Origin of the sequence: Daeguia caeni, from assembly GCF_042653845.1 — a bacterium.
GTDB lineage: Bacteria > Pseudomonadota > Alphaproteobacteria > Rhizobiales > Rhizobiaceae > Brucella > Brucella caeni.
The window spans coordinates 57672-114677 of the sequence record NZ_JBHSEL010000124.1; the positions used below are offsets into that span (position 1 = coordinate 57672).

The following is a 57006-nucleotide window of genomic DNA, read 5'->3' on the forward strand; positions in this document are numbered from 1 at the left end:
ATCCTGCATCCGGAATTATGGGCTGCGGCCCTGATGCGTCAGCGTGCGGAAACCATGGCCTGGACACCCGGTCTGGTGCTGGACTATGCGCGTGCCCTGTCTGCCATTGTCGACCCGCCAACCATGTTCTGGGATTTCAGACGGTTCCGGCTTTTCAAGAAATATGCCGGAGTATCCAACCAGAACCAGGCTTGAGCTATCCACGGCATCGGCCTCCGATGCCGCACGTCGTTCATGGGGTTGCCGGTGCGAGGTTTTTCTCGCGCGGCTGCGGATCAGGAACGATAAGGGCTGCCTTTCTGATTTCCTCAAACGGGCGATCAGAGCCGATGATCAGGCCGTGGTCATAAAGAAATTCAGGCAGGTAACCGGACAATACGATCCGGTAGTCGAAGGGAAAGTCTGGTACGAGTGTGCGCACCAGATTGAAGACGACCGTGGTGCAATTGGCTGTCATTGTATTGTAGAAGGCGGGCTTTCCTGCCAGTGCATTGGCCGCGTCGGCATAGCGCAGCAGCATCGCGCGCAACAATCTTGGACTCGCCTTGATCGGGTAACGATAAACCCGTTCATTGCGGATATTGGTGCGCACGAAGACGATATCGCGTTCTTCTGCTGCAATCAGTGCCAGCTCATAGCTTCTGAAAAAGCCACCAATGGGCGAATAGACCTGCCCCTTTTTCTTGCGGATTTCAGCGGAAAATACCAGCCGTCTTCCATCCTTGAAGCCAAAGGAAACCAGGGTGTGGGCAATTGCGGGATGCGTCCAGTAAGACATCAGCACATCAACCGAGCGAATGGAATCCAGCCGGTAGGTCTCGGATTTCCAATTGGCAATGACCTCGCTTTCTGATTTCCAGGTAAAATCGCGGATATTATGAAAGGTAATTTCCCGATGGTCATACTCGGCCGTCACAGTATGCTGGACATCCGCGGCCCAGTCGTGATCGAGCGACGGCTTCATGAAAAGCCACCATGCCATGATGAACGCAATCATGCCGATAAACACGACATGGGCAGGCCATAACGATGCTTCGGATGGCAGGTAAAATAAAAGGACACTAAAATAGGCAATGGTGACGGCTGCAATGATGGCAATCGTCAGATATTTTCCTGACCTGCGGACTGGCAGGCTGAACCAGACCGCCATTGCACACCACGACGCAAAGCCAAGGCAGGCAAGCATCCAGATAATCAAGAGGATTTCACGAAACATTTAATAATCCGGATGATGAACGGGCATTTGTTGACAATACAACTGCTGCAATAGCAGGAGTGAATATTAATGTATATTCTCTAAAATTGCGTATCCGCATGGAATTCTGTGGTATCGTTCCAATGGAACCTATGATAGATCTTGTCTGTCAATAATTTATGGCACGTCCTGCCAATCCTGTCGAAAATGCCAGCAGACATGACAAAAAATCGGCTTAAAACAAGGCCAGACACGTAGAATCTGCGTGTATTGTAATTTTTTGTGTGCTTTGCAATGCCATTGCTGGTCAATCATGGATGATAGACGCTAAAGACAGTCACCCACTTGCCTTGATTCAGATAAAAATTTGCTTGAAGCTAATATGAGCAGTCGCCAAACAGGCAGCATGGGTGGCTGTCACGCATGAGGCTATGCGGGAAGCGGAAGCGAAGGAAGGTTTGCTTTTGAATAATATGGAACGCGCGATCAGAAACGCTCTGGCCAAGGCGGATGCCTATAGTCCGGCTGCACGGCGCCGGGTCTACGAGGCCGCATGGGCCGCGCAGGAGCGTGCGCTGGAGGTGAGCACTGCGCTGACGGATGAGCAGAAAGAAAGCCGCCGTTCCAGGCTGAAAGCGGCCATTCGTGTGATCGAACAGGAATACACTGCACATTCGACAAGCAGGCCAGAGCCTGAACTGTCTACTCCGGTGGAACAGGATCCGGTTCCTGGCAATGCGCAGGATACAGCAATTCCATCGCTTGATGCGGCTGATATCAGAACCAATGCCAGGGCAAGTCGCCGCGCAAGGGCAAGGGATGACAGGCCGGAGAAAGCGACAGGCAAGCAGCGTCATTCAGCCTTCTTCAGGCTTGGCCTGTCGGTTCTGGTTCTCCTGATTGCCGGTCTGATTGGTTATTCGCTTTATAACAGCTTCAGCGATTTGAGCCGGCAACCGGCGCCTGGCCTTTTGACACAGGAAATGAGTCATGCGCCATTGAAGCAGGGCGAAGAGCCTGACGACATACAATGGGTGACGATCTTTACACCATCAAACGCCACGAAAATGTCGCTGAAGGGACGTGCGACCGCGGAGATAAAATCCGATGGCCTGCATTCTTATGTGCGCGTCCAGTCGCCCGGCAAAGCGGACAGTGTCTCATTTGCCATTGGCGAGGGCATTCTCGACCGGATCGCCGGCAAGAAGGCCACGTTTGATATTATCGCGCGCGCAGATGATGGCAGCGATACCCAAATGGCGGTCGAGTGTGATCTTGCTGGCCTCGGCGACTGCGGACGCAGGCGCTATGATGTTGGCAGCGCCGTCAGCGATTACCTGTTCGATCTGGACTTGCCACAGGGCAAACGCGCAGGAAGGGCCGGATCCATCACCATCAATTCGGATTTCAATGGCAGCGGCAAGCCGGTCAATATTCTTGGCATCCGGGTCTCGGTGAGCGAACAGTAAACTTGTCTTCATGCATTTTTCATCTTGCATGAGAACAAATGTGAACAAACACCTTGCGCGGCACCGGAACCGCGCTAAATTGAGGGCGTGACGCTCAATCTTTCCACCACCGCCAACACAGGCGCAGGCTTTTTCTTGCCAGACCGTTTTCTCAAATGGTTTACCGGAAAGGGCTGGACGCCGCGCGCGCATCAGCTGGAGCTTCTGGCCCGCTCGGAAGCCAGGGAATCGACCCTGCTCATTGCGCCCACGGGAGCGGGCAAGACTTTGGCTGGCTTTCTGCCTGCTCTGGTTGATCTTGAGCGGCGCGGCCGCAAGAAGGCAGGTGAAACACGGCGCGGCATTCATACGCTCTATATTTCACCGCTCAAGGCACTTGCCGTTGATATTCATCGCAATCTGTCTGTGCCGGTGACGGAGATGGGGCTTGATATTGTCATCGAAACCCGCACCGGCGACACGCCTGCACACAAACGCCAGCGGCAGAAACTGGCACCGCCTGACATATTGCTGACAACGCCGGAACAACTGGCACTTCTGATTGCTTCTAGGGGAGCGGCCACCTTTTTTCGCAACCTGCGTTATGTCGTGCTGGATGAGCTGCATTCGCTGGTGATTTCCAAGCGTGGCCATCTTCTGGCGCTGGGCCTGGCACGTCTGCGCCGTCTGCAGCCAAAGCTGCAAACAATTGGCCTTTCTGCCACGGTGGCGGAACCTGATGAATTGCGCCGCTGGCTGGTGGCACAGGATGGCACCGATGCAAAGGCCGGTCTGGTGACGGTTGAAGGCGGGGCAAAGCCGGAAATCACCATTCTTGAGACGGAACAACGGGTACCTTGGGCTGGGCATTCATCGCTCTATGCCATTCATGACATTTATGAAGCGATCAAAGCGCATCGCACCACACTTTTGTTCGTCAATACGCGCAACCAGGCTGAAATGCTGTTTCAGGAACTCTGGCGCATCAATGACGATACATTGCCGATTGCGCTGCATCATGGCTCGCTTGATGTCAGCCAGCGACGCAAGGTTGAACAGGCCATGGCGGTGAATGCCCTGCGTGCCATTGTTGCCACCTCCACGCTGGATCTTGGCATTGACTGGGGTGATGTCGATCTTGTCATTCATGTCGGCGCGCCAAAGGGCGCGAGCCGTCTGGCGCAGCGCATTGGCCGCGCCAATCACCGCATGGATGAGCCAAGCCGGGCCATTCTTGTTCCGGCCAATCGCTTTGAAGTCATGGAATGCCGCGCTGCGCTTGATGCCAATTATCTTGGCGCACAGGATACGCCGCCGCTGGTTGAAGGGGCGCTTGATGTGCTGGCGCAGCATGTTCTGGGCATGGCCTGTGCCGAGCCATTCAATGCCGATCAGCTTTTTGATGAGGTGCGCAGTGCCGCTCCTTATGCGCGTCTTTCACGCGAACGCTTTGACCGCATCATCGATTTTGTCGCAACCGGCGGATATGCGCTGAAAACCTATGAGCGTTTCGCCAAGATCCGCAAAACCGCCGATGGGACATGGCGGGTGTCCAATTCGCGCATTACCCAGCAATACAGGCTCAATATCGGCACCATTGTTGAAGCGCCGGAACTGAATGTCAGGCTCACGCGAGGCGGCAAAGGTGCCAATGCGCGTGGCGGGCGCATTCTTGGGCGCATTGAGGAATATTTCCTCGAAACCCTGTCCGCGGGCGACACATTCCTGTTTGCCGGCAAGGTGCTGCGTTTCGAGGGCATTCGCGAGAATGAATGCATTGCCTCCGATGCGGCCGGACAGGACGCCCGGATTCCGGTCTATGCCGGAGGTAAGTTTCCGCTTTCCACCTATCTTGCGGCGGAGGTGCGTGCCATGCTGGCAGATCGCTCCCGCTGGAAATTCCTGCCCGATCAGGTGCAGGAATGGCTTGAGTTGCAGGCGGTAAAATCTGTTCTGCCGCACATGGACGCATTACTGATCGAAACCTTCCCGCGTCACAGCCGCTATTATATGGTTGCCTATCCGTTTGAGGGTAGGCTTGCGCATCAGACGCTTGGCATGTTGCTGACGCGACGGCTGGAACGGGCGGGGGCTCATCCGCTTGGCTTTGTCGCGACGGATTACTCGCTGGGGATCTGGGGACTGAAGGATATGGGGCAGATGATCCGCTCCGGCGTACTCAGTATGACACGGCTGTTTGATGAGGATATGCTGGGCGATGATCTCGAAGCCTGGCTTGATGAGAGTTATCTGCTAAAGCGCACGTTTCGCAATTGCGCGGTGATTTCCGGTCTCATCGAGCGCCGCTATCCGGGACAGGAAAAGACCGGGCGTCAGGTGACGGTCTCAACCGACCTGATCTATGATGTGTTACGCAGCCATGAGCCAGATCATATCCTGTTGCAGGCAACCCGTGCCGATGCTGCAACCGGGCTGCTGGATATCAAGCGTCTGGGCGACATGCTGGCGCGGGTGAAGGGGCATATTGTGCATAAACCGCTCGACAGGATTTCGCCATTGGCCTTGCCGGTGATGCTGGAGATCGGGCGCGAACGGGTGGCAGGCGAGGGCGACGAAATGCTTCTGGCAGAAGCTGCAGATGATCTCATACGTGAGGCCATGCAATGAAAATGGCGGTCTGGAGCAAGGGCGAACCTTATGGTCCGGCGCAGGTGGAGCTGTGCGGCATTGCCTGTCTATGTGATCCTTCGGGTGCGCTTTATCTTGATGAATTTGGCGTTCTGGTCGTCTCTGATCTGCATCTGGAAAAAGGTTCTTCCTTTGCGCGGCGTGGCCAGCTCCTGCCGCCTTATGATACGGCGGCAACGCTTGATATTCTTGGGGCAGTCATTGCGCGCTATCAGCCGAAAAGCGTGATCAGTCTGGGCGACAGTTTTCATGATCGTGCGGCAAGTGCGCGCTTGCCTGCCTTTTATGCAACGCGTCTGAAGACCATGATGGAAGGGCGGGACTGGTGCTGGATCGCCGGCAACCATGATCCTGAGCGCCCTGCCGATCTGCCGGGAGATTGGGTAGAGGAACTGGTGGTCGGATCACTGGTTTTCCGTCATGAGCCTTCGCGCAAAATGGGACAGGGTGAGATTGCCGGTCATCTGCATCCGGCGGCGCGCATTGTGCGGCATGGCCGTTCGGTGCGCCGCCCCTGTTTTGCCAGTGATGGCGAGCGGTTGATAATGCCAGCCTTTGGAGCCTATACGGGTGCACTCAATGTGCTGGATCGCGCTTTTCATGGCCTGTTCAATGAAGAAAGGCTGCGTGTCTATATGTTGGGGCAGGGCAGGATCTATCCGATTGCGCGCACTGCGCTGTATGCCGGCTAATCCTTTTTGAACAGGATACGACCAAACCAGCCGGTAAAGACAGCGAGGAAAACGGCAAACAAGCCATAAAGCAGGCTGTGCTGATGCGCAGCATTATAGATGCTTTGTTCAAGGCCAGCCTTGACGATTTCAAGATGGGCATTGGCTTCACGCACAAACATGCCATTGCGGAAGAGAAGCGCACGCGCACGATGACGGCCAACCGGAACATTGGCGGGAAGCGTCAGGGTTGCGCGAAACAGCGTGCGCGAGACAAATTCCACGCCGCCGACATTCTGGGAATAAAGCCCCTGCGCGATTTTCAGACGGCGCAGTTCATTGCCGAATTTTGGTATGTTGCCGGACAGGCTCGCGGGATCAATCGGGTTCAGATAAAAGTTCTCAACCCCGACCGCCAATTGCCGGAAGGTCTTTTCATCGCCAATGTCGCGCAGATTGCGCGTGGAGGCGAGAAGATAGGACAATGGCACGCCGACAAAGGTTTCCGATGCAGCATTGACCCAGACACCAAGATAACGTTCCTTCTCGCGCACGACGAGATCACGCGCCGGGCCTTGCAGGATGACGACAATGTCATAGCGCCCCTGACGTTGTACAAGCGGGTCGGTATTGTCGAGTGCGCCAAAGATGGTGAGATCCGTGCCGCGGAAATTGGATGTGATTGCGATTGTTTCCGTCGAAAGGCCGATTTCAATTGTTTCTTCCGGCAAGGGGCCGGCCGGGCCTGTATCCTGCGCCTGGGCGGCAGCGCCAAGGAGGCTCATGAACAATACGGAAAGGAGCAACGCGCCGCGCATGGTCACATATCCACAACTGTGACAGAGAACAGGTTGTCCGGGCGCACGAAGAGGCCGAATGCAAGGCGTAACCCCACCGCAAGCACGAGCAGGGCCAGCAAAAGGCGCAATTGTTCGCCGCGCAGTTTCTGTCCGGCGCGCGCGCCATATTGCGCTCCGACCACGCCGCCTGCCATCAGCAGGAAGGCTAGCACAATGTCGATCGACTGGTTGGTGGTGGCCTGCAGAATCGTGGTGGCGGCGGTAACGAAGGTGATTTGAAACAGCGACGTGCCGACAACCACATTGGTTGGCACATGCAGCAGATAGATCAGCGCCGGCACCATGATGAAACCGCCGCCGACACCCATGATTGACGACAGCAGACCGATAAAGAAACCAATGCCCAGGACGGGAATGATGCTGACATAGATGGTGGAGGCGCGAAAGCGCATTTTCAGCGGCAGGCGATGGATCCAGGTATGCTGACCCGGACGGCGCAAGGCGGCCGTCTTGCCGGACTTTGCCTTGCGGATGGCGCGCATGCTTTCAACCAGCATCAGGCCGCCAACCGTGCCGAGGAAGAAAACATAAAGGATCGACACGATCAGGTCGAGTTGGCCAAGCTCGCGCAGCCACGAGAAGACAAAAATACCAATCACGGAGCCGAAAAGACCGCCGATCACCAGAAATGTGCCGAGCTTGATATCAAGCGTTCGCCGCTTGAAATGGGCAAGCGCGCCGGAAACTGACGAAGCAATGACCTGATTGGCCCCCGTGGCAACGGCAATGGCGGGGGGAATGTTGTAGAAGATCAAAAGTGGCGTGATGAGAAAACCGCCGCCGACGCCAAACAGGCCGGATAAAAAGCCCACGGCTGCCCCCATGCCGAACAGGACCAGCATGTTGACCGACATCTCTGCAATGGGAAGATAAATACCCAATTTCGAACCCGGCCTTGGCGCAATATAAACACATCTTGCAAGGCGGATGCCCCACCTTGCAAGCTCTCTATCCTATCGTCTTGCGTTCTATCAATGCGGAAGTCAAACGCCGAATGAGAGTCATGCAAGCCTATCGGTTTTGAATAAACAAAATTTGCAGCATGTTGTTACAAAACAACATTTTCGCCGTTAAATCTGCCCGAATTATGGTCATGCCCAGTATCTGGGCAAATTGATCATGATTTATTGTGGCTGGCGTCTGGTGTTGCGACAGATGGATGATCAGACCATGCGGCTGGAATTTCTGTCAGATTGGCGCTTTTGCTGCGCGGCGTGGGTGTCCAATTCTGGATGGATTGGTCGATGGCAGCCCGTTGTTCCGGGGACAGGGCTTGGGCGATCATGTCGCGTTTTTCGGCGGCCTCCTTGTCGCCAGATCTGGCGGCAAGCGCGAACCACTTATAGCTTTCCTGAAAGTCGGCAGGCATGCCAAGGCCGCGTGCGGCAAGCACGCCCAGATTGTACTGGCTGTCCTTGAGGCCATATTGTGCCGCTTCCCGGAACCAGCTGATCGCCTTGGCATTGTCGGCTTCACCATGGATACCGTTTGAATATAGGACGGCCAAGTGATGCATGGCATTCACATTGCCAGCCTTGGCGGCCAGCAAATACCAGTCCTCGGCCTTGCGCGCATCCTGCTTGCCGAGAAGACCCTTGTCGTAAAGCTTGCCAAGACGGAACTGGGCAGGAGCAAAACCGCGCAGGGCTGCGATGGTATACCACTGCGCGGCCGTTTCATAATCGACCTTGCCATTGCGGCCATCAAAATAGCGGTTGCCGATTTCAGACAGGGCGCGAACATCTCCTTTGGCTGCGGCACGGCGCAGCGGCAGCGGGCCAGCCTCATCCGGCAATTGCGGAATGGGTGCCAGAGCCTTTGGCATGACGGCTGGCTCATCCGGGATGCTGGCGGTGGTCTCGCCGTCGATTTCAGGCGCATTCCTGTTCGCCATGTCCTGTATGCCAAGCTGGATGGCAGACAGGGCGGCGGCAATCAGCGTCACGGTAAACAGCAACGGCCTGGAATTCCGGCTCACAATGTCACGGATGGATCGGTTTTTTTCGGTCGCATTTTCGGGGGCAGAGGTACTTTCAGTCGCAGGCGCTTTTGCCTTGCGCTGGGCTTCCATGCGGGCGACCTGAATGAGGTCAGGCTTGCGGATTGCGGTGCGAACCGGATGTGCGCGCTCACCGCGTAGCCGTTTCATGATGGCATTGAGATTGAGAATGCCATCTGGCCCGGCCTGTCCGTTATCGGATGATGATTGTGCAGGTTCAGTCTCGGCCTGCCCGCGTCTTGGCGGGAAAGGCGCAATATTGTCATAGTGGTTTTGTCCAGCCTGTGCGTCTTTTTCTGAAGCCTTGGTCTGTTCAGCGCGAAATTCGTGAAAGGCCTTGCTGGCCTTCAACAACGTTTCTGCCGTCTTGCCCGAGTGTCTTGCCGTGGCTGCTTTGGCATTGGGGACACGAAAATACGGGATGCCGGATAATGGCTCAGGCTTTGCGGCCTGTGGAATGACCGACGCTGCATCTTCCAGTTTGGCCAGCCGTTCGCTGATGGCAGTGAGATTGCTCTGGATGCTGGCGAAAGTCTGGGCATTCTTGTGGTCTGCCTGTTCGGCAAAATGCTTGACGGCCTGTTCAGCAGCCAGCCTTGCAGCTTCGATGACCACATCGCGATTGTCGGTGATCGTCTTCTCGATGGAGGCGATCTTGTGTTCCAGTGCGGCCGTTTCGGCGGATGGCTTTGCCAGCATGTCGCCAAGGGCTGCAATCTGCAGTTCCAGCTTGCGGATGGCAGGATTGTCGACCAGCCCGGTTTCGAGTTTTTCCACCTTTTCGCAGGCGCTTTGATGGGCGGCGTAATGGGCGTCAAGTCGCTCGGTCAGTGCATGGAAACGCTGTTCGATCGCATCCTGAAACATTGCCTGCCGATTGGCAGCGCGTTTTTCGATTGTCTCCAGCTTGTTGGCAAAAACGGCAAGACGCTGCTCGATTTTGTCGAGTTCGGTAGCATCAAGCTTTTCTGCAATGCGTCCGACATAACTGGCCAGTGTTTCCAACTGGTCGGTCAGCCGGTTGATCGTCTGCCCATGAATGGCGGCATTGGTGTGCAGCATGTCAATGCGGCGGGACAGCTCGCCCAGACGCTGGAACATCGCATCCGACGACGCATGGGCAGACGGGTCTTCTTGTCCGGGTGCCGCGGCCAGATGCGTATCAATCCGCTTCAATTGCATGTCGATCGTGTGCAGCTTGGTGGTGTCATTGCTGCCTGGATCCGGTTGGCGGGTGTTTGCACGCATCTGCGAAAGACGTGCGGAAACAGGGCCATCCGTGTCGGTTTGCGCTTTCGGGGCAGACACTAGCAATGGATCGCTCAGGCGGCGCAATTGTTCGGCAATGGCTTCCAGCCCGGCAATGGCCGATTCAGAATATTTGCGTTGTGTGGTTTCCTTGAGTGGCTGGCCTGTTTCGCCTTCAAGAATGGCAATCTGGCTTTCGAGCTCTGCCAGTGTGCGGTTGATATCCTCGACGGCAGACATGGACGAACGACGCTCGCGCGTTGCATTCAATGCCGCGGCGATCATTTTGGCGTCTGATGTCGAATGCGTATCAACCATGAGAATGAACGGGCCTGTTGGAATATGGCGGCAAGCGAAGCAGCATTTGCGCGCCGATGCTGGCGCAGTATTTCGCCAAACGTGGTAAATAACGGGTTAACTTCATGTGGCTGATCAGTGAGAAAGCCGATTTTGGAAACAATCTCCGGGCTTTCGTGCAACAGGATGGAATGCATGATGGGCGAGGCTTTTCTCCCGCGCATGCGTCTGCATGGGCAAGGCATGTGGCTGCGACGATCATCCGCAGGAAATTTGCGCGAAATCCGACAGAAAAATCCAATTTTGCGCCCGCCAAGGCCGATTCCATTCTGTTCATGGCGGCGCTGTGGTGTTAAAGCGATGCCGCATAAGGACTCGGCTGTGCCTGCAAGGTTGGCGGCAGTGTCCGGACACTCGAATTGACGACGGTATTGGGTTCAAATATGTCGTAAATCGAACATCGATAAATACGCTTTTCGGATGGCGAAGTCTGGGAAGGCGTAAGCAGCTATCAATCCCCTTAGACAGGCGTGTCGTAGAATGGCTCGATTTGCACCACGCCGTGAAGCCTGGAACTCCTCAAATGACGGAACGTCTTTCTCTCGCCCGTGATCGTATCAATGTTCTTCTGCTGGAAGGCATCAGCCAGACGGCAGTCGATTATTTCAAGGCCAGTGGATATACCAATGTGACTCATCTGCCCAAGGCGCTGGACAAGGCAGAACTGATCGAGGCCATTTCTTCCGCCCATATTATCGGCATTCGTTCACGTACGCAGCTGACCGAGGAAATTTTCGAGGCCGCGCATAAGCTGATCGCCGTGGGCTGTTTTTCGGTCGGTACCAATCAGGTCGACCTGAAAGCGGCGCGCAAGCGCGGTATTCCGGTCTTCAATGCACCCTTCTCCAATACGCGCTCGGTGGCTGAACTGGTGATTGGCGAGATCGTCATGCTGATGCGCCGCATTTTTCCGCGTTCGAACAAGGCGCATCAGGGCGGATGGGACAAGACGGCAACCGGCAGTCGTGAAGTGCGCGGCAAGACGCTCGGCATTGTCGGTTATGGCAATATAGGCTCGCAGGTTGGCAATCTGGCCGAAAGCCTCGGCATGACGGTTCGCTATTACGATACGTCGGACAAGCTGCAATATGGCAATGTCAAGCCGACTTCGAGTCTGGATGAGCTGTTGAAGATTTCGGACGTGGTGTCGCTGCATGTGCCGCAGGCAAAGTCCACCAACAAGATGATCACCGAAGCAAAGCTGCGCAAGATGAAGAAGGGCGCTTTCCTCATCAACAATGCGCGTGGCTCGGTTGTGGATCTGGAGGCACTTGCAAAGGTTCTCAAGGAAGGCCATCTGGCGGGTGCGGCCATCGATGTGTTCCCGTCGGAGCCTGCTTCCAACAAGGATCCATTCGTTTCGCCGTTGCAGGGGCTGGATAATGTGATCCTCACGCCGCATATCGGTGGATCGACCGAGGAAGCGCAGGAACGCATCGGTTTGGAAGTCTCGCGCAAGCTGGTTGAATATTCTGACGTTGGTTCGACGGTTGGTGCGGTCAACTTCCCGCAGGTTCAGCTGCCCTCGACGCCAAACGGCACCCGCTTCATCCATGTGCATGAAAACCGCCCGGGCATTCTCAATAGCCTGGTCAATGTGTTCTCGACGCATAATTACAACATCGCCAGTCAGTTTCTGCAGACGGATGGCGAGATCGGTTATGTGGTGATCGAGGCAGATGGCGTGGGCGATGCCGGCGAAACGATCCTGCAGACCCTTCGCGAAATTCCAGGCACAATCCGCGCCCGCCTGCTCTATTGATTGCTGGGGTTGAAGGAAATGATGCGGCCCGCGCGATGCGGGTCGCTTTTGTCAGCGCTGGCGCTGCAATTTCTCATAGCGCTTGATCAGTCGCTCGCGTCTTAGCCGCGACAGGCGCCTGATCCAGAAAATGCCATCGAGCTGATCAATCTCATGCTGGTGGCAGATGGCAAGCAGACCTTCTGCCTCTTCTGTCTGTTCATGACCATCGAGATCCTGATAGGCAATGGTCACCTTTGCCGATCGCTCGACTTCATCCACCACGCCGGGCATGGAAACGCTGCCTTCTTCATGGCGCATGGTTTCGTTCGAAGCCGATAAAATGCGTGGATTGACATAGACCCTGCTTGCCATGCCGGGCAGTTCCAGCACGACCACGCGCTGCAATATGCCGACATGCGGCGCGGTAATGCCAATGCCGGGGGCAGCGCGCATGGTTTCCAGCAGGTCATTGGTGAGCTTGCGCAAACCGGCATCAAAGACGGTGACGGTTTCGGCAATCTGGTTCAGTCGCGGATCGGGATATTTTACGATAGGCAAAATGGTCATTGTCTTCCTGTTGCTTGCGCCGTCCTTCAGCGCATTTTTTCACCGCATGTACGCCAGCAACAAGGACAAGGCCAGACAGAATGGCAAGCACAGCCTGCAGGAAGGATGTTGCAAGCCAGATAAAAGCGGTCGAAACAGTGTCCTTGCCATGAACCGGCAAAAGGCCGACAACATATTTGTACGCAACCGCCGTATCATCAATCACGATGCCTGCCACCTTGGCGCTGCCCTTGGCGGTCTGGGCTGCATATCATCAAGGAGGCTGCGGTCATCTTTGCAAGCGTCGCAATCTCGTCCAGGAGCGCGAAGAGACCTGAAGCCACGATGCCCTTTCTGGCAAATGGAAAGCTTAGGCTGTCTTGCTGGCACGATATCGCAGCTTTTGTCTGGCTGATAACCGGGCTTGGCTCTTTTATCATCTCCCATTTTTCATGATTGCAAAGTACAATCAACGCAACGGCAGGGAATCGGTGGGGCCTGTCACGCTTATTACGAAGGTGCCTATGACGATTCAGCGCACGAGCTTTTACATATTACTTGCACTGGTTACGGTGGCTTTTTTCTGGTTGCTGGTGCCTTATTACACGGCCATTCTCTGGGCTGTGATCCTGGCAATCCTGTTTTTTCCGATACAGCGTTGGTTTGTGAGACTGTTGCGCGGGCGCAGGAACATAGCCGCCTTTCTGACTGTGCTGGTGTGTATCTGTCTTGTGATCTTGCCGGTGGCCATCCTTTCCAGTTCTCTCGTGCAGGAAGGCAGTCAGCTCTATCAAAGGCTGGCGACGCGTGAATTTGACATCAACCGCTATGTGAGCCAGATCATTTCCGCCTTGCCGCCGACACTGGAAGAGTGGCTGAAGCATTTTGAGCTTGGCGATTTTTCGCAATGGCGAACGCGTATTTCCAATTCAATCCTGCAGGCCAGCCGGTTGCTGGCCGGTCAGTTGCTGAGCATCGGGCAGAATACGCTGCAATTTTTCATTGGCATCGGCATCATGCTTTATCTACTGTTCTTCCTGTTTCGTGACGGGGAAGACCTGGGCAACACAATCAGGCGGGCCGTGCCATTAAGCGATAACTATACCCGGCAGTTTCTGGAGAAATTCACTGCTGTCATTCGCGCAACCGTCAAGGGCAATATCATTATCGCCATAGTGCAGGGAGCGATTGGCGGGGTGACCTTCTGGTTGCTTGGTATTGAAGCCGCCCTGTTGTGGGGGGTGGTGATGGCGGTCGTTTCCATGTTGCCTGCGGTCGGGGCAGCCCTTGTCTGGGCGCCTGCCGCCGCCTGGTATTTTGCCATTGGCGCGTGGTGGAAGGCCAGCATTCTGGTCTTTGTCGGTGTGCTCGTTATCGGTCTGGTGGATAATCTCCTGCGCCCGCCGCTTGTCGGCAAAAGCACGCGCATGCCCGATTATGTCGTGCTGATTTCTACCATTGGCGGCATTTCGCTGGTCGGCATCAATGGCTTTGTCATTGGCCCATTGATTGCGGCCTTGTTTATCGCCGCCTGGTCGCTTTTGACGGAAGAGCAAAGAGGATGGGACAAGCCTGAGGCTTGAGCAGGGTAATTTTCAAATCGGCATTGTGCTGGCCTGTCAATGCCCTGCTCTCCATCGCTGCGCGAAATGGCTAAATTTGTTATCCGGCGCAAATCCGTTTCAATTTCGCAACAACCGATAACCTCATTGCGAAAAAATGCGCAAACGTGAAATTAAAACTTGCCTTTCCTGAAAACTTGTACAAAAAAGTCAACAATTAATTCAGCCAAAATCTGGTCATGATTCAGACTGCCCGACCAAAGCAGGAGAGGTCAATGCAATCCGAGAAGTCACTGAAAACGCGCCATTCTGTGGTATCCGGGGCTGCCACAGCCAGCCTGGCGCTCACTTTTTCCGCCATTCCGGCAGCAGTGAATGCAGAGCCGGCTAAAGCTGATGAGAAACAGCCGGCGCAAAGTGAAGGTGATAGTGTCGTTCTCGACCAGATCGTGATCGAAGGTGCCAATTCTACTGGGAATGTCAACAGCGCGCCGATCGGCATTGCACGTCTGCCTGGAACGGTCAAGGAAACGCCGAAGATCGTCAATGTTGTTCCGCATCAGCTGATTGAGCAGCAGCAGGCGACGACGCTTGAGCAGGTTCTGCGCAATGTTCCGGGTATTACGCTTTCGACGGGTGAAGGCAATGGTGGTCAGAATGGTGACCAGTTCCGCATTCGTGGTCTGACCTCGAAGGGTGATGTTTATCTCGACGGCCTGCGTGATTTTGGTGTCTATACGCGCGACAGCTTCAATACGGAATCTGTTGAAGTCATCAAGGGTCCGTCGGGTGAAGCTTTCGGCGTTGGTAATCTCGGTGGTGTTATCAATCAGACGACCAAGCGCGCACATCTTGAAACCAGGCACAGCATTGACCAGGGCTTTGGTACGGGGCCGGCTTATCGCACGCTGATCGACTCGAATTACAAGATCAATGACACGACGGCTGTTCGTGTGAACGGCATGTTCAACAGGCAGGACGTTGCCGATCGTGATCATGTGAAGGCTGACCGCTGGGGTGGCGCAATCGATTTTGCGACCGGCATCGGCACGGATCAGGAATGGCACCTGAACTATTTCTACCTGCATGGCGACAAGACGCCGGATTATGGTGTGCCGATGCTGCAGGGCAAGGATGGCATTCTGCGTCCTCTGACGGAGTATGATATTCCGGGCATTGGCCGTTCGCAGTCTTATGTGCGCAGCACCGACCGCGACATCACCAATACCCATGTCATCACGTCGCTTTATTCAAAAGAGCTCGAAAACGGTATCACTATCAACAACGATACCCGCTTGAGCATCTATGATCGCGACTTCTCTTCCACCAATCCGGCAGCCTGCATTGATGAATGTGCGACTGCGATCCTGGGTGGTCTGAACTACAATCTCAGCTATGGTGCTCAAGGTGGTATGACCTACAAGCAGGATGGCTGGGCAATCCAGAATGTTCTCAGTGCCAAGGGTGAGTTTACCACGGGTGCGCTGCGCCATCGTGCGATGGTTGGTCTTGATGTGAATTATCAGGATGACAAGCGTTCGCTGGGTTCATGGACGGGCCGTCCAAGCAATCAGATGATCATTGATCCGCAGTACGACTATCCGGGCGCTTCTGTGAAGTACGGCGCAACCAAGCGTTCGGCCAATGCGACGGATGTCGGCGTTTTCGTCAGCGATCGCGTCTGGATCACGGATGAATTCTCCCTGCAGGGCAATCTGCGTTGGGATTATTTCCGCAGCGAGTTTGATACGACTGCAACGTCGATCAATGGTGGTACTGCGACCTCGGAAAAGATCAGCCCTGCATTCAGTGCCATCTGGGAGCCGACGCAGGATTATACCTTCTACGCATCCTTTGCGCGCACCTATCGTCCGGTTGGTACGGATATCGCCGCCGCGGTTGGTGGCGTAGGCAGCGAAGTGCCGCAGGCTGACATGATCAATCAGCCGGAACGTGCGGATACCTATGAAATCGGTGCCAAGGCAGATTTCCTTGATGGCCGTCTTGGCGCATCGATTGCGCTTTTCCGCATCAACAAGAACAATTCCTACACGATTGATCCGGTCACGGGTGATATTGTCGATGGCTTCTCGGACAATGGCCAGGGCCGTCGTGTTTCGGGTGTGGAAGTTGGCCTGTCCGGAAAGATCACCGAGAACTGGACGACCTATCTCGCCTATGCCTATCTCGATGGCAAGGTCACCTATGCCAGTGACGCGTCGTTGATCGGCAATGATGCACCGGGTGTGCCAAACCACAATGTTTCGTTGTGGACGGCTTACGAATTCCCGGAGATTGCCAATCTGCCGGGCAATATCACTGTTGGCGGCGGTATCCAGTACGCTTCAAAATATTGGTCAGATTCTGCAAACACGGCCAGAATGCCGGAAAACTTCTCGCTTGATGCCATGGTGGCATACAAGAAGGACAATTTCCGCGTCTCGCTCAATGCCTACAATCTGACCGATCATCTGAATTACAGCTCGTCGTTCAACAACAGTCGTGCTGTTCCGATGTCGGGCCGTACCTTCATGCTCAATATCGGTACGACATTCTGATCTGGACACTGTCTGCCAGCGATAGCCGGCGGTCAATGCGAGACACGCGCCCTGGTGAACAGGCGCGTGGCTCTTCAGTTCCATAAAGGCAAGAACCATGCTGATCACTGTTCCCAATGTGCTCACACGCGAAGAAGTCCTCCATTGCCGCAAGGTTCTGGAAAATTCACCCTGGGTGGATGGGCGCGTAACGGCAGGCGATCAGGCGGCAAAGAGCAAGAACAACCTGCAGATTCCGGTTGACAGTGCGGAAGCGCGTGAGCTGGGCGAGTTCATTCTGAAGGCGCTGGGACGCAATCCGATCTATAATTCGGCCGTCTTGCCGCTGTACGTCTTGCCGCCGATGTTCAATCGCTACGATGTCGGCATGACTTTCGGCGCCCATGTGGACAATTCCATCCGCGTCGTGCCCGGAACCGCTGGCATGCGCATCCGCGCTGATGTTTCCACCACGATCTTCCTCACTGATCCGGATGACTATGACGGCGGCGAACTGGTAATTGAGGATACCTATGGCACACATTCGGTCAAACTTCCGGCAGGTGACATGGTGGTTTATCCGGCCTCAAGCCTGCACCGGGTCATGCCGGTCACGCGTGGCAGCCGCTGGGGTTCATTTTTCTGGGCGCAGTCGATGATTGCGGATGACTGGCTGCGCAGCATGCTTTACGAGCTTGATATGTCGATCATCGATATTCGCCAGAAACTTGGCGATGATGATCCGTCGGTGCTGGCGCTGGTCAATCATTACCATAATCTTCTGCGGCGGTTTGCTCAGTTATGATGACGAATGCTGGCAGCGATGAAACGATCAATATGGCATCCGCCCAAGGCGATGCCGTGATCGTTGATGCGCAGCTGGCTTTGGGACAAATGGCGCTTGACCGTGGCGACACGACTGCAGCGCTGGAGTGGTTCCGTGCGGCTGGCCGTAGTGGCGACAGGCGGGCATGGAACATGCTGGGACGCTGTGCAGAGCGCGGCTGGGGCATGGCACGTGATGCAAAAATGGCTGTGGCCTATTTCCGCCGCGCTGCCGATATGGGTGATGCCTGGGCCATGTTCAATCTGGCCGATCTTCTGGTGCGCGGTGATGGCGTCGAGCGCGATCCAGATGCGGCGCTGGCGCTTTATGTCGAGGCAGCACGTCTTGGCCATGTCAAGTCATTGAACATGATTGGCCTTCTTTATGAAGATGGTCATCTGGGGGCATCGGAGCGACATCAGGCGAGAAGCTTTTTCAAGGCCGGGGCAGAAGGCGGCGATTGCTGGGCGCAGTTCAACTATGCCCGCCATCTGATCGAAGATGGCGCCATTGCGGAGGCTCAGGTCTGGCTCGAAAAGACATTGGAGACGGGGTTTCCTGATTTCTGGCAACAGTGCGGGGCAATGCTGGCAGAGCATGCCGATCCGCGTCTGCGCGCCTATGCGGCGCGCGCACTGGCCTTGGCGCAAAGGGTATCGGCATGACAATTCCGGCTGATACTGTTTCGCTTTTTGATTATGAGCGCCGGTTTCATGAGCGAGTGGATCCGGCAATCCGCGCCTATATTGCGGGGGCCGCAGCCGATGGCATCACGCTGCGTGAAAACCGTGCTGCATTTGACCGGATCAGACTCATGCCGCGCGCGCTGGTCGATATGAGCGCAGCGTCGGCAGTAAGCACCCTGTTTGGCGAAAGGCTTGATTATCCGATCATTCTGGCGCCAACTGCCTATCACAAACTGGTACATCCGCAAGGCGAGCTCGAAACCGTGCGTGCAGCATCTCTCACCAATTGCTGGATGACGGTCAGCACGCAGGCAAGCGTTTCGCTTGAGGCGATCGCCGAGGCTTCCACGACCAAATTATGGTTCCAGCTTTACATGCAGTTGCATCGCAACGACACGTTGACGCTCATCCGCCGGGCAGAAGATGCTGGCTACAAGGCGATTGTCGTTACCATTGATGCACCTGTCAATGGCATTCGCAATGACGAACAGCGTGCAGGTTTCCGCCTGCCGGAGGGTGTTTCGGCGGTTAATCTTTCGGGCTTTGAACAGCGCAGCGCGGCGCCCGAAACGGTCGGCAGTCCGGTCTTCAAAGGCTTGCTGCAGGGCGCACCATGCTGGGATGATATTGCATGGTTGTGCGCCCAGACATCACTGCCGGTTTTGTTGAAAAGCATCGTCAACCCGGCCGATGTGGTACCTGCTCTCGGCGCGGGCGTCTCTGGTCTGATCGTTTCCAATCACGGCGGGCGTACGCTCGACACGCTGCCAGCAACAATCGATCTGTTGCCAGCCATTGTTGCGGAAGTGTCAGGCCGGGTTCCGGTTCTGGTCGACGGAGGCATCCGGCGCGGCACCGATATTGTCAAGGCGATTGCGCTGGGAGCAACGGCAGTGCTTGTCGGTCAGCCGGTTTTGCATGCGCTTGCCGTTGGTGGGCTTGCCGGGGTCGCCCATATGCTCACCATTCTTCAGACCGAGCTGGAGGCAGCCATGGCGCTTCTTGGTGCGCCGCGGCTTGCCGATCTGAAAGGCACTATCTTTGAGCGGGGAGCCATGGCTTCACGCATGCAGAATTAACAAGCTTTCTCCGTAAACGGGTTTTCCGGGGATATAAGATGAACAGGAAATGCAAGGAAGGAATGATAACCATGCTGAATATCGGCAAACACGTCGCCCGCCTGTGTGGCGCAGCCGTGATGGCGCTTTCGCTGGCAACGGTCGCATCTGCTGACGATATCACCATCAAGCACGCACAGGGCGAGACGGCAATTCCGGCGGCACCACAGAAGGTTATCGTTCTTGATCTGGCCACACTCGATAATCTTGACCGCTTCGGCGTCAAGGTCTCGGGCGTGCCAAAGCTTGCTGCATTTCCTGACTATCTGCAGAAATATCAGTCGGATGACTATGCCAAGGTCGGTACATTGTTTGAGCCGGATTATGAAGCCATCAATGCGGCTGAACCTGACCTGATCATTGTTGGCGGCCGTTCGGCAGCAAAATATCCGGAACTTGCCAAGATCGCGCCGACCATCGATCTGACGGTTCCCGCCAATGATCTTATTGGCGGGACTGTGGCCAATGTGGAAAAGATCGGCCAGATTTTTGGCAAGGAAACCGAAGCCAAGGCTGAAATTGAAAAGCTCATGGCTGATGTCGATGCACTGAAGGCAAAGACGGCCGACAAGGGCACTGGCCTTTTGATCCTCACCACCGGCGGCAAGATGAGCGCCTATGGTCCAGGCTCGCGCTTTGGTTCGCTGCATGATGCCTATGGCATGCAGCCTGCCGATCCCAATCTGAAAATCGGTCTGCATGGTCAGCCGATCAGCCCGGAATTCATCGCCAAGACCAATCCGGACTGGCTGTTCGTGATTGATCGCGACGCCGCCATTGGCCGTGATGGCAATTCGGCTAAGCAGCTTCTGGATAATGATCTTGTCAAGCAGACCAATGCTGCGAAAAACGATCAGATCGTTTACCTCAAGGCTCAGAACTGGTACCTCGTCGGCGGCGGTCTGACCGCTCTGCACGGCACGATTGATCAGCTTTCCGAGGCGTTTGACAAGGCCAGGTAAGAAGCGTTTCGACCCAGTCCTGATGGGCCATCTGCATGGCAGGTGGCTCATTGTTGTGACAAGGCAAAAGACAGGAAATGCGCGTGAAGGGACTTGCTTTAGCCACAGCCGTGGTCGCCATTCTGGCTGTCATCAGCCTGTTCATTGGCGTCAGCGATGTCTCCTTGCGCACGCTGTTCAGCGCGGACAGCGCGGAAAATGCCACACTTGTGCTGCTGGTAAGCCGCATTCCGCGCACTTTGGCCATCATTCTTGCCGGCATGTCGATGGCCGTTGCCGGCATGATCATGCAAATGCTGACGCGCAACCGTTTTGTCGAGCCTTCAACGGCAGGCACGGTTGAATCGGCAAGCCTCGGCATTCTGCTGGTCATTCTGTTTGCGCCAGAAACTCCCGTTTTCGGCAAGATGCTGGTGGCAACGGTCACGGCGCTAGCCGGTACAGTTTTGTTCCTGCGAATCCTGCGCAGCATTCCCCTGCGCTCGGTTCTGGTCGTGCCGCTGGTCGGCATCATGCTTGGCGGTGTGGTCAGCGCAATCACCACTTTCATCGCCTATCGCTATGATCTTCTGCAGTCGCTCAATTCATGGACGACGGGGGATTTTTCCGGTGTTCTGCGTGGGCGCTATGAGCTGCTGTGGATCGCTTTTGCTTTGACGGTCGTTGCCTATATCGCCGCTGACCGCTTTACGGTTGCTGGGCTTGGCGAGGATTTCACCACCAATCTTGGCCTCAATTATCGCCGCGTTGTCACGCTTGGTCTGGTCATTGTCTCGATGGTCAGTGCTTCCGTGGTGGTGACGGTCGGCATGATTCCCTTTCTGGGTCTGATCGTTCCCAATATTGTCAGCCTGTTTGTCGGCGATCACATGCGCCGCGCCGTGCCCTGGGTGGCTGTGCTAGGAGCAGGGCTGGTGCTTGCCTGCGACATTGCAGGTCGCCTGATCCGCTATCCTTATGAGATTCCGATTGGCACAATGATGGGCGTTGTGGGCAGTGCGCTGTTCCTCTACCTCCTGCTGCGGAAAGGTGCGCGCCTTGCCTAAGCGTTCTTTCGCCATCATCGCACTGCTTGCCCTCTTGACCCTTGTTGCCTGCGTCGCCTTCATGACGCTGGGTGCCAAGGGCAGCTGGGCTTTCATTTTGTCTTTCCGTGGCACGAAGCTGCTCGCGATGGTCTTGGTTGCCTATGCGATTGCGGTGTCGACGGTCCTGTTTCAGACCATTACCAATAACCGCATCCTCACGCCTTCAATCATGGGCTTTGATGCGCTCTATATTCTGATCCAGACGCTGGTGGTTTTCCTGTTCGGTGCAATCCAGATTGACTGGCTGGGACCGAATATACGCTTTATGGCTGAGACCGCGGTGATGGTCATCTTTTCCATCTCGCTTTATTACTGGCTTTTTTCAGGTGCTGTGCGCAGCCTGCACCTCGTCATGCTGGTCGGCATTATCTGTGGCGTCTTCTTCCGCAGCATTTCCAACCTGTTGCAGCGCATGCTCGACCCCAACCTGTTTGCGATCTTGCAGGATCGGTTTTTTGCCAGCTTCAACACGATCAATACCGACATACTCACCCTGTCGGTCATCATAATTGCTGTGGTTACGCTTTATGGCTGGCGCTATCTGCACGTATTCGATGTGCTGGCACTGGGGCGCGATCAGGCGATCAATCTCGGCGTTGATCATCGCCGCATGGTGCGCACGATCCTTTTGCTCGTCACCGTGCTGGTCTCGGTCTCGACCGCACTCGTCGGCCCCATTACCTTTTTCGGCCTTCTGGTCGCCAATCTCGCCTATATGGTTGCAGGCTCGTCAAAACACCGCATCGTTCTGCCGGTTGCCATTCTGCTTGCCATTCTCTGTGTTGTCGCTGGCCAGACCATTCTGGAGCGCGTCTTTGCGTTCAATACGGCGCTCAGCGTCGTCATCGAATTTCTGGGCGGCCTTGTCTTTATCATCCTTCTCGTCAGGGGGAATGCGCGTTGATCGAAATCAGCCAAGTCAGCAAATCCTATAACGGCACCCTTGTGGTGGATGACGTCACATTGACTTTGCCGACACGCGGCATAACCTCGATCATCGGTCCCAATGGCGCAGGCAAATCGACACTTCTGTCGATGATAAGCCGCCTGTTGCCGATGGATCGCGGCCGGGTGACCATTGGTGGGCTGGATGTCGCAACCACGCCGGGCGATGTGCTGGCAAAACGTCTGTCGATCCTGCGCCAGGAAAACAATATTGGCTCACGATTGACGGTGCGCGATCTCGTGACCTTTGGCCGTTATCCCTATTCCAAGGGGCGCCCCAACAGTGATGACCAAAGACATGTCGAACAGGCAATCGGCTATCTTGGGCTGGAAGTGCTGGGCAATCGCTTTCTCGATGAGTTATCTGGTGGTCAACGCCAGCGAGCCTTTGTGGCAATGGTGCTGTGTCAGGATACGGACTATGTGCTGCTGGATGAGCCGCTCAACAATCTCGACATGAAACATTCGGTATCCATGATGAGACTGTTGCGGCGTGCGGCAGACGAGTTGGGCAAGACAGTGGTGCTGGTGCTGCACGACATCAATTTCGCCTCCTGCTATTCGGATCATATCGTGGCGATGAAGAATGGCAAGGTTGCCTGCCAGGGCTCGCCGGATGAGCTGATCCATCCGGATATTCTCCGCTCGATCTACGATATGGAGATTGATGTCGAAATCATCGGCGGGCGGCGGATTGGCATTTATTACTGATGAGAAGATTGTCCGCTGCCTGTTGCGTTTGACGCAGCCTGTGCGCGCATTTGCGCATGGGATTGATTGAAACGGCGGATTGTTCCTTCATGATGCCTTCTTTATAGAGACAGGCATGCAACACTTTGAGCACCAGTCGGGATTTGGAATGCTACGCCGCCTTTATATCTGGACTTTTCAGCTTGCAGGACGCAAATCGGCGCAATGGTGGTTGGCTTTCATTGCATTTGTTGAAAGTTCTGTCTTCCTCATTCCTGCGGATGTGCTGTTCGTGCCGATGGCTCTGGCGCGACCTGACCGTGCCTGGCGCTATGCGCTGATTGCCACGGTAGCTTCGGTGCTGGGGGGTGTCGCTGGCTGGTATATCGGCTATCACGCCTATGAACAGCTCGCCAAACCGGTTCTCGAATTTTACGGCAAGCTCGACACATTCGATCGCCTGCGCGGCTCTGCCAGCGCTGATGCCATCCTGTTGATGCTGATCACGTCGGGTCTGGCACATTTGCCGCCGATCAAGGTTGTTACAATTCTTTCCGGTGCCGCTGGCATCAATATCTGGCTGTTTATTGTTTCAGCCGTTCTGGCGCGCGGAGCCCGTTTTTTCTTCCTCGCCTGGCTTTTGCAGCGTTATGGCGAACCAATTCGTCATTTTATAGAAAAACGTCTTGGTCTGATCGCGGGAACTGTCGCGGTCATATTGATTTTGCTGTTCTTTGCTGTGAAATATTTCCACAGCTAATCAGACTTAGGACTTGCGCCTTGGCATGGCCACATTGGCAATATTTCATGGCGAAATGATCAGGGTTCGGACAAATTGATGGTAGCACTCACAAAGTCGACTGGCAAAATTCAGACCTGGGTTGCAGGCATCATGACGCTTGGCCTTGCGGCGACCGTCGGCACCGCACTGGCCTTTGAATATGTTGGCGGTTTCATTCCCTGCAAATTATGTCTGGAACAGCGCACGCCTTACTATATTGCGATTCCGCTGCTTGCCATGGGCTGGGTTTCTTCCTGTCTGAACCTGTCATCAATGTTGACCCGCGTTCTGATTTTGCTCGGCGCGCTTTTGATGACTTATGGTCTGGTGCTTGCCGTCTTTCACACCGGCGTTGAACTGAAATATTGGCAGGGGCCGGCTGATTGCTCATCGGCCATGCGTATTACCCAGAATGCCGGCAATCTGCTGGATGAGCTGAATGCCGTGCGTCCGCCTTCATGCGATTCAGCGCCGGGCCATTTTCTCGGCTTGTCTTTTGCCGGCTGGAATATTGTTGCAAGCCTGCTTTTTGCCGCCATTGGCTATGTCGGTGCTTTTGCAAAGGGCGAAAGGGCCTGAAAAGACCGGGCATAATGTGAGGACGGCTGCAGTCCGTCTGCTTTAAATGTGATAATTCCACTCAGAATATTTCGGCTCTTTGCGTTGAATCAAGGAGCGACCGTCAATATCACGATACATCAGTTCTCGATGGAACCGACGGCGTTCTACTGACAGAGAGTTGAAAAATGGCAAAACTTGCTCCCCAATTTGCTATCGCTGGCGTTCTCGCCTTGCTGGCTTGCCCTGTCCGGGCTGAAAATATTGAAGTGCAGATGCTCAACAAAGGGGCTGAAGGTGCCATGGTTTTTGAGCCGGCCTTTATCAAGGCCAATCCAGGCGACACGATCACTTTCAAGCCGATTGACAAGGGACATAATATCGAGTCGATCAAGGGCATGATTCCCGAAGGTGTTGAGCCGTTCAAAAGCAAGGTGGATGAAACCTATGTGCTGACAGTTGAAAAACCAGGCGCCTATCTGGTCAAGTGCACACCGCATTATGCAATGGGCATGATTGCGCTGATTTCGGTGGGGGACAATCCTGCCAATCTTGATGCGATTGTCTCGGCAAAGAAGCCAAAGCTGGTACAGCAACGCCTTGAAAAGGCAATTGCTGCAGGCAAATAAGCCAATGACAGGGCATCCTGTGCCTATAATTGAAAGGCGCAGGATAACGCTCCGATTGGTATGGCAAAGGTTGCCGCGGACAATTCATGGCAGCCTTCGCCGATTGATCCTGCCCTGATCGTTCGGACAGGGAGATCGAAAGCGGTATGGTCTTCGGCCCACATTTGACAATCATCACCAGAACGTATTTGTCCTGTGGCGTTACTCATCAATCTGATGTCCTCAGGGGTAGGCTTGCCAAGGGGTAAAATGATCGGTGCAGTTTTCCCTGTTCCAGTTGCAAAGAGTTGCAACTGGGTGGGTAATGTTTCATAATCCTGTAATGGAAGATGCATCGACTAAACGCGATTATGAACAGGAATTGCGACGCGCTGGCGTGCGTATCACGCGACCGCGCCGTATCATTCTCAATATATTGAGCGAAACCGAGGATCATCCCGACGCACTGGAAATTTTCCGACGCGCGGTAGAGATTGACAGCAATATTTCCCTGTCAACAGTCTATCGCACCATGAAGCTGCTGGAAGAACAGGGCGCGATCCACCGCCATGCTTTTGCTGGTGGCCCTTCACGCTTTGAACAGGCAAGCGGCATTCATCACGACCATATTATTGATATGGATACCGGCGATGTTGTTGAATTCCGCTCCGACCGGATTGAAAAGCTGCAGGAAGAGATTGCCCGTTCGCTGGGTTTTGAGATCGTGCATCATCGGCTCGAACTATATTGCAAAAAAATCAAAAAATAGTGGAACCCTTTTGAAGGTCCCGCGTTATTGCGTGGAAAGGTTCAATTCTGCCCCCGCTTGTTGAACCTTTCACGTTCGCTCTACCCCGCAATAGGCGAACATTACGAACGCCGCTACAACTGACATATTAGTCCGGTTGTCAGCGGCGTTCTTCTTTTTCAGGATGAAAGCCGGGCATACCGCCTGCCCTTTGGAAACATGCACGGCCCTTTTGTACCAATGGCGTCTTGTACCGGTCAGTCTTTGCTGGCCGAGAATTCGGCAAAAAACAGGGCCTGACTGATCATGGCCTTGAGCAGATCTTTGTTGAATGGCTTGTTGACCAGGAAGGTTGGCTCAGGCCTTGTACCTGTCAGGAGTCGTTCCGGGAAGGCCGTGATGACGATTATCGGGATCTGTTCGCTGCGCAGGATGTCGCTTGCGACATCAATGCCGGAACTGCCGTCGGCAAGCTGGATATCCACCAGCAGCATGCCCGGATTTTCACGCTCATAAAGCGTGATTGCTTCGCTTTTGGTGCGGGCAATGCCTACAACTTCATGCCCCATGCTTTCGGCAATCTGTTCAATGTCCATGGCAATCAAAGGTTCATCCTCAACAATTAGGATGCGGGTGGCGTCCTGTCGGGATATTTCGGCAGATGCCGCACCTATGAGCTGAGACAGTTCGCGTTCGGAAATATCAAGAATTTCCATGACTTCTCTGGGTTGGAAACCTTCGCTGGCAATGAGCAGAAAGGCTTGTCGCGGCAGGATATTCATGCGTGAAAGGGTGGCTGTCTGCGCAGCTTCGTCATGGTCACGAGATGGAACAATTGTGTTTTTTTGTTGCGTGATGAAGAGCTTGTAGAGCGCGATACGGTCGGAGGATGCTGCCGGGAACAGGCCAGGATCTGTGATGAGCGTTTCCAGCATTGCAGCGACACAGTGGTCACCATTTTTTTGTGACCCTATCAATGTACGCGAAAACCGACGCAAAAAGGGTAGATGCGGCGCGATACGCGTCGATAATGGCATACTGCTTGCTCCTTTCCTGCCATGTAAGTCATTGAAATATCAAATGACATTCTGGCAATTTGATTTTAAAATATTCTTATTAAATCATCAAATCCTAGCTAACATATTCTTTGATCCCTGCGTGATTATAATCAAAAACAGTAACATTCAAAAATAATGCTGGATGTGTTGCATTTTGGCGGGAACTTTCTGTTTAAATATGCATTAATGCTTGCAGAAGAGCAGCGTGTAAGGGTGTTACGCAAGCGTCTATGAAGATCCTGTGATGAAAAAAATAAAACCATATCAAAAAGAGGACGAAGACGGTTCGGTTCGGCAGATTCAGGAGGACCTGCTGGAGGCGGACAGCGAAGTCAGCCGTAAACTGCGCATTTTTTTTGATTCCATACAGGAAGAGGCAATACCAGAACGTTTTTTAAGCTTGCTTGAGAAGCTGGACAGGGCAGAATTAACGCTGGCTGGTAAGGGGGGTGCTTATGGGCAGTCGCAACCTCCCGAAGACTAATCGGGAAACGCAGTTCAAACGCGATTTGCTGGCGTCGTTACCAAGCTTGCGCGCCTTTGCTGTTTCCCTGATCGGGCAGGCGGATCGTGCGGATGATCTGGTTCAGGATACGATCATGCGGGCCTGGGCAAAACAGGATAGTTTTGTTCCCGGCACCAATATCAAGGCTTGGCTTTTTACCATTTTGCGTAATGGATATTATACGCAAATGCGCAAGCATGATCGTGAGGTGCAGGATACCGATGGCCTGTTCAGTGAGCGCCTGGCCATCCATCCTTCGCAATATGGTGCGCTCGACATGCAGGATTTCCGCGTGGCGTTGGAACAATTGCCGGATGATCAGCGTGAGGCCATCATCTTGGTTGGCGCGTCCGGCTTTTCTTATGAAGAGGCTGCAGATATCTGTGGCTGTGCGGTTGGAACGGTCAAAAGCCGTGTCAGCCGCGCGCGTGCGCGTCTTCAGGAAATATTGCAGATCGAAAGCGAGGCAGATTACGGCCCCGATGCCGATTCATCGCAGTCCACCATGCGCAGTTTCTATTAGAGCAGTCGAGGAAAAGTGAAAACCGGGGTTCGGCGGGAAGGCGACAAGCATCCTGCCTGAGCAATGCGGCATTTCCGGCGGAATCTGAGTTCTCGAACGCAGATCTGTGGCCGGGCCAGGTTTGCAATATAGCCGGGCAATCTTCCCCTGAGAACAAACCGGCTGGCTGCTGCGGTGGCCAGTCAGTTGTTTTTGTCGGTTTTCTTGTTCTGCCCGGACAGAAACTCAGCCAGCGCAATTCCGGCCAATGGGACAAGTATGCCCAGCACGGGTCGTTTCAGAATGGCAGGAATTGCCGCCATGGCCGCGGTTGCCATGATATTGGCTTTCTCGGCTTCTATGCGTTGTTGGCGTTTTTTTTCTTCCGAGACCGCGATGGCCTTGATGATCGCCAGTGCAACCAGTGCCAGAATGAATGCAATGGCTGCCAGGATCAGCGCACTGATTGGTGCGCTGTAATGCTGAGCCAGGGCAAGATAGGCGGCAAAGCACAGGAACAGGAAGCCGGTGAGGCCAAAAAGGACCACGACACCAATGCTGATGGATATGCGCTTTGCGCGCCCTGTCAGAAGACGGGCTTCATCGGCCATGAGTTCAGCGATGAGCGGTGAGAGCAATTTCAGCATGATGATCTCAGCGGCGTGAGAGTTTCGCCAGAATATAACCGATGCCGAGGGCTGTCGCCAAAGCCGTCAAGGGCCGTTCGCGCACGGCCTCTGTCAATTGCGTTTCAAGGTCGAGCGCCTTGTTCTTCAACGCATCGGCGACATCTTCGCCCTGCGCATAAGCGCTTTCATAGCTCTTGCGTGCAGACTGGCTGGCGGTCTGGACGGTGGCGGAGCCGATATTGCCAAGCGTGGCAGCAATGGCGGCAATATCCTGTTTGAGCTGTTCGATCTGTTTCTGCAACGTCTCTGCGTCAGAATTTTTCAGGCCATCTTCAGCCGTATCGTTCAGTTCCTTGATCTTCGAAGCTGCACGCGCCATGGTGTTTGTCCTTTGCGAAGTTGCGCCCTGTTTGATCAGTATAGATGCATTTCACAAATGACATAGTTGCATATTGCCACGACATCAGACAACAGCAAGCATACGCCCGCGCGCACTTTGTGCGTGAAAAGGTAAATGGCACAGTTTTTGGCGACGGGTCTGCGTTGAATTATGCGAGAAGCATATAGGCCGCGCAGGCAAGCAACACGGCGGCCAGACCGATATAGGTTCGCCTGAGACCAGAGTGTCCTGCGGGCTGTGCATCTTCTTCTGCTGCCATGGCAATCCGCGCTGCATTTTCAATTGCGTGAATATCCTTCAGCAACATGTCTCGATTCTCCTCCCAAAGCCCATGTGCCACCCTGTGACCAGGATGACGTTCCAGGTCATGGATTTGAAGCATGGCCTGATTTGCATACTATCTGCAATATCCTATTGTGCAATTTTCCTGTCGAGTGTCACTATTCTGGGTGCGTTGGCGCATTTGATAAAAATATGACTTGAAGTATCATGTTTTTGGTGTTTTAGACAGGCACAGGCAAGGCGGGCAAAAATGAGCGTAAACTCATTTCCTGCATGGAATATCGAAGGCAAGTCAATGACCGGTATCTGGCGAAAGCATATTATTGCAGCGGTAATGAGCATGGGTATGTTGAGTGCAGCTTTTGCGTTCATCAATCCGGTTGCCGCTCAGGAAACGCCCGTGCAGGCAGAACCGCCAACCCTGATACGATCGCAGACTGCGCCAGTTACTCCAGCATCTGAACCGGTTGCTGCGCCTGCAGCCGACGCTGCACCGGCGCCAGCATCGGCTGAACCAGCACCTGCCGTGCCAGCCGTTCAGCCACCATTGCCCGTCGATAATCCGGTTTCTGTTCCGCAGGCATCTGTTGAGGCTGAACGCGATGCGCGTCTGCCGCATGATCTGTCGCCCTGGGGCATGTTCATGGCTGCGGATGTGGTCGTCAAGGCGGTCATGATAGGCCTGGCTTTTGCCTCTTTGTTGACCTGGACAATCTGGCTTGCCAAGACTCTGGAATTGACGGCGGTCACCCGCAGCGCAAAAAAGGCCCTGAAGATCATTGGGCATTCGGCAACACTCGGTGAAGCAGCCCAGGCCTTGGCCAATGTGAAAGGCACGGGCGCCATACTCGTTCGTTCGGCAGAAGATGAAGTCCGCCTGTCTTTGCCGGTTCTGGCAGAAGTTGGCGGCGAGGGGTTGAAAGAGCGGGTATCTTCACGCCTGTCGCGCATTGAAGCGCGTGCAAGCCGCCGTCTTTCCAAGGGAACTGGCGTTCTGGCGACCATTGGTTCAGTTGGTCCGTTCGTTGGCCTGTTTGGTACGGTTTGGGGTATCATGAACTCCTTCATCGGCATCAGTGAATCACAGACGACCAATCTGGCGATTGTGGCGCCTGGTATTGCCGAAGCGCTGCTTGCAACCGCGATTGGTCTGGTCGCCGCCATCCCGGCGGTGGTGATCTATAACGTGCTTGTCCGCGCCATCACTGGCTATAAGGCACTTCTGGCCGATGCTTCCGCCGGCGTTGAACGTCTTGTCAGCCGGGATCTGGATTTCCGGGCGGCAGGCATTCGCGAAAGCAAGCTTCACGCTGCGGAGTAAAATCATGGCAGGCAAGATACGTGAAGGCGGTGGCGACGATCTCGAACTGAATCATGAGATCAATGTCACACCATTCATCGACGTGATGCTGGTTCTGCTGATCATTTTCATGGTCGCAGCTCCGCTTGCAACGGTTGATGTCAAGGTTGATCTGCCTGCTTCCACGGCAGCGCCGCAGCCGCGCCCTGAAAAGCCGCTTTATGTCACGCTGAAGCAGGATCTCTCATTGAGTGTGGGCAATGACAGTGTTGCCCGCGAGCAGCTTGGTGCCATGCTCGACCGGGTCACGCAGAATAATAAGGAAACCCGCATTTTCCTGCGTGCTGACAAGACGGTTGATTATAGTGATCTGATGCAGTTGATGAATCTTCTGCGTGAGGCGGGCTATCTGAAAATTGCGTTGGTTGGTCTTGAAGCAGCCGGAGGCACGGAAACTTCTGCGGCGCAGCCAGCCACTCAGAGGGGCGCGCAATGACCTCCATCCTTCCACCGGATCATCCGCCGATCAAGGCAGCTTCAGAGGATGCCGACCGTCGCACCTTCTGGCATGATGCTGGCCGCTGGATTTGTGCCGGGGCGATTGTTCTTGCGGCGCATGCTGCCGGTGCTTATGTGGTGCAGGCCATGCGCCCGGCTGAAGAACCGCATGGGGCAGAAGTTGCCGCCATGGTGGTCGAGTTTGCGCCAGAGCCAATGGCACCGGTTGAAGAGCAGATTTCCGAGGTTGCACAGGCTGCCACGTCGCCTGAGGAAGCTGTTGAGCCGGAGCCTGTGAAAGAGCCAGAACCTGAGCCTGAACCGGTTCAGGAACAGCCGGTGGAGGAAACCGTGCCGGATGTGGTCGAAGCGCCCAAGCCGGAAGTTGTCCTGCCCAAGCAGGTGAAAAAGCCGGTTGAGAAACCGGTTGAAAAAACGGTCAAGAAGGTTGAAAAACCGAAGCCGGAGAAGCCAAAGCGCAAGGTTGAAAAACAGCCAAGCGAAAAGGCTGAAAAGGCGCGTGAGACGAAAGTCGCCAGTGCGCCATCGCTGGATGCCAATAGCGGTCCGCGTGTGGCTGCAAACAGGCAGGGCGCCAACAATTCCACGCCGGGCGTCAACACCAATCGCTGGAATGCCATTCTTCAGGCCCATATGGCGCGCAATGTGCGCTTCCTGCAGCGCAAGGCTGGTGGCAAGGCAAAAGGGCTGGTCCGCGTCCAGTTCGTGATCGATCCGACTGGCAATGTTCTGTCGGCCCGTCTTGCTGGCACGTCCGGTGATCCGACGGTGGACAAATTGGCAGTCGAAGCCGCGCATCGCGCTTCGCCGGTTCCTGCGCCGCCGCCTGCAATGGCGCGTGCAAGACTATCGATCGTCTTGCCACTGCGTTTTCAGTAAGACCGGCCTGCCAGATCCGTTTCCGGGAAAAGCAAGAACCGGTCTTCCGCCGGAAACTGTGTAACATGCCGAAGCATTTAAGGAAGTTTCCGTGCAAATCTGAACGTTCAAAGCCCCGCATCCTCTGATACGGGCTTTGTTGATGATGGCAGGCATTGGACGCCGCTTTCGCAAAGCGTTGGCTCAGCTTGCAGCAATGGCCTGCCGCATGGATAGGCCATTGCTGATTGCATTGCGCTCGTCCGCTTTTACGTGGAGGTGAGTGCTACTGCCGGCAGAAGGCGCGAGGCCTTGCGCGCTGGCAGGAAACCGAAGATCAGGCCGGTTGCAAAGGCACAGGCAAAGGCCAGGATGACCGGGCCGGGACTGTAGGCAACATTGACGCCCGCCAGCGAGGCAAGGCCTGCAAAGCCTAGGCCAAGGCCCACGCCAATGGCGCCGCCAATCGACGACACGGTGAGGGACTCAATGATGAATTGCAGCAGAATATCCCGCCGCCTTGCACCGGTTGCCATACGCACCCCGATTTCTCGTGTGCGTTCCGTCACGCTGACCAGCATGATGTTCATCACGCCGATACCGCCGACCAGCAGGGATATTGCTGCGACCGATCCCAAAAAGACTTTCAACGTGTTCGACATGGCCGCAGCATCCGCGCGGATGGACGACATATTGGTGATCATCGTGTCCTTGCGTTTGTGGCGTTCATCCAGCAATGCCTGAATCTGTTCCTGCGTTATGTCGATCAGATCGCCGTCCTTGACCTGCACGGTAATCGTGCGCACATATTTCTGGCCAAACAGGCGCAGATTGCCGGTGGTCAGCGGTATGATCACGACGTCGTCCTGGTCACTGCCGCCAAAGCCGGCTCCCTTGGGTTCCATGACGCCGATGACCTGAAACGGAATTTTCTGGATCAGGATATATTGTCCGATCGGATTGCTGCCATCCGGAAACAGGGTTTTTTCAACCGTCTTGCCGATGACAGCCACCGGCGCGAAAGTGTCCATATCTTCCTGGCTGATGAAGTCGCCCGCGGCAACTTTCCAGGATTTGGCTTCGGAAAAGGCCGGCACAGTACCATTTGCCTGGGACTGATAGTCTATATTGCCACGTCGAAGCGTAACGCTGCTGCTGACCTCCGGCACGGCCGACTTGATATTGGGCAGCTCCAGGATTGCGTCTGCGTCTTCCGGCACAAGTGTTGCTATGGATCCTGTGCCACGGAAGCCTGCCATGGATGGACGCACCAGGATCAGATCCGTACCGAGCGCATTGATCTTCTCCATGATGGTATTTTGCGCACCGGTACCGATAGCCAGCATGGTGACGACCGAACTGACCCCGATGATAATGCCAAGCAGGGTAAGGATGGTGCGGAAAATATTGGCCCGCAATGCGCGCATTGCCATTTTGATCGATTCAGAAATGTCAGCAATGCTGGCAGCATTCCATCGTTCCGGTGCGGGTTGGGCGTAGACCTCCTGGACAGGAGCTGCATCCGGTTTGGTCGTGTCGGACAGGATCATGCCGTCACGAATTTCAATCAGGCGGTCGGCCTGTTCGGCGACCTCCCGCGCATGGGTGATGACAATGACCGTGTGCCCCTGCTGGTGCATGGAACGCAACAGTTCCATGACCTCCTTGCCGCTCTGGCTGTCCAGCGCGCCGGTTGGTTCGTCCGCAAGGATGATGCGGCCGCCATTCATCAATGCGCGTGCGATGGACACGCGCTGTTGCTGACCACCCGAAAGCTGCGTGGGGCGGTGGTCAAGCCTGTCGCCCAATCTGAGTGCAGTCAGCAATTCAGCCGCGCGCGCCCTGCGCTCATTACTGGGCGTGCCCGCATAAATGGCTGGCACCTCGACATTTTCCAGCGCGGAAGATGTCGGGATCAGGTTATAGCTCTGGAAGATGAAGCCGAAGGTGCGCCGTCGCAGGGCGGCAAGGGCATCGGCATCAAGCATTGATACGTCATCGCCTTCAAGCAGATAGGATCCGCTGGTCGGGCTGTCGAGACAGCCCAGAATATTCATCAGTGTCGACTTGCCAGAGCCGGATGCACCAATGATGGCGACGAATTCGCCTGCCTTGATGTCCAGCGTGATGCCACGCAGCACTTCAACGGCAACATCGCCATTGAAGAAGGTCTTGCGGATATCGCGAAGACGGATGAGAGGCTGTTCTTCTGTCATCTTATCTGCCATCAGAAGAATGGGCCACCTGGGCGGGGGCCACGCGGGCCGGACTTGCCATCGCCATCTGCCGTGCTGGATGCCGAGGTGACAACCACCTTTTCGCCTTCCCGGAGGCCACTCTTGATTTCAGCCTGAACGCGGTTTTTCACGCCAACTTCAACCGGTCTGATCTCCAGGCTGCCATCGTCCTTGACGACCTTGACGCTGTAGCTTGCCTTGTCATCGTCGTCAGAGGTGCCTTCATTCTTCCGGATCAGGGCAGAAACAGGAACGAGCAGCACATTATCCGCCTCGCCAATGACGAAATAAACCTGCGCGCTCATGTTGATCATCAGCTCGCCATCCGGATTTGGTACGTCAAACAATGCGTTATAAAGGACCACATTGTTTTCGGTCTGCGGTGTTGGTTTGATCTGGCGCAGAGTGCCGCGGAACTTCTTGTGGGGCTGTCCGAGCAGCGTGAAATAGACCGGCATGCCGATCTTCAGGCGGCTGATATCGGCTTCGGAAACTTGTGCCTCCACGGTCATGGTCGAGAGATCGGCAACGGTAATCACCGTTGGCGCGCTTTGCACGGCATTCAGGGTTTCCCCTTCCTTGGCGCTTTGATCAACAACCGTTCCGGTCATCGGGCTGTAAATATTGGTGTAGCCGAGATCAACCTTGTAACTGTCAAGCTGTGCTTCCTGCTGGCGGATCTGGGCCTTCAGGGCTTTGACATCGGCTTCCGCCATTGCAAGCTCGGCATTGGCCTGGTCGACCGTTGACTGGGAAACCCCGCGTGATGCCAGAAGCGTCTTCTGGCGTGCGGCATTGAGCTCTTTCAGCTTCAGCTGTGCCTGTTTGCTTTGCAATTGCGCATAAAGATTATCAATCTGCGCCTGGGCGCTTTCGACACGCTTTTCGGATGGTGTTGGATCAATTTCGGCGACCAGCTGGTTTTCCTTGACATGGTCACCAATCTTGACTTTCACGCTGATGAGCTGGCCGGAAACCTGTGCGCCGACATTTACGCTGCGCACGGCATTCAGCTTGCCGACAGCGGTGATGGTGTCTTCAATTTGGCCGCGTGTGACAGCTTCGGCAAGATATGCGGTTTTCTGACCTTCTGCCCGGTTGCCTCCCCAGAAATACCACCCGGCAGCAAACATTGCCAAAGCAACACAGGCAATCAGCTTCCAGTGGCGCGGACGCTTGTGCGGAGGGGCAAATTTTGCTGGGCGTGAAGCGGTATTGGTTGATCCAGTATTTGGAAACACTATAAACCTCTAGAACATTCGTTTGGCTGACGCAGGCATGTCACGACATGCTTTGTGCAGTCTCGCAGGTCTTATCCTTGGAATTAATCGATTTCACGTTAATGTTTCGTCATGTTGAAAAATATCGCGCCCAATAATCGCTCTTCAAAATGGCAAAAAAAGGAACAACGACCTTTTTGTTGCATGCAGACTGCTTTGCGCTCGTTGTCGAGCTATTTTTCTCATTCGTTTTCATGATCCGTTTCAGCCCGAGAGTGACCAGTCGAGTGCATTGCAATAGTGCATCGAAGCCGTTCTGATCTTTCAAATCGCTTGTTCGCTCACCAAATGATCAAGGCCCAACTGTTCGTGACGCGTGCATAATTCACAGCCTTTATGGCTTAGAAAGTTGCATGCTGAAATCCTATTTAGTTGTGAAGGGCGTCTTGAATGGCCTGTCGCGATTAATCCGCATCATTATTGTTCTGTTGCAGGGCAGCGGCACTTGTGATGGAATCATGTCGCGTGCCATGTCTCAGCCTGTTTTCGATATGTGACGAAGCTATGCCAGGGATTGGCTTGCAGTACATTGATCGGCATGGTTGCTGCCTGTGATAAAATTTCAATAAGTATGGCAGACGGCTTGACGAATCCCGTCAGGATCAATAATGGAACAGCCAGCATCATTTCCAACGTGATGAAGTGATGGCGGATGGCCTCGTGGCGGAGTGGTTACGCAGAGGACTGCAAATCCTTGCACCCCGGTTCGATTCCGGGCGAGGCCTCCAAAAAATCTCAATAAAATCAATATATAATATTGAGTGAACAGGAATGACGCTGTCATTCATGTTGCGCTATGTTGCGGCATAATATCGCCATTACAAATAACTTCGGCCAAATGCTGCATTTGATATGCATTACATTCAGCGCGAGTTTCACAAAGCCGATGTTAAACAGCCTGAACAGCCGGTTTATTGTACGATGGAACGGCGAAGGAAATCTGGCCCGGCCAATCTGCAAGACTTGGTGATTGCTTGTCATGCATGGGTTTGTCACGTGCCGGACGACAGCGCGGAGCATTTGAGGATGCCTATCTTGCGGCAAGTCTTTATCCGCATCAGCAAGGTGCAGACGGTTATCGCCAATGGTTAATTCCTGGCCGCAGCCCGAGAACCTGCCCCCATGTCTCCCCACGCCCCCGTGATGCGTTGTCGCGGTGCCCACCCAAGCGCAGAACGCAGAATATAGGCAGAAAACTGCTACGGCCTAGGCCGAAAGCTTCAGATTTCATGAAACCGGTCAACTGTGTACATTGCCGGCTACCTTTTTGCAAAACAGAATAATTAAATCATTTCTATAAAAATTGGAAAAATTTTATTCCGCCATCGTTGACAGGTTCTCAGAAAAGGCCCACAAATTTGATCATGGGACAGCGGGGGAGCGCTGTTACCGAGGGAGGACCATATGCGTACATTCTTCATGAAGCTGGCCTTGATTGCCGGTATTTCGACCATGGCATTTTCGGCGCATGCAAATGGTAATTTGAACCTGATCTGTTCAGCTGATGTCGTGATCTGCGAGCAGCTGAAAGGCATGTTCGAAAAGGAAACCGGCATTCAGGTCAATATGGTGCGTCTGTCTTCTGGCGAGACCTACGCCAAGGTTCGGGCAGAAGCGCGCAACCCGAAAACGGATATCTGGTGGGGTGGCACGGGCGATCCGCATTTGCAGGCCGCCAATGAAGGGCTGACGTTGGAATATAAATCCCCGATGCTTGATCAGCTGCAGGACTGGGCGCTGAAACAGGCAGAAAGCGCAGGCTACAAGACGGTTGGCGTTTATGCCGGTGCGCTTGGCTGGGGCTACAATACCGATTTGCAGAAGCAGAAGAATTTCAAGGAGCCGCTCTGCTGGGCCGACCTGCTTGATCCTTCGCTTAAGGGTGAAATCCAGATGGCCAACCCGAATTCGTCGGGAACAGCCTATACGGCACTGGCTACGCTGGTCCAGCTGATGGGTGAGGACAAGGCGTTTGAATATCTCGCCAAACTCAATGACAATGTTTCGCAATATACCAAGTCAGGCTCTGCGCCGGTAAAATCGGCTGCGCGTGGTGAAAATGGCGTTGGTGTTGTGTTCATGCATGATGCTGTTTCCATGACGGCGGAAGGTTTCCCGATCAAGCCGGTCGCGCCATGCGAAGGCACGGGCTATGAAATCGGCTCCATGTCGATCATCAAGGGTGCCAAAAATCTGGAAAACGCCAAGAAATTCTATGATTGGGCGCTGAAAGCCGAAGTGCAATCCACGATGAAGGATGCCAAATCCTTCCAGCTTCCTTCCAACAAGAATGCGGAAGTGCCGAAAGAGTCGCCACGTTTTGAGGACATCAAGCTGATTGATTACGACTTCATCACCTATGGCGATCCGCAAAAGCGCAAGCAGCTGCTTGAACGCTGGGACAAGGAAATCGGCGCCAAGGCCAATTGATTGGCGCCACTGAGGCAATCCGGGTGGCCCCGATCTGCTCCGGTTTGAGAGATCAGGCCGGAGCGGGCAGCCTGCATTTCAGCTGTGTTGAAACAATTGGAAGTGAAATATCATGAAACAGCATGACAGGCGGTTGGACTGGGTCTTTGCTCTGGCTTTCATGGCTTGCTGTCTCTTGCCGTGGTATCGCGTCGAGGATGGTTTCTTCCGCTTCGGTTGGATAGGCCCTGAATGGCAAGACCAGGCCATAGCGCCGGCTCTTTTGCAGATCCTGTTTTTGGGCCGCCCGTGGCTGGCTGTTCTTCTGGTGCTGTTTGCTGTCGCCTTTTGCGCGCGCTGTTTTCTGAAAGGCAGGAAGCGTACAACGCTTTTGATCTGTTCAAGCGTCGTCGGCATTGCCTATCTGGCCCTGGAAGGTCTGGCGATCGGCTTTTCCGGCTGGAACTGGACGATTGCCGAAACGCTGTTTGGGACGCTCTCGAATGGCCAGCCTGCCTTTGGCGCTGGCGCTGTCCTGTCAGGCATCTGCTTTCTTTTGATTTTGTCATTCGGGCTTGCTGAGCGCGGTGTGCTGAAGGGAGATGCCTTTGTGATTTCCTCCATCACGCTTCTGGTGGCGCTGGTCGGTGTTTTTGTCTTTTATCCGGTCCTCAGCATGTTTGTTGGGGCCGTGCAGGATTTTGACGGTTCATTCAAGCCGGATGGTTTTCTTGAAAACATCCGCTCTGAATCGATCTGGAGTTTGTCCTGTGTGATTTCGGATGGCCGCTGTGGTGTGGCCTGGCGCACGCTGTGGCTTGCGATCATGACAGCCCTTGGCTCTACCATGCTTGGCCTGGCCTTTGCTTTGGTGGCAACACGCACCAGTTTCCCCTTCAAGAAAGGGCTCAGACTGCTAACGGTTCTGCCAATCATTACGCCGCCTTTCGTGATTGGCCTCGCCTTGACGCTGCTGTTCGGCCGCGCCGGCGTGGTTACGGTCTTTCTGGCGGATATTTTTGGCATTGAACCAGGACGCTGGCTTTATGGCCTGACCGGAATCTGGATTGCGCAGGTCCTGTCCTTCACGCCGATCACATTTCTTGTCCTGATCGGCGTCGTGGAGGGGGTATCCCCCTCCATGGAAGAAGCGTCGCAAACCTTGCGCGCAGATCGCTGGCGGACATTTAGCCGGGTTTCATTGCCTTTGATGGCGCCGGGTCTCGCCAATGCCTTTCTGATCTCCTTCATCGAGAGCATGGCAGATTTCGGCAATCCCATGGTGCTGGGGGGCAGCCATGGCGTGCTATCGACGGAAATCTTCTTCGCCGTTGTGGGCGCGCAGAATGATCCATCCCGTGCGGCAGTGCTGGCTATCATCCTGTTGTGTTTTACGCTGTCGGCCTTTCTCATTCAGCGTCTGTGGCTGTCGGGCAGGAATTTTGCAACCGTCACCGGCAAGGGCGACAGCGGCGTTCATGCTGCCTTGCCGACGCCATTGAAGATCGGCGTCTATGCGGTCGTGCTGCCATGGATGATTTTCACCGTGGTGGTCTATGTGATGATCATTTTTGGTGGTTTCGTGCGCACATGGGGGCTCGATAACACACTGACGCTTGATCATTACAGGCGCGCATTTTCCGTAAGCTGGGCAGAGGGCGGTCTTGCCTGGACCGGGGTGGCGTGGAACTCGTTCTGGACCACAATGGAAATTGCGCTTCTTTCTGCACCTCTGACTGCTGCCGTTGGTCTTCTCACTGCCTATCTCGTCGTGCGTCAGCGCTTTATCGGCCGCAATATCTTTGAATTTGCCCTCATGCTGAGTTTTGCCATTCCGGGGACAGTCATCGGTGTCAGCTATATCATGGCCTTCAACCTGCCGCCGCTTGAAATGACGGGCACGGCCCTGATCCTGATAGCCTGCTTTGTCTTCCGCAACATGCCGGTGGGCGTGCGGGGTGGCATTGCAGCCATGAGCCAGCTGGACAAGAGTCTGGACGAGGCCTCGCTGACATTGGGGGCCAATTCTTTCCGCACTATCCGCAAGGTGATCCTGCCACTCTTGCGGCCAGCCATCACGGCCGCGCTGGTCTATTCCTTTGTGCGCGCCATCACCTCCATCAGTGCGGTGATTTTCCTCGTCTCGGCTCAGTACAATATGGCGACGGCCTATATTGTCGGGCTGGTTGAAAATGGTCAGTTCGGCGTGGCCATAGCCTATTCCTCCGTCCTGATCTTCGTCATGATCTTTGTGATTGGCTTGTTCCAGTTGCTGGTGGGCGAGCGTCGCCTACGCCGGGAAAACCGCGTCGCCAATGCTCCTCGCCGTTCCCTTGTCGAACAGGAGAAGACCGCATGACCAAAATCCGTGCCGGTTCCGTAAAATTTGAACATGTGAAAAAGACTTTCGGGAATTTCACCGCACTGCCGGATTTGTCACTGGAGGTCGAACCAGGAACGCTGGTAACCCTGCTTGGGCCTTCCGGCTGTGGCAAGACGACAACTCTGCGGCTTCTGGCAGGACTTGAACATCCGACATCCGGGCGGATCCTGATCGATGGCAAGGATGTCACCATGCTTCCGGCGAATGAACGTGATGTGTCGATGGTGTTCCAGTCCTATGCGCTGTTTCCGCATATGAATTCGCTGGACAATGTCGCCTATGGTCTTGAATCGTCCGGCATGAAGAAAAATGAAGCGCGCGAACGGGCAGAAGAGGGGCTGAAACTGGTCGGACTTGCCGGTATGGGACATCGTCTGCCTGCTGAACTTTCCGGCGGGCAGCAGCAGCGTGTGGCTGTGGCGCGCGCCCTTGTTCTGGAGCCGCAGGTTCTGTTGCTGGATGAGCCCTTGTCCAATCTGGATGCGCGTTTGCGCCGTCAGGTGCGTACCGAAATCCGTGAACTGCAGCAGCGGCTCGGCTTTACCGCTGTTTATGTCACCCATGACCAGGACGAGGCGCTTGCCGTGTCCGATCGCATCATTGTCATGAAGGAAGGGCATATTGCCCAGCAAGGCACGCCGCGCGAGCTTTATGAAGCGCCAGCTTCCGCCTTTATCGCGGATTTCATGGGGGAGGCCAATGTCATTCCCTGTGAAGTGCTTGGCGTGGAAAACGGCATTGCAGAAATCCGTGTCGGACGGGCTTTGCATCGTTTGCCTGCCGCAAATGCCCAGCCTGGCCCGGCACAGCTTGCCATCCGCCCCAATGCGGTGACGCTGATGCCTGATGACAAAGGTGACTTTCCGGGGCGCGTCGCACATTCCGCCTATCTGGGCGATCATATCGAATATGAAATCGAAACCGAATTTGGCCGTCTGTTCTTTGTCGATTCCGACATCAACGAACCGCTGCCCGGCCAAACGGATGTTTCCATCCATTTCAAAAACCGCGGGCTCGCGCTCATCGCACAATGAGGCCGCGGATAACCGTCCATTCGCAACAATCGGGAAAAGTCTGAAATGTCCCAGGAAATCGCTGTACGCTGGAAACTGGCGGAAAAGATTGCCGAAGAGGCAGGCGCCTTGGCGCTCGATTATTACAACAAGCGTGACTCACTCGTCATTGAAACCAAGCGTGATCCGCAGGATGTGGTCTCCATCGCTGACCGCAATGTGGAAAAACTGATCCGTGAACATGTGACGAAACATTTCCCCGAAGACGGTTTTCTAGGGGAGGAATTCGGCCTCAATGAAGGCAGTTCCGGTTTCACCTGGGTGGTGGATCCCATTGATGGCACCAGTCCCTTTGTCAATGGCATGCCGAACTGGTGTGTTTCCATCGCCGTCCTGCAGGACAATGATCCGGTGATTGGCGTCATCCGTGCGCCTTGTTTTGACGAGACCTACAGTTCGGCCAAGGGATATGGGGCAAGCCTCAATGGCAAGGCACTGATGCTTGATACAACGCGCACCGTGCAGAATGGCGTGACCGGCATTGGCTCGAACAATTATGTGCCACCGCAAAGCGTGGCCAGAACCATTGAAAATCTGCTTGAACTGGGTGGCAATTTCATCCGCAATGGTTCCGGCGCGCTGATGCTTGCCTATGTCGCCGCCGGGCGTCTGGTTGGCTATTACGAGCCCTATATGCATGCCTGGGATTGCATGGCAGGCTTCAATCTTGTGCGTGAGGCGGGCGGATATGTCCATCCGTTCCCGGTTGAAGGCGAGCTTTTGAAAAAGGGCAACAAGGTTTTCGCCGCAGCCCCCGGCGCTGTTGCCGACCTGAAAAAGGTGGCGCAGCTCGATTGAGTTTCGCCGTTGAAACAGGATCAGGATGAGCCGCAGCACTTGCGGCTCAGGCAGCATTCTTTCTTGATGGTAGACTTTCTTGATGGCAGATTGCCACACTGAAGCGGGCATCCGGAAGCAGAAGGCGCAGAGACCGTAAACAGAAACCTCGATCCTGATCGCCATCAAGATCGAGGTTTTCAACCAGTCTGCAATGGAATCGCAGCGCTTACCGGACTGGATTGTCGCGCTGATAAATCCAGTCGTGATCGGGATGGTTCTTGAAGCGCCATTTGCGCAACGGGCCGGCCATGACATTGAGATAATACATTTCATAGCCATAGGGAGCGCCGCATGGGTGATGGCCCTTGGGAACAAGCACGACATCGCCATCGGATACGGCCATTGTCTCATCCAGTGAACCATCCTCGGTAAAGACGCGCTGGAAGCCGAACCCCTGCGCCGGATTGAGGCGATGATAATAGGTCTCTTCCAGATAGGTCATGTGCGGGAAATTGTCCTCATCATGACGATGTGGCGGATAGGATGACCAATTGCCCTGCGGGGTGAATACTTCCGTCACCAGCAGGCTGTCGGCAACGTCACGCCCTTCCATGGCAATATTGTAGATATGGCGCGTATTCGCTCCCTGTCCGCGTGTTTCCAGGTTCAACCCTTCCGGCCCCAGTTTCTGGGCTGGGCGGCCGGGCTTGCCTGGTGCGGTGCAGACAGCCAGCGTGCAGTCGGTTGTTGCCACGGCCTGCCATTCACTTTGCGCCGGGACATAAAGGCAATGCGGCGGCAGTTTTTCAAAAACCGACAGGCGTGCGCCCATTTCGCCAAAATCCTCGCCTGCGGCCGTAATTTCCGCCTTGCCCTCTACCAGAACCAGAATGACTTCCCGGTCATGCGTCGCTTCGGCTGCCGTTTCGCCTGCCTTGAGACGGTAGAGGCCAAAGCCGACGTAACCCCAATTGGCGCTTTCGGGGGTGATATCATGCACCTTGCCATGACTACCCACGGGCTTGCGTAATAAACTGGCCATGCTGATCCTCCCTGCGTTCAGTCAGAGACCCGCCTCATGGGCGAAGGCCTTGAGCGATTTCAGGCCAAGGCTCTGATATTCAAACGGATTGCGCACGTCCGGATCCTGTTCTGCCTCAATCACCAGCCAGCCCTGGTAATTGTGCCGGGCGGCAATGTGCAGGACAGGGACAAAATCAACGCCTCCTTCCGTATCGCCCGGAACCGTGAAGACACCGCGCCGGACAGCCTCAAGGAAGGAAAGCTGCTCTTTTTCCACCTGGGCCGCAATGGCTGGGCGGACATTCTTGGCATGAATATGCCCGACACGATGCATATGTTTTTTCGCAACCCGTTCCGGATCGCCGCCACCAAACAGGCAATGGCCGGTATCAAGCAGCAGCTTTGTATGCGGGCCCGTATGCTGCATCAACAGGTCAATTTCTTCTTCAGTCTGAACAATAGTGCCCATATGGTGGTGATAGACGAGATCAATCCCCTGTTGCGCCGTATAGGCGGCAATTGCCTCCACATTTGCGCCAAAACTTGTCCAAAGCGTGGGGTTCAGAACGGGACGCTTGCTGAGCGGTTTGTCATCGTCGCCATGAATGGCGTTTGAGGTTTCACAGACGATGATGACCTTGCTGCCCATGGCCTTGAGCAGATCAAGGGCTGGCTGGATGGCTTGCTTTTCTGCTTCGACCGAATGCGTGAGCAAGTTGAGCGAGTGCCAGCCGGAAACATAGCGCAGACCGCGCGGCGCAAGAACGGCCTTGAGCGCCTCTGCTTCCTGCGGGAACTTATGGCCCTTTTCGATGCCGTCGAAACCAATCTGCGAAGCCTCGTCAAGGCATTGTTCGAGACTGATATGCGCGCCAAGGCTGCGGTCATCGTCATTGGACCAGGCAATCGGATTTGTACCGTAAAGGATCATGATCAGTTTCTTTCCTTGAGCTTGGCTTCATAGTTCCTGCGTGCATCGCGTACCTGCTGGCGCTCGGAGACTTCAGGTACTGCGACATCCCACCAGAAACCGCCGGTTTCCGGCGTCGGATAGGGGTCTGTATTGATGACGATGACGGTCGTGACCGTGGCATTGCGTGCTTCTATCAGCGCTTCTTCCAGTTCGCTGATGGAAGAGACCTTGATGGCCTGTGCACCCATGGCGGCGGCATGGGCGGCAAAGTCGATCTGTGACGGGTTCACATGCACGGTGTGATCGAGAAGATTGTTGAATTCGGCGCCGCCTGTTGCCATTTGCAGGCGATTGATACAGCCATAGCCGCGATTGTCAGTCAGCACCACGGTGATCTTGATACCCATGGTAACGGAGGTTGCCAGTTCCGAATTGGCCATCATGTAGGAGCCATCACCAACCATCACGATCACATCGCGTTCCGGCTCGGCCATCTTGATGCCAATGCCGCCGGCAATTTCATAGCCCATGCAGGAGTAGCCATATTCCATGTGGTAGGACATGGGGCGACCGGCTTTCCAGAGCTGGTGCAATTCACCGGGCATGGTTCCGGCGGCGCACATGACGACAGTATTTTCCTGTGCCGCCCGCTGGACTGCACCGATGACCTGCATGTCGGTGGGCAGTTGATTGTTGTTTGATGGGGCCGCAGTGAAACGGTCGGCCGCCTCGAACCATTTCGCTTTAAGGCTCTTGTCGGGTGTGCGGGCCTTGTGGTTGCCGAGAGCAGCGCTCAATGCCTCAAGTCCGATTCTTGCATCGGCCACCAGCGACAGGGAACCATGTTTATGGCTGTCATAGGGCTGCACATTGAGTGAAAGCAGCTTGCGTCTTTCGCCCCGGAAGAGAGCCCATGAGCCGGTGGTAAAATCCTGAAAGCGGGTGCCGACGCCGATCACCAGATCGGCTTCTGCGGCAAGCGCATTGGCACTGTCCGAGCCTGTAACACCGACAGGGCCGAAGTTCAGTTCATGATCCCATGGCAAGGCGGACTTGCCCGCCTGTGTCTCCACGACAGGAATTTGATGTTTTTCAACGAAGTTGCGCAATGCATCATGCGCGAAGGAATAATGTACACCGCCGCCTGCAATGATCAGCGGCTTTTGCGCGGCCCTGATTGCGGCAACTGCCTCATCAAGCTCATGCACATCCGGGGCAGGGCGACGCCAGTACCAGATCCTGGGTGCAAAAAACTCCTCTGGCCAGTCATAGGCTTCAGCCTGAACATCCTGACAGAAGGCAAGTGTTACCGGGCCGCAATCGGCAGGATCCGTCATGGTACGAAAAGCGCGCGGCAAAGCGGTGAGCAATTGTTCCGGACGGCTGATACGGTCAAAATAACGGCTGACGGGGCGGAAACAGTCATTGGCACTCACCGTGCCATCCTGGAAATCCTCAATCTGCTGCAGGACAGGATCAGGGCCGCGATTGGCAAACACATCGCCGGGAATGAACAGAACCGGGAGGCGGTTGACATGTGCCAGTGCTGCCGCAGTGACCATATTGGTCGCGCCTGGGCCAATGGAGGAGGTGACGGCACAGGCACGTCGGCGGCCAAGCTGCTTGCTATAGGCAATGGCGGCATGCGCCATGGTCTGCTCATTATGTCCGCGCCATGTCGGCAATTTGTCACGAATGCCATAGAGCGCTTCCCCCATGCCGGCGATATTGCCATGGCCGAAAATGGCCCAGACACCGGCGATGAAGGGCACACCCTCCGGCGTAAGCTGGTTGGCCAGATAGCGAACCATGGCTTGCGCCGCTGTCAGTCTCACGCGTTTCATTCCTTCCTCCCGTCAGCCTTTCTCAGGGTATGAGAAAGGCTATACTCTTGTCCGATCGTGTCTGTGTCCTGCCTTAGGCCTGCGCAGGGCTGCGCACCTTGTCCCATATGGTGCAGAGCGCCCGATAGCGTTGTGTCATGTCGGCAATCGCCTGTTCGTCCGTTATCGTGCCGGCAAGCCATTTGCGTGCGGCCTCCCCGAAAATGGTGCGGCCAACTGCGAAACCTTTCACCAGATCAAATTCTGCCGCAATCCTGAGGCTGGCTTCCAGTTCGGCAATGGGCGCATCCAGACCGAGCACGACAATGCCGCGCGTATACGGATCATTGCGGACAATGGCTTCACAGGCATTCTGCCATGCCTGACGACTGCGCAGCGGTTCCAGTTTCCACCAGTCCGGATAGACGCCCAGTTCATAGAAGCGCTCGATAACGGCTGCCGTTGTCGTGTCATCGACCGGGCCGGATTTGGAACTGATGATTTCCAGCAGGAATTCCAGCCGGTTGCGCCGCGCTGCCGTAAACAGGCGCTGTACCGTTGCTTCCTGCTGTCGTTTCATCTCTTCGCTGTCATCCGGATGATAGAAGCACAGCACCTTGACGACATGCTCCAGCGGCCATTCGATCAGGCCACCGCAATCGACCCCGAGTTCAGGCTCCAGTTCCAGTGGACGCGATCCCGGCCATTCGGTTGGCCGGCCAATCCACAGCCCGGTTCCGGCAGCGCGATAAAGCGCATCGCGTCCGAGGCGGTGATCACACAAGATGCCATAGCCAGGCTGGTTGTTGGCAACCGCAAGGGCTGCATCAAGGCAAAGCTGCTTGAAGACCGCAATCCTGTCATTATCGGCACCCACCTCGCGGGCGATTTCTTCAAGCTGCAGGCGATGGTCAAAGGCAAAGACCCGCATATGCGGCCATTCAACTGTGCGATTGGTCGACCAGTGGATCTGCTCAAGCTTTTGATCCTTGCGCAGCGCCTTGTTCTTGATGCCCGTTTTCAGGAAATATTGCAGCTCTTCCCAGCTTGGATAGGCTGGCGTGCAACCATGACGGGAAACGGCAAAGGCGCCGCAGGCATTGGCATATTTGAGGCTGGTCGACCAATCTTCGCCCCTGAGCCATCCACGCAAGAGACCTGACATGAAGCCGTCACCGGCGCCGAGGACATTGAACACCTCAATCGGAAAAGCCTGACCGCTCTGGCCTTTCTCAATGTCGTCGGGAATATCGCCTTCAAACAGGACGGCGCCCCTGGAGCCGCGCTTGCAGACCAGCACGGCCTTGGTCACCTTGCGGACATTCTTGAGCGCCTGCAGCGTATCGGTCGTACCACCGGCAATGTGGAATTCCTCCTCGGTGCCAACGATCAGATCGAACAAATGCAGGGTGGATTGCAGCTTGCTTGTGACTGCGTCAGAGGCAATGAAACGGTTTTCTCCATCGCCATGCCCCGAAAGTCCCCAGAGGTTGGGGCGGTAGTCAATGTCGAGTGCAGTTCTGCTGCCGTTATCGCCTGCAAGCCTGAGGGCCTTGAGAACCGCTGCTTCCGTGCGCGGATGCGACAGATGGGTGCCGGTGGCAACAACACATTCCGCCTCGGCAATGAAATCAGGGTCGATGTCATCCTCACACAGCGCCATATCGGCGCAGTTTTCCCGATAGAAAATCAGCGGAAACTGTTCCTGATCACGAATGCCAAGAATGACGAGAGCGGTCAGGCGTTCCGGATCGGTGACGATCCCGCGTGTGTCCACGCCTTCGCGCTGCAGCTCACGCAACAGAAAACGCCCCATGTGCTCATCGCCCACGCGGGTAATCAGGGCAGATTTCAGGCCAAGCCGCGCCGTGCCTGTGGCAATATTGGTGGGGGAACCACCAACATATTTGTTGAACGAGGCCATGTCCTCCAGCAGGCCCCCGATCTGCGCACCATATAGATCAACGGACGAGCGTCCTATTGTTATCAAGTCCAGTCGCTTCACCGTTGCCTCCCTCATAATTCCACCGGTAATGCATGTCTGGCAGAAGCTGACATATGTTAAAAATTCCATTTTTGATTAAAATAGATTTATTATTCTATTTCAAGTTAAAAGATGGAATTTCCAGCCTTGTTATGCGGTGTGTTTGCTGCCAACGGCGACTGCGAGCGTTATTGCGAGGCACAGCGTGGCCGAAAGGGCACGGAACGAGCCAAAATCCACTTCGGAAACGAGGAGAGAATGTTTGGCAAATTTGCACATTGGACTGACGATGGTGTCCGTGATGGCGATGACATCGATTCCTTTTTGGGCGCTGGTCTTGCACAGGTCGATGGTTTCCGGGGAATAGGGGGAGAACGTAATGCCCAGCACGACATCACCCGGGCGGATGGTGTGGCGATTGTCCAGCTTGCCAACGGTTGAGTGCAGCACTGCGGGAATTTGCATTTTCTCAAAGGCATAGGCCAGATAGCTGGCAACCGGAAAGGCGCGGTTCAGTCCGATGATATGAATCAGTTCTGCCTTGGCGATGCAATCGACGGATTGCTCCAGCGCCTGCACTTCCACGGTCTTGAGTAGGCTTTCAATTGATGTGCGCGCGGCTTCTGCAAATTCAGCCAGCAGGGCTGGAGCGCTGTTTGCTGCGGTTTTGCGCAAATGCTCAAGCCGCGTATTATAGTCGGGCCAGCCGCCCGAATAATTTTCACGAAACAGCTTCTGCATTTCCGAATAGCCCGAAAAGCCGAGCATTTGACAAAAGCGCATGAAGGCAGAGCTTTGTACCCCTGCGCCTTCAGCCATTTCCGCAACGGTGGAAATGGCAATGCGGTCCTGGTTGGTGGCAACATAATCGGCGCATTGTTTGAGCCTTTTCGGCAAGCGATCGGCAATATCCAGAAGCCTTTGCTCAAATTCCTTGACGCTGCTTGGTGGGGTATTGTTTGATTCTTGGGGGACGCTCATGCTGGCATGTACCTCTGGGGAAAATTTCCGTGCATATTTTATATTGCAAAGCGACAGAATGGAATAAATATTCTATATGATTTCTACCTGTCTTGGGGATGTTCGCATTGTTGTGCAGCCTCTTGCTTTGTAAACGTCGGGGGATGCAGCAATTGATCATGGCTTTGTGCCGGCCTTTGTCCGGCCAATATGCTGAAACAATTCGTACATCTCGGCGTGTGAGCTGAAAGGCCGATTGATCCGGGAGACCATATCGTGATCTGGTCTTCATTCGCGTTGTTGTCGTCTGCCCTGTCACATTTCCATTGTTCGGCTTTCTATAGGCGATTGTGAACAGCCAAGAAATTGAAAATTCATGGGTTCAATTCCTTCCATGGCCTGATGTCCGGGGCTGAAACCTTACGCCTTTCTGTGCAGGACTAAACAGCAAGTTTGTGCATGCATGGCTGATACAGGGATCATGGAACTGTCTGGGTGAGAAGGCGACAATGGCTGATCAAGCAGCAACGGAAATGGAGTTGGGAAAGCGCTATTGTTTGGTTTGTTCCGCATGTTGTGTCGCAATCCACACCAGAATGATCAGGGAAAGAGACCCGTGATTGAACTATCATGCTCGTGATTGGGGAGCCGATGCGCTATCAAACAGACGAAGCTCCACATGCAAGGACAGATTGAGAAAGGCTGGAAAATGTAACCGGGGTTTTGATGGAGGCTCAATCATGAAGTCCAGAAACGCAATGGCCAGGTTGAGCTGATCGGGAAGCGAAACCCCATGGCGTAGCTTGTGCCGGTCAACGCACGGCCCATCTTGTCTAAAGATGAGTGCACGCTGCATCAGGTTTGAGATGGGACGGCTCAGGAAGCCTGTTTGTCCCCATCCCGTGGCATTCTGTATTTGATAAGCAGCATCCAGGCGCAATAGGAGCCGATCGCGCCAAAGATAAGTGCCCAGAGATCTTCCCCATTTGAGAATTCGAACATGGCCCAGGCGAAAATGGCAAGCACAATGGCAACCCTGACCCAGAGTGGTCGGAAAAACGGATGGTCGGTTTCAAGTATGCGCATGAGTGGTGCCTGCATTCTTCGGTTGAGGCTGACTGTGCCCATTTCTGCAGCGAGGATGGGCATCGTCTGACCCCAACCGTATCATGCATGTCATGGTTATGCATGAAACGGTCAAGGTAAAGGCTATCGCTTTCATGGCCTGAAAGCTTTTTGATGGCAATGCACGGCAGATTATGCCTTGTCAGACCGTTCCGCCGAGCGAGCCTTCGAGGGCGGCAAGTTCCTGGCCGCCAGCCATCATGTCCTGCAGTTCCTCGGCCTTGATCTCGCCACGCTTGGCGGTGCCGAGTGTGCGGCCACGGTTCAGCACGGTGAAGCGGTCTCCGACTGCAAGTGCATGGCGGACATTGTGGGTGATGAAGACTATGCCGATGCCATTCTTGCGCACCTTGTCGATGGTGGCGAGCACATTGGCGGTCTGACGCACGCCAAGCGCCGATGTCGGCTCATCCAGGATCAGCACTTTCGCACCGAAATAAACTGCACGGGCAATGGCAACGGTCTGACGTTCCCCGCCCGAGAGCGTGCCGACTGCCTGATCGGGCGAGCGCAGGCGGATGCCCATTTTCGCCATTTCCTGCATGGTGATGGCATTGGCATGCTTGAAGTCGAACAGCTCGAACGGACCGAATTTTTTGGTCGGCTCACGTCCCATCCAGAAATTGCGCGTCACTGACATCAGCGGGATCATCGCCAGATCCTGATAGACCGTGGCGACGCCCGCTGCCATCGCGTCACGCGGGCTTGAGAAGGTGACTTCCCTGCCTTCGACCAGAATCTTGCCGCGGGTTGGCTTGTGCACGCCGGACATGGTCTTGATGAAGGTGGACTTGCCTGCACCATTATCGCCGAGGAGACAGTGGCATTCGCCGGGCAGGACAGAGACCGATACACCTGCCAGTGCAATGACCGGGCCAAAATGCTTTTCGATATCAATCAGTTCGATCAGAGGTGTGGTCATATCACCGTTCTCCCGTAATCATGCGGCGGATATAGGTGTTGAGAATGACCGCCAACAACAGAATGACGCCAAGGAACACGCGGAACAGCGAGCTTTCGACCCCGGCAAAGAACAGGCCCTGTTGCACGACGCCGAAGATCAGCGCACCAAGGGCTGCACCGATGACCGAACCATAGCCACCCGTCAGCAAGGCGCCGCCGATGACCACCGAAATGATGGCCTCGAATTCCTTGAGCAGGCCACGGTCTGCCGCAGCCGAGCCGAATTCCATCACCTGACATGTGGCAAGGATGGTGGCGCAGAAGGCGGAGAACATGAACATCAGGATTTTGACCCTGTTCACTGGTACGCCGACATAGCGTGCGGCCTGCGCGTCACCACCGGAGGCGAAGATCCAGTTGCCGAAGCGTGTGCGGGTGAGAAGAATATGCGCGAAAGCGGTAAGACCCAGTGCCCAGACGATCAGCATGGGTATGCCGTCGATCACTGGCTGGCCTGCCCGGGCGCCGGCGACATATTTGTCAATCAGGCCGATATCGGCAAGCCAGGTAAAGAGAGAGCCAAGAATCTTTCCGCCGAACAGCCAGGCAACAGGGTCGCCTTGAGCAACTTCCGCAACGCCGCCGATAATGGTTTGACGGGTCGTGGCGATGGCGCCGAAAATCGTAAGGCCGCGCAGGATGAAAAGAAAGGCAAGCGTGACAATGAATGATGGCAGGCCGGTCTTGATGACGAGATAGCCATTGAGCGCGCCGATCGCAAGCGCGATGGCAAAGGCAACAAGGATTGCAAACCAGACCGGATAGCCCCAGGTCACCGACATGCATGCAATGACAATGCCGGTAAAGCCGATCATTGAACCGACAGACAGGTCGAATTCTCCAGCGATCATCAAAAGGCACGCGCCGACAGCAATAATGACAAACTGGGCCGACACAACCGACCAGTTCATGATGCCCTGAGGCGCGAACATGCCGGTGCCTCTGGCAACGATCAGGAAGAATGTGAAAACGAGGATTGTGCCGCAGATGGCGCCGAGTTCAGGGCGGATCAGGGCCTTGCGCCAAGCCGGCATCTCTTTGATGCGTTCGTCTTTGACCAGTTCGATGACGCTTGCAGCGTCATTCTGCTGGGGCTCTGGCTGGATGTGTGTCATCCGTGATCTCCAAATGTCCTGGCATACGCCGCCCTTGCGGCGTGCGCGTACCGTGCTGGTTGCGGGATTTGGATGGGGGAGGGGGCTGGCCATCACTCCCCCTGTTCGCGTTTACCGGTATTCGCCGGCAAACTTTTCAACGAGTGCGATATTGTCCTTGGTCACGAAGCCTGGACCCGAGTTGATCGAGTTGCCCGGTACCACGCCATAGCGTGCGTAGTTGGTCAGGATGACCACGGGGAGGTAGCCCTGGAGATAGGGCTGCTGGTCGATGGCGAAGGTGATCACACCGCTCTTGATGGCCTTTGCGATTTCAGGGGACAGGTCGAACGTGCCGAAATGGATAGTGCCTGCCTTGCCGGCCTCGGTGAGTGCGGCGATTGTCGGTTCAGCCGAGTTCGGACCCAGCGTCAGGATGCCGTTGGTATCCGGATTGGTCTGGAGATAGGCCAGCACCTTCGACTTGATTTCCGCCGGATCCAGACCCGAATCGATCATCTGGCTGCCGAGCTCGACACCGAGCGCGTCGGCATAGCCCTGGCAGCGTTCAACCGAAGCCGGGTTGGTGATGTAGTGGTTGACGCAGAGGAATTTGGTGACGCCGGCAGCCTTCGCCTTCTGGCCTGCACCGAAGCCCGCATCACGCTCCGGCTGGCCGACATGCATCAGGGCGCCGATTTTCTTCGACTGCTCTTCGGTGCCTGAGTTGATGGTGATGACAGGAATACCCTGAGCGACCGCATTGCTCAGCGGGCCGGACAGGACGTCGAAGTCGGCAATGGTTGCGATAATGCCATCTGGTTTGGAAGCGGTGGCTTGTTCAATGATGCGGGCCATGTCGGCTAGGTCGCCAGTCGGCGGATTGCGATATTCCACCGTCACGTTCATCTGCTTGCCGGCAACATTGATGGCATTCTTGATCGTGTTCCACCAGCTGTCGCTGTCCGGTGCATGGCTGACAAGTACAAACCGTTCACCATCTGCTGCAGCGGGGGCGGCAATGCCGACGAACATGGCGAAAGATGCCGCCAGTGTCAAAATGGTCTTCTTCATCTGTTCCTCCCTTGAGTGGCTCAAAAGATATTCTGCGCTCTATCCTCCGGCAGAATGCCTTTATGGAATTTATATTCCATTATTTGATAAAATCAACGATAATGTTCCAAAATTTGATGATCGCGCTCTTGCTCCCAACTTCTTTGAGAGGGCAAGAAGGCTTCATCCACATATGCACAGGCTGAAATTGCGGTCTTGAACACGAAACAGGCAGTTTCTCTGTGACCTTGCCGGTGGAGGGGGAACCACGCCGTTATGGAAAGAGTCATGGCAGAAGGTCCAGCAGGGGGGGCGGTGTTGACGTGTTGTGCATGAGCGGCCAGCACGGACAGGTCTGACAGCAGCTGATGGTTCCAGTTGGAACAAGCGCCCTTGACACGATCCATTTTCTCTGATTTTGGAATAATTATTCCGTTTTGGGGCAGTTGGAGTCGCCTCGATCCAGTACAGACAACGGAATTTGAGGGAGGACAGCGTGAGCATCAGATTAGCACTTCTCGGCGCCGGCCGTATCGGCCGCGTTCATGCGGCAGCCATTACGGCTGATCCGGATGCGTCATTGGTGGCGGTGGCTGATCCATTCAGGGAAGCGGCAGAAGCCGTCATAGCCCGTTTTGGCGGCACGCTTCGCAGCATTGATGAGATCGAGCAGGCAGAAGATATCGACGCTGTCATCATCTGCACTCCGACTGACACCCATGCGGATCTGATTGAGCGTTTTGCCCGTGCCGGCAAGGCGATCTTTTGTGAAAAGCCGGTTGATCTTTCGATCGCGCGCGTGCGCCAATGCCTCAAGACGGTCGAAGAGACGGGTGCGACGCTGATGATTGGCTTCAATCGCCGGTTTGATCCGCATTTCCGCGCCGTGCGCAAGGCCATTGATGATGGCAAGATCGGCGATGTCGAGATGGTGCAGATCGTCTCTCGCGATCCTGGCCCGCCGCCGGCAAATTATATCACCGTCTCGGGCGGCATTTTCCGCGACATGACAATCCATGATTTCGACATGGCGCGTTTCCTGCTGGGCGAAGAGCCGGATACGGTCTTTGCCACGGCTTCGGTGCTGGTCGATGCAGAGATCGGTCGTCTTGGCGATTTCGACAGCGCTTCTGTGACGTTGACAACGGCTTCAGGCAAGCATTGCACCATTTCCAATTCACGTCGCGCTGTTTATGGCTATGACCAGCGGATTGAAGTGCATGGCTCAAGGGGAGCTGTATCGGCCGAAAACCAGCGCCCGGTCTCGATTGAAATTGCTACTGCCGAAGGTTATTTGCGTCCGCCTCTGCATGATTTCTTCATGACACGCTATACGGCTGCCTATGCGGCTGAAATTGCCGCCTTCATCGCCGCGGTTAAGGAGAAAAGGAAGCCAGATCCGTCCGGTGCGGATGGGCTTGCGGCCCTGCTTCTGGCGGAAGCAGCAATCAAGTCGATTGCCGAGCGCCGTGCCATTCGTCTTTCCGAGATAGAGGGCTGAACATGAGCACTATCGGTATCGGTCTGATTGGCACTGGTTTCATGGGCAAGTGCCATGCGCTGGCCTATGGCGCGGCAAAGGCAGTCTTTGGCGACATTCCAACACCGCGCCTTGAGCTTCTTTGCGAAACGCCGGCCGACAAGGCGGCAACGATGGCGGAGCAGTTCGGCTTTGCCCGATCGACCGATGACTGGCATGTGCTGATCAATGATCCTGCGGTTGATATTGTCTGCGTGACGACGCCCAACAAGCTGCATGCCGAGATCGCGATTGCCGCCCTTGCGGCAGGCAAGCATGTCCATTGCGAAAAGCCGATGGCTCTGACGCTGGACGAAGCCGAGGCAATGGCGCGGGCCGCAGAAGCAGCGAAGGGCAAGACGATTGTTGGCTACAATTATATCCGCAATCCGGCCTTCCAGCATGCGCGCAGGCTGATTGCAGAAGGCGCGATTGGCCGGGTCATTCATTTTCGCGGTTTTGTGGATGAAGACTATCAGGCTGATCCTGATCTGCCCTGGACATGGCGGGCGACCAAGGCTGAAGCCGGTCTTGGCGCTCTCGGTGATCTCGGGTGTCACATGATCAGCATGGCGGTGGAGCTGATGGGGCCAATCCGCAGCGTGATTGGCGATATCCGCACCGTGCATGCCATGCGGCCTTCCCCTGATGACGGAACGCACAAGCCGGTTGAGAATGAGGATATAGCCTCGGCTATAGTCGAGTTTGCCAATGGCGTGCAGGGACTGTTCTCCACCTCGCGGTCGGCCTGGGGACGCAAGAACCGTATGGCCGTCGAGGTGCATGGTGCGCAGGGTATGATCTGCTTTGATCAGGAGCGGATGAACGAATTGCAACTCTACCAGAATAGCGGCGACAAGGCGATGCAGGGCTTTCGCACCATCATGACCGGCCCGGTGCATGAGCCTTACGGCCATTTTGTCCCGGCCTCCGGCCATCAGCTTGGCTTCAATGATCTCAAGACCATCGAGGCGGCAGCTTTCCTGCGAGCGATTGCAGGCGGAGCGGAGGCCTATCCGTCATTCCAGCAGGCGCTGCAATTTGAACGGGTCATACATGCCATTGCCACATCCGATGGACAGCGTGTCATGCTCTGACGCCTTGTTCGTGGACAGACAAGACATTGCTTAACTTAACAAGTTAATCAATGTCTTGGGCGGGTTTTGCCTGATCGCAGTTCCAGGAAAAGTGGGCACCGGTTTTCCGTCTGGAACTGCGAAACATGACCCAGCAGTTTCGGGGAAAATGGACGCCGATTTCCGTCGGGAACTGTGAAATAGCAACATGTTGAGGGTAATCGGCGGTTCCGTGAAAATCTGAACTGCTTTAATGGTGGCGATGCGGCATGGACGTTCGTATAGCCTATTCTGTTGTTGCCATGGTCCAGTTCCTGATGCGTGCAACGGCTTCTTCAAGCGTATCGGCCTGTTTTGCAAAGCAGAAGCGCACATGGCTGATGACATCCCGGTTTTCATAGAAAAATGACATGGGAATGGTGGCAACGCCTGCCTCACGCGTCATGCGCTGGCTGAAGGCGAAGTCGTCTTCTTCGAATGGATTGTCGCCAATATCTGCCAGGGCGAAATAGGTCGCGGCCACATTTGCCACTTTGAGCCCGGCATTGCGCAGCCCGTCAAGCAACAGGTCGCGCCGGGCCTGAAGATTGTTGCGAAGGCCTTCGAAATAGCTGTCCGGAAAACGCAATCCCGCGGCGACGGCTGCCTGCAGGGCAGGCGGGGTTGAGAAATTGACATATTGATGCGCGCGCATGATGGGGGCAAGCAGGCGCTTGTCGGCAGTGACATAGCCAACCTTCCAGCCGGTCAGCGAGAAAGATTTGCCCGCCGATCCGATCCGCACGACGCGGTCGCGGATTTCCGGCAAGGACAGCAGCGATATATGACACATGCCATCAAAAACCAGATGGTCATAGACTTCGTCAGCAATGGCAATCAGGTCGTGCTCCAGCATCAGATCTGCAATGAAGCGGAGTTCTTCCAGCGTGAAGACCTTGCCAGTCGGGTTCATGGGATTGTTGAGGACGATGGCGCGCGTCTTGTTGCTGATGACATCGCGCATTGCGTCAAAGGGCAGATGCCAATGGGGTGGCCGCAAACGCACCGTCACAGGCAGCGCACCAGCGCGCCGGATGATGGGCGCATAGGAGTCATAGGCGGGTTCGATGATGATGACTTCATCGCCTTGCTGAAGCAGGGCAAACAGACTGTCTGCCAGTGCTTCAGTGGCGCCTGATGTGATCAGGACTTCCTGCTCCCAGTCGATTTCAAGGCCAAAGAAACGCCGTGCATTTTCTGCTACCGCCTGTCGCAGCGTGGGTAGCCCCATCATGGAGGGGTATTGATGCGGGCCATCTGCCAGTGCCTGTCTGGCCGCCTCAATCATTTCCTGTGGTTCAAGCGCTTCCGGAAATCCCTGTCCCAGATTGATGGCCTTGCACTCTGTGGCAAGCCTCGACATGACTTCAAAGATCGACGTGCCTATGTCTTC

The 57006-nt window shown here is 55.1% G+C and carries 51 protein-coding genes, 1 tRNA gene and 1 pseudogene (2 of these 53 running past the window's edge); 31 read left to right on the forward strand and 22 right to left on the reverse strand.

Annotated features, from left to right (window positions below):
- Positions 1–195 carry the 3' portion of an HdeD family acid-resistance protein gene (locus ACFO1V_RS13880; RefSeq protein ID WP_374831130.1) on the forward strand. It extends 1119 nt beyond the left edge of the window, so only the last 195 of its 1314 coding nucleotides appear in the window; the start codon falls outside the window, past its left edge; it ends in the stop codon at positions 193–195.
- 37 nt (positions 196–232) lie between these two features.
- On the opposite strand, the gene ACFO1V_RS13885 is transcribed toward ACFO1V_RS13880, so the two are convergent.
- Positions 233–1216, reverse strand: a complete 984-nt coding sequence (locus ACFO1V_RS13885) for an Lnb N-terminal periplasmic domain-containing protein (protein ID WP_374831132.1) — start codon at positions 1214–1216, stop codon at positions 233–235.
- Between the two features lie 443 nt (positions 1217–1659).
- Between ACFO1V_RS13885 and ACFO1V_RS13890 the strand changes: the two genes are divergently transcribed.
- The 3 genes from ACFO1V_RS13890 (at position 1660) to pdeM (ending at position 5984) form a co-directional block, all read left to right on the forward strand.
- A complete protein-coding gene (locus ACFO1V_RS13890) occupies positions 1660–2664 on the forward strand; it encodes a hypothetical protein (RefSeq protein ID WP_374831254.1) in 1005 nt (334 codons plus the stop codon).
- 87 nt (positions 2665–2751) lie between these two features.
- Entirely contained in the window at positions 2752–5271 is a 2520-nt protein-coding gene (locus ACFO1V_RS13895) for a ligase-associated DNA damage response DEXH box helicase (protein ID WP_374831134.1), read from the forward strand.
- Positions 5268–5984, forward strand: coding sequence for a ligase-associated DNA damage response endonuclease PdeM (pdeM, locus tag ACFO1V_RS13900; RefSeq protein WP_374831136.1), 717 nt, complete (start codon positions 5268–5270; stop codon positions 5982–5984). Before ACFO1V_RS13895 ends, pdeM begins: the two co-directional genes overlap by 4 nt.
- On the opposite strand, the gene ACFO1V_RS13905 is transcribed toward pdeM, so the two are convergent.
- From ACFO1V_RS13905 to ACFO1V_RS13915, 3 genes are all read right to left on the reverse strand, one after another.
- Positions 5981–6781: a TIGR02186 family protein gene (locus ACFO1V_RS13905; protein ID WP_374831138.1), complete on the reverse strand. Its 801-nt coding sequence runs from the start codon at positions 6779–6781 to the stop codon at positions 5981–5983. The genes pdeM and ACFO1V_RS13905 overlap by 4 nt on opposite strands.
- 2 nt (positions 6782–6783) lie before the next feature.
- The gene (locus ACFO1V_RS13910) at positions 6784–7665 is read right to left on the reverse strand and encodes a sulfite exporter TauE/SafE family protein (protein ID WP_374831256.1); all 882 of its coding nucleotides are present in this window, start codon (positions 7663–7665) and stop codon (positions 6784–6786) included.
- Between the two features lie 275 nt (positions 7666–7940).
- Positions 7941–10355 (reverse strand): tetratricopeptide repeat protein, encoded by a 2415-nt coding sequence (locus ACFO1V_RS13915; RefSeq protein WP_374831140.1) that lies wholly within the window; start codon positions 10353–10355, stop codon positions 7941–7943.
- A 595-nt stretch (positions 10356–10950) separates the two neighbouring features.
- Between ACFO1V_RS13915 and serA the strand changes: the two genes are divergently transcribed.
- Entirely contained in the window at positions 10951–12189 is a 1239-nt protein-coding gene (gene serA / locus ACFO1V_RS13920) for a phosphoglycerate dehydrogenase (RefSeq protein WP_374831142.1), read from the forward strand.
- A 51-nt stretch (positions 12190–12240) separates the two neighbouring features.
- On the opposite strand, the gene ACFO1V_RS13925 is transcribed toward serA, so the two are convergent.
- Positions 12241–12738, reverse strand: coding sequence for a peptide deformylase (locus ACFO1V_RS13925; protein ID WP_374831144.1), 498 nt, complete (start codon positions 12736–12738; stop codon positions 12241–12243).
- Positions 12739–12786: 48 nt separating this feature from the next.
- Positions 12787–13061 (reverse strand): annotated as a pseudogene (locus ACFO1V_RS13930) (DUF808 family protein); the annotation flags it as partial.
- A 180-nt stretch (positions 13062–13241) separates the two neighbouring features.
- On the opposite strand from ACFO1V_RS13930, the gene ACFO1V_RS13935 reads away from it, so the two are divergent.
- The 13 genes from ACFO1V_RS13935 to ACFO1V_RS13995 all read left to right on the forward strand — a co-directional run bounded on the left by ACFO1V_RS13935 (position 13242) and on the right by ACFO1V_RS13995 (position 25847).
- Positions 13242–14300, forward strand: coding sequence for an AI-2E family transporter (locus ACFO1V_RS13935; protein ID WP_374831146.1), 1059 nt, complete (start codon positions 13242–13244; stop codon positions 14298–14300).
- Between the two features lie 254 nt (positions 14301–14554).
- Positions 14555–16837 carry a TonB-dependent receptor gene (locus ACFO1V_RS13940; RefSeq protein ID WP_374831148.1) on the forward strand — a complete coding sequence of 761 codons (2283 nt, stop codon included), beginning with the start codon at positions 14555–14557 and terminating at the stop codon, positions 16835–16837.
- A 97-nt stretch (positions 16838–16934) separates the two neighbouring features.
- Positions 16935–17621, forward strand: coding sequence for a Fe2+-dependent dioxygenase (locus ACFO1V_RS13945; protein ID WP_374831150.1), 687 nt, complete (start codon positions 16935–16937; stop codon positions 17619–17621).
- Positions 17622–17653: 32 nt separating this feature from the next.
- The gene (locus tag ACFO1V_RS13950; protein WP_374831152.1) at positions 17654–18307 is read left to right on the forward strand and encodes a tetratricopeptide repeat protein; all 654 of its coding nucleotides are present in this window, start codon (positions 17654–17656) and stop codon (positions 18305–18307) included.
- A complete protein-coding gene (locus tag ACFO1V_RS13955) occupies positions 18304–19407 on the forward strand; it encodes an alpha-hydroxy acid oxidase (protein ID WP_374831154.1) in 1104 nt (367 codons plus the stop codon). Before ACFO1V_RS13950 ends, ACFO1V_RS13955 begins: the two co-directional genes overlap by 4 nt.
- A 71-nt stretch (positions 19408–19478) precedes the next feature.
- The gene (locus ACFO1V_RS13960) at positions 19479–20408 is read left to right on the forward strand and encodes a siderophore ABC transporter substrate-binding protein (RefSeq protein ID WP_374831156.1); all 930 of its coding nucleotides are present in this window, start codon (positions 19479–19481) and stop codon (positions 20406–20408) included.
- An 83-nt stretch (positions 20409–20491) separates the two neighbouring features.
- The gene (locus ACFO1V_RS13965) at positions 20492–21454 is read left to right on the forward strand and encodes an ABC transporter permease (protein WP_374831157.1); all 963 of its coding nucleotides are present in this window, start codon (positions 20492–20494) and stop codon (positions 21452–21454) included.
- A complete protein-coding gene (locus ACFO1V_RS13970) occupies positions 21447–22400 on the forward strand; it encodes an iron chelate uptake ABC transporter family permease subunit (protein WP_374831158.1) in 954 nt (317 codons plus the stop codon). Before ACFO1V_RS13965 ends, ACFO1V_RS13970 begins: the two co-directional genes overlap by 8 nt.
- Positions 22397–23152 (forward strand): iron ABC transporter ATP-binding protein, encoded by a 756-nt coding sequence (locus ACFO1V_RS13975; RefSeq protein ID WP_374831160.1) that lies wholly within the window; start codon positions 22397–22399, stop codon positions 23150–23152. Before ACFO1V_RS13970 ends, ACFO1V_RS13975 begins: the two co-directional genes overlap by 4 nt.
- A 148-nt stretch (positions 23153–23300) precedes the next feature.
- Positions 23301–23891 carry a YqaA family protein gene (locus ACFO1V_RS13980; protein WP_374831162.1) on the forward strand — a complete coding sequence of 197 codons (591 nt, stop codon included), beginning with the start codon at positions 23301–23303 and terminating at the stop codon, positions 23889–23891.
- Positions 23892–23969: 78 nt separating this feature from the next.
- The gene (locus ACFO1V_RS13985) at positions 23970–24491 is read left to right on the forward strand and encodes a disulfide bond formation protein B (RefSeq protein ID WP_374831164.1); all 522 of its coding nucleotides are present in this window, start codon (positions 23970–23972) and stop codon (positions 24489–24491) included.
- A gap of 167 nt (positions 24492–24658) precedes the next feature.
- Entirely contained in the window at positions 24659–25099 is a 441-nt protein-coding gene (locus ACFO1V_RS13990) for a pseudoazurin (RefSeq protein WP_374831166.1), read from the forward strand.
- A 322-nt stretch (positions 25100–25421) separates the two neighbouring features.
- On the forward strand, positions 25422–25847 hold the full coding sequence (locus ACFO1V_RS13995) for a Fur family transcriptional regulator (protein ID WP_374831258.1): 426 nt from the start codon (positions 25422–25424) through the stop codon (positions 25845–25847).
- Positions 25848–26083: 236 nt separating this feature from the next.
- On the opposite strand, the gene ACFO1V_RS14000 is transcribed toward ACFO1V_RS13995, so the two are convergent.
- On the reverse strand, positions 26084–26863 hold the full coding sequence (locus ACFO1V_RS14000; RefSeq protein WP_374831168.1) for a response regulator: 780 nt from the start codon (positions 26861–26863) through the stop codon (positions 26084–26086).
- Between the two features lie 265 nt (positions 26864–27128).
- Here ACFO1V_RS14000 and ACFO1V_RS14005 point away from each other — a divergent pair, with 265 nt between their 5' ends.
- Together ACFO1V_RS14005 and ACFO1V_RS14010 are read left to right on the forward strand one after the other, a co-directional pair.
- Complete coding sequence (locus ACFO1V_RS14005; RefSeq protein ID WP_374831170.1) at positions 27129–27368, forward strand: NepR family anti-sigma factor; 240 nt, start codon at positions 27129–27131, stop codon at positions 27366–27368.
- Positions 27340–27912, forward strand: coding sequence for an RNA polymerase sigma factor (locus tag ACFO1V_RS14010; protein WP_374831172.1), 573 nt, complete (start codon positions 27340–27342; stop codon positions 27910–27912). Before ACFO1V_RS14005 ends, ACFO1V_RS14010 begins: the two co-directional genes overlap by 29 nt.
- A 182-nt stretch (positions 27913–28094) precedes the next feature.
- Here ACFO1V_RS14010 and ACFO1V_RS14015 read toward each other — a convergent pair whose 3' ends face one another.
- The 3 genes from ACFO1V_RS14015 to ACFO1V_RS14025 all read right to left on the reverse strand — a co-directional run bounded on the left by ACFO1V_RS14015 (position 28095) and on the right by ACFO1V_RS14025 (position 29227).
- Entirely contained in the window at positions 28095–28538 is a 444-nt protein-coding gene (locus tag ACFO1V_RS14015; protein WP_374831174.1) for a phage holin family protein, read from the reverse strand.
- Positions 28539–28545: 7 nt separating this feature from the next.
- Positions 28546–28899 carry an ElaB/YgaM/YqjD family protein gene (locus tag ACFO1V_RS14020; protein WP_374831176.1) on the reverse strand — a complete coding sequence of 118 codons (354 nt, stop codon included), beginning with the start codon at positions 28897–28899 and terminating at the stop codon, positions 28546–28548.
- 169 nt (positions 28900–29068) lie between these two features.
- Positions 29069–29227: a hypothetical protein gene (locus ACFO1V_RS14025; protein ID WP_374831178.1), complete on the reverse strand. Its 159-nt coding sequence runs from the start codon at positions 29225–29227 to the stop codon at positions 29069–29071.
- Positions 29228–29497: 270 nt separating this feature from the next.
- Here ACFO1V_RS14025 and exbB point away from each other — a divergent pair, with 270 nt between their 5' ends.
- Genes exbB through ACFO1V_RS14040 form a run of 3 tightly spaced genes read left to right on the forward strand, consistent with a single transcriptional unit; the run spans position 29498 to position 31900 of the window.
- A complete protein-coding gene (gene exbB / locus ACFO1V_RS14030; protein WP_374831260.1) occupies positions 29498–30523 on the forward strand; it encodes a tonB-system energizer ExbB in 1026 nt (341 codons plus the stop codon).
- 4 nt (positions 30524–30527) lie between these two features.
- Positions 30528–30998, forward strand: coding sequence for a TonB system transport protein ExbD (gene exbD / locus ACFO1V_RS14035; protein ID WP_374831180.1), 471 nt, complete (start codon positions 30528–30530; stop codon positions 30996–30998).
- Entirely contained in the window at positions 30995–31900 is a 906-nt protein-coding gene (locus ACFO1V_RS14040; RefSeq protein ID WP_374831182.1) for an energy transducer TonB family protein, read from the forward strand. Before exbD ends, ACFO1V_RS14040 begins: the two co-directional genes overlap by 4 nt.
- A 248-nt stretch (positions 31901–32148) precedes the next feature.
- On the opposite strand, the gene ACFO1V_RS14045 is transcribed toward ACFO1V_RS14040, so the two are convergent.
- Together ACFO1V_RS14045 and ACFO1V_RS14050 are read right to left on the reverse strand one after the other, a co-directional pair.
- Positions 32149–34095, reverse strand: a complete 1947-nt coding sequence (locus ACFO1V_RS14045) for a MacB family efflux pump subunit (RefSeq protein ID WP_374831184.1) — start codon at positions 34093–34095, stop codon at positions 32149–32151.
- A gap of 11 nt (positions 34096–34106) precedes the next feature.
- A complete protein-coding gene (locus ACFO1V_RS14050; protein WP_465251728.1) occupies positions 34107–35357 on the reverse strand; it encodes an efflux RND transporter periplasmic adaptor subunit in 1251 nt (416 codons plus the stop codon).
- A gap of 392 nt (positions 35358–35749) precedes the next feature.
- On the opposite strand from ACFO1V_RS14050, the gene ACFO1V_RS14055 reads away from it, so the two are divergent.
- From ACFO1V_RS14055 to ACFO1V_RS14080, 6 genes are all read left to right on the forward strand, one after another.
- Positions 35750–35893: a hypothetical protein gene (locus tag ACFO1V_RS14055; protein ID WP_374831186.1), complete on the forward strand. Its 144-nt coding sequence runs from the start codon at positions 35750–35752 to the stop codon at positions 35891–35893.
- A 157-nt stretch (positions 35894–36050) separates the two neighbouring features.
- Positions 36051–36124, forward strand: a tRNA-Cys gene (locus ACFO1V_RS14060).
- A gap of 676 nt (positions 36125–36800) precedes the next feature.
- A complete protein-coding gene (locus ACFO1V_RS14065; RefSeq protein WP_374831188.1) occupies positions 36801–37826 on the forward strand; it encodes an ABC transporter substrate-binding protein in 1026 nt (341 codons plus the stop codon).
- A 112-nt stretch (positions 37827–37938) separates the two neighbouring features.
- Complete coding sequence (locus ACFO1V_RS14070; protein WP_374831190.1) at positions 37939–40164, forward strand: ABC transporter permease; 2226 nt, start codon at positions 37939–37941, stop codon at positions 40162–40164.
- A complete protein-coding gene (locus ACFO1V_RS14075) occupies positions 40161–41222 on the forward strand; it encodes an ABC transporter ATP-binding protein (RefSeq protein WP_374831192.1) in 1062 nt (353 codons plus the stop codon). Before ACFO1V_RS14070 ends, ACFO1V_RS14075 begins: the two co-directional genes overlap by 4 nt.
- A 45-nt stretch (positions 41223–41267) precedes the next feature.
- The gene (locus ACFO1V_RS14080; protein WP_374831194.1) at positions 41268–42059 is read left to right on the forward strand and encodes an inositol monophosphatase family protein; all 792 of its coding nucleotides are present in this window, start codon (positions 41268–41270) and stop codon (positions 42057–42059) included.
- Between the two features lie 208 nt (positions 42060–42267).
- On the opposite strand, the gene iolB is transcribed toward ACFO1V_RS14080, so the two are convergent.
- From iolB to ACFO1V_RS14125, 9 genes are all read right to left on the reverse strand, one after another.
- Entirely contained in the window at positions 42268–43083 is an 816-nt protein-coding gene (gene iolB / locus ACFO1V_RS14085; protein ID WP_374831196.1) for a 5-deoxy-glucuronate isomerase, read from the reverse strand.
- Between the two features lie 21 nt (positions 43084–43104).
- Positions 43105–43995 (reverse strand): myo-inosose-2 dehydratase, encoded by an 891-nt coding sequence (gene iolE, locus ACFO1V_RS14090; RefSeq protein ID WP_374831198.1) that lies wholly within the window; start codon positions 43993–43995, stop codon positions 43105–43107.
- A gap of 2 nt (positions 43996–43997) precedes the next feature.
- On the reverse strand, positions 43998–45821 hold the full coding sequence (gene iolD, locus ACFO1V_RS14095) for a 3D-(3,5/4)-trihydroxycyclohexane-1,2-dione acylhydrolase (decyclizing) (RefSeq protein WP_374831200.1): 1824 nt from the start codon (positions 45819–45821) through the stop codon (positions 43998–44000).
- Positions 45822–45894: 73 nt separating this feature from the next.
- Entirely contained in the window at positions 45895–47820 is a 1926-nt protein-coding gene (locus ACFO1V_RS14100; protein WP_374831202.1) for a bifunctional 5-dehydro-2-deoxygluconokinase/5-dehydro-2-deoxyphosphogluconate aldolase, read from the reverse strand.
- A 114-nt stretch (positions 47821–47934) separates the two neighbouring features.
- Positions 47935–48765 (reverse strand): MurR/RpiR family transcriptional regulator, encoded by an 831-nt coding sequence (locus ACFO1V_RS14105; protein ID WP_374831204.1) that lies wholly within the window; start codon positions 48763–48765, stop codon positions 47935–47937.
- Between the two features lie 855 nt (positions 48766–49620).
- A complete protein-coding gene (locus tag ACFO1V_RS14110; RefSeq protein WP_374831206.1) occupies positions 49621–49830 on the reverse strand; it encodes a hypothetical protein in 210 nt (69 codons plus the stop codon).
- A 181-nt stretch (positions 49831–50011) separates the two neighbouring features.
- Positions 50012–50791 carry an ATP-binding cassette domain-containing protein gene (locus ACFO1V_RS14115; RefSeq protein ID WP_374831208.1) on the reverse strand — a complete coding sequence of 260 codons (780 nt, stop codon included), beginning with the start codon at positions 50789–50791 and terminating at the stop codon, positions 50012–50014.
- Between the two features lies 1 nt (position 50792).
- Complete coding sequence (locus tag ACFO1V_RS14120) at positions 50793–51866, reverse strand: ABC transporter permease (RefSeq protein ID WP_374831264.1); 1074 nt, start codon at positions 51864–51866, stop codon at positions 50793–50795.
- A 192-nt stretch (positions 51867–52058) separates the two neighbouring features.
- Positions 52059–53000: a sugar ABC transporter substrate-binding protein gene (locus ACFO1V_RS14125; RefSeq protein ID WP_374831210.1), complete on the reverse strand. Its 942-nt coding sequence runs from the start codon at positions 52998–53000 to the stop codon at positions 52059–52061.
- Between the two features lie 475 nt (positions 53001–53475).
- Here ACFO1V_RS14125 and iolG point away from each other — a divergent pair, with 475 nt between their 5' ends.
- Together iolG and ACFO1V_RS14135 are read left to right on the forward strand one after the other, a co-directional pair.
- Positions 53476–54480 (forward strand): inositol 2-dehydrogenase, encoded by a 1005-nt coding sequence (gene iolG, locus ACFO1V_RS14130; RefSeq protein WP_374831214.1) that lies wholly within the window; start codon positions 53476–53478, stop codon positions 54478–54480.
- A 2-nt stretch (positions 54481–54482) separates the two neighbouring features.
- Complete coding sequence (locus ACFO1V_RS14135) at positions 54483–55595, forward strand: Gfo/Idh/MocA family protein (RefSeq protein WP_374831216.1); 1113 nt, start codon at positions 54483–54485, stop codon at positions 55593–55595.
- Between the two features lie 265 nt (positions 55596–55860).
- Here the strand turns inward: ACFO1V_RS14135 and ACFO1V_RS14140 are convergent, their stop codons facing one another.
- Positions 55861–57006: the 3' portion of an aminotransferase gene (locus ACFO1V_RS14140; protein WP_374831218.1), read on the reverse strand. 18 nt of this gene lie beyond the right edge of the window; 1146 of the gene's 1164 nt are visible here — the last part of the coding sequence; its start codon lies off the right edge, out of view; its stop codon occupies positions 55861–55863.

What these genes read in the sequence shown, in the direction of transcription:
- ACFO1V_RS13885 (WP_374831132.1), bottom strand. Translation starts at nt 1,216, where the DNA reads ATGTTTCGTGAAATCCTCTTGATTATCTGGATGCTTGCCTGCCTTGGC.
- pdeM (WP_374831136.1), top strand. Translation starts at nt 5,268, where the DNA reads ATGAAAATGGCGGTCTGGAGCAAGGGCGAACCTTATGGTCCGGCGCAG.
- ACFO1V_RS13905 (WP_374831138.1), bottom strand. Translation starts at nt 6,781, where the DNA reads ATGCGCGGCGCGTTGCTCCTTTCCGTATTGTTCATGAGCCTCCTTGGC.
- ACFO1V_RS13910 (WP_374831256.1), bottom strand. Translation starts at nt 7,665, where the DNA reads ATGCTGGTCCTGTTCGGCATGGGGGCAGCCGTGGGCTTTTTATCCGGC.
- ACFO1V_RS13915 (WP_374831140.1), bottom strand. Translation starts at nt 10,355, where the DNA reads ATGATCGCCGCGGCATTGAATGCAACGCGCGAGCGTCGTTCGTCCATG.
- serA (WP_374831142.1), top strand. Translation starts at nt 10,951, where the DNA reads ATGACGGAACGTCTTTCTCTCGCCCGTGATCGTATCAATGTTCTTCTG.
- ACFO1V_RS13925 (WP_374831144.1), bottom strand. Translation starts at nt 12,738, where the DNA reads ATGACCATTTTGCCTATCGTAAAATATCCCGATCCGCGACTGAACCAG.
- ACFO1V_RS13935 (WP_374831146.1), top strand. Translation starts at nt 13,242, where the DNA reads ATGACGATTCAGCGCACGAGCTTTTACATATTACTTGCACTGGTTACG.
- ACFO1V_RS13940 (WP_374831148.1), top strand. Translation starts at nt 14,555, where the DNA reads ATGCAATCCGAGAAGTCACTGAAAACGCGCCATTCTGTGGTATCCGGG.
- ACFO1V_RS13945 (WP_374831150.1), top strand. Translation starts at nt 16,935, where the DNA reads ATGCTGATCACTGTTCCCAATGTGCTCACACGCGAAGAAGTCCTCCAT.
- ACFO1V_RS13950 (WP_374831152.1), top strand. Translation starts at nt 17,654, where the DNA reads ATGGCATCCGCCCAAGGCGATGCCGTGATCGTTGATGCGCAGCTGGCT.
- ACFO1V_RS13955 (WP_374831154.1), top strand. Translation starts at nt 18,304, where the DNA reads ATGACAATTCCGGCTGATACTGTTTCGCTTTTTGATTATGAGCGCCGG.
- ACFO1V_RS13960 (WP_374831156.1), top strand. Translation starts at nt 19,479, where the DNA reads ATGCTGAATATCGGCAAACACGTCGCCCGCCTGTGTGGCGCAGCCGTG.
- ACFO1V_RS13980 (WP_374831162.1), top strand. Translation starts at nt 23,301, where the DNA reads ATGCTACGCCGCCTTTATATCTGGACTTTTCAGCTTGCAGGACGCAAA.
- ACFO1V_RS13985 (WP_374831164.1), top strand. Translation starts at nt 23,970, where the DNA reads ATGGTAGCACTCACAAAGTCGACTGGCAAAATTCAGACCTGGGTTGCA.
- ACFO1V_RS13990 (WP_374831166.1), top strand. Translation starts at nt 24,659, where the DNA reads ATGGCAAAACTTGCTCCCCAATTTGCTATCGCTGGCGTTCTCGCCTTG.
- ACFO1V_RS13995 (WP_374831258.1), top strand. Translation starts at nt 25,422, where the DNA reads ATGGAAGATGCATCGACTAAACGCGATTATGAACAGGAATTGCGACGC.
- ACFO1V_RS14000 (WP_374831168.1), bottom strand. Translation starts at nt 26,863, where the DNA reads ATGCCATTATCGACGCGTATCGCGCCGCATCTACCCTTTTTGCGTCGG.
- ACFO1V_RS14005 (WP_374831170.1), top strand. Translation starts at nt 27,129, where the DNA reads ATGAAAAAAATAAAACCATATCAAAAAGAGGACGAAGACGGTTCGGTT.
- ACFO1V_RS14010 (WP_374831172.1), top strand. Translation starts at nt 27,340, where the DNA reads ATGGGCAGTCGCAACCTCCCGAAGACTAATCGGGAAACGCAGTTCAAA.
- ACFO1V_RS14015 (WP_374831174.1), bottom strand. Translation starts at nt 28,538, where the DNA reads ATGCTGAAATTGCTCTCACCGCTCATCGCTGAACTCATGGCCGATGAA.
- ACFO1V_RS14020 (WP_374831176.1), bottom strand. Translation starts at nt 28,899, where the DNA reads ATGGCGCGTGCAGCTTCGAAGATCAAGGAACTGAACGATACGGCTGAA.
- ACFO1V_RS14025 (WP_374831178.1), bottom strand. Translation starts at nt 29,227, where the DNA reads ATGTTGCTGAAGGATATTCACGCAATTGAAAATGCAGCGCGGATTGCC.
- exbB (WP_374831260.1), top strand. Translation starts at nt 29,498, where the DNA reads ATGACCGGTATCTGGCGAAAGCATATTATTGCAGCGGTAATGAGCATG.
- exbD (WP_374831180.1), top strand. Translation starts at nt 30,528, where the DNA reads ATGGCAGGCAAGATACGTGAAGGCGGTGGCGACGATCTCGAACTGAAT.
- ACFO1V_RS14040 (WP_374831182.1), top strand. Translation starts at nt 30,995, where the DNA reads ATGACCTCCATCCTTCCACCGGATCATCCGCCGATCAAGGCAGCTTCA.
- ACFO1V_RS14045 (WP_374831184.1), bottom strand. Translation starts at nt 34,095, where the DNA reads ATGACAGAAGAACAGCCTCTCATCCGTCTTCGCGATATCCGCAAGACC.
- ACFO1V_RS14055 (WP_374831186.1), top strand. Translation starts at nt 35,750, where the DNA reads ATGCTGAAATCCTATTTAGTTGTGAAGGGCGTCTTGAATGGCCTGTCG.
- ACFO1V_RS14065 (WP_374831188.1), top strand. Translation starts at nt 36,801, where the DNA reads ATGCGTACATTCTTCATGAAGCTGGCCTTGATTGCCGGTATTTCGACC.
- ACFO1V_RS14070 (WP_374831190.1), top strand. Translation starts at nt 37,939, where the DNA reads ATGAAACAGCATGACAGGCGGTTGGACTGGGTCTTTGCTCTGGCTTTC.
- ACFO1V_RS14075 (WP_374831192.1), top strand. Translation starts at nt 40,161, where the DNA reads ATGACCAAAATCCGTGCCGGTTCCGTAAAATTTGAACATGTGAAAAAG.
- ACFO1V_RS14080 (WP_374831194.1), top strand. Translation starts at nt 41,268, where the DNA reads ATGTCCCAGGAAATCGCTGTACGCTGGAAACTGGCGGAAAAGATTGCC.
- iolB (WP_374831196.1), bottom strand. Translation starts at nt 43,083, where the DNA reads ATGGCCAGTTTATTACGCAAGCCCGTGGGTAGTCATGGCAAGGTGCAT.
- iolE (WP_374831198.1), bottom strand. Translation starts at nt 43,995, where the DNA reads ATGATCCTTTACGGTACAAATCCGATTGCCTGGTCCAATGACGATGAC.
- iolD (WP_374831200.1), bottom strand. Translation starts at nt 45,821, where the DNA reads ATGAAACGCGTGAGACTGACAGCGGCGCAAGCCATGGTTCGCTATCTG.
- ACFO1V_RS14100 (WP_374831202.1), bottom strand. Translation starts at nt 47,820, where the DNA reads ATGAGGGAGGCAACGGTGAAGCGACTGGACTTGATAACAATAGGACGC.
- ACFO1V_RS14105 (WP_374831204.1), bottom strand. Translation starts at nt 48,765, where the DNA reads ATGAGCGTCCCCCAAGAATCAAACAATACCCCACCAAGCAGCGTCAAG.
- ACFO1V_RS14110 (WP_374831206.1), bottom strand. Translation starts at nt 49,830, where the DNA reads ATGCGCATACTTGAAACCGACCATCCGTTTTTCCGACCACTCTGGGTC.
- ACFO1V_RS14115 (WP_374831208.1), bottom strand. Translation starts at nt 50,791, where the DNA reads ATGACCACACCTCTGATCGAACTGATTGATATCGAAAAGCATTTTGGC.
- ACFO1V_RS14120 (WP_374831264.1), bottom strand. Translation starts at nt 51,866, where the DNA reads ATGCCGGCTTGGCGCAAGGCCCTGATCCGCCCTGAACTCGGCGCCATC.
- ACFO1V_RS14125 (WP_374831210.1), bottom strand. Translation starts at nt 53,000, where the DNA reads ATGAAGAAGACCATTTTGACACTGGCGGCATCTTTCGCCATGTTCGTC.
- ACFO1V_RS14135 (WP_374831216.1), top strand. Translation starts at nt 54,483, where the DNA reads ATGAGCACTATCGGTATCGGTCTGATTGGCACTGGTTTCATGGGCAAG.